Below are 53983 nucleotides of genomic sequence, written 5' to 3'. Positions count from 1 at the left end.
AGCGAGCTTCGCCTCGCGAACCTTGAGGACTTGGAGTTGAGGAACTGGACCTTCCGCGTCCGTCATCCCAAAGGCGAGAGGTCCTACGGCCGACAGAGAATGGTTCTTGTCCTTCCGCCAGCACACGAGGCGGCCAAGCGTTTCCTCAAGGAGAGGCGAATGAAGCTCGACGAGATGGGTGTTAATGCATGCGAGGTCCTGATTCCCGCGTTCCATGGCCGCGGGAAGGCGGGCTTCTACGCTTCCGCCCGCTTCTGGGAAATCAAGAGGAAGGTGCAGCGATTGGTGAACGTAGACCCCGGAGGTGAAAAGATAGATTTCCACATCAAGACGTTCCGCAACACCTATTGCCAGGATGTGCATCGACCGGGACGCGAGCAAGCTCTCCGCAATATCCGTGACCATGGGACACGAGACCACCAGGACTACCGAGGAGCACTATGGGCGCATGAGAGAGACGAAGGCGCTAGAGCAAGTGAGGGGGCTATGGGCCGAGGAGACCCGGCCTAAAGTCTATACCCCCCTGATTGAAACAAAGTTCGACAGTACTGGCTATGCCTAGGTTCACATTCCCCAGAAGTTGTCCGTCCGGCGCTTGATGTCCATGAGCTCCTCCAGCACCATCTTCTCGTCCAGGTTGAGCTCGTGCTCCTGGATCGCTTTTATCGCGCTCTCCAGAATATCCACGTAGAGGATGTCCTCCACGTCGATCTGCCGTCCCACGGTCGGCCCCTCGATGGCGATGGCCACCTCCTGCCCTGCCACCGCCTCCTTCAGCACATCTTCGCCAGTATGGATGGACCGGATGCGCCCGATCTCGCTACCGTCCTTGGCGATCAACCTCTGCCCGGTGCGGATGCGCCCCGCCAGCACCCTCACGCCCACGATGGCCGGCTTGCTCACCCGGAAGACGCAGTTGGGCAGCAGCTTGATCTTGCCGGGGAAGGCCACAAGCAAGCGCTTCTCCTCCTCCGCCTTGTGCTTCTCCTCCGCCAGCCATTTCTTGTAGTCGTCGATGAGGCCGTAGACGATGTCGTTCAGGAACACCTTGGCCTCGTTCGAGGCCATGATCTCCTTGGCATCGGGAAGCATCTCCACGTTGAATGCCAGAATAGCGCGGTGCAGCGGGTCGTTGTAGGCCGAGGCCTCGATGATGTCTCGTTTGGCCACGGTCCCGATCTCGTACTTGCGTATCGGTATCTCCGCCCTCACGCACTCGAACGCCAAAGCCTCCAGGGAACCAATGGCATCGGCCTTGATGAGGACGCCCGCCTCCGCGGTCTCGATGTGCACCTTGGTCTCGTTGACGATCTCCTCCAACACGCTCTTCTTGTCGCCGCGGACCACGCGCAAAGGTCCTCCGGCCACTACTCCATCCAGGGACTGGCAGAGGAGCTTCACACCCGCCGCCGCGCTGATCTCCGAGACCGAGTCGAACTTGTCCCGAGGATCGCGGATCTCGTCCAAAGGCTTGGGCTTGAGTATGGCCTTGACCTTGGTCAGCAGGGGCGAGGATCGCGTGCCTAGAGCCACCATGTCCCCTTTTCTCAGCGTCCCGGCGTAAACGATGACCTCGACCGTCGGACCGAGGCCCTTCTCCTCCTTCACCTCCAGGATCGTGCCTTTGGCCGGGCCTTCCTCGGTGTGCAGCTCCTGCTCCAGGAACTTCTGCGCCAGGCCGACGAGGACCAGCAGCAGGTCCGGTATCCCTTCGCCGGTCTTGGCGCTTACCGGGACCAGGGCAACGTTCCGAGTGAAATCCTCAATGCGGTCGTAGCGGTCGGCGGAGTAGCCTTCCTGCGCGAAGCGCCCGATGATGTTGTACATCTTCTCTTCGAATCTCTCCACGGCGTCCTCGTTCTGCTGCTTCAGGTTGAGGATGAAGGGGGCGCCCTTCTCCGAACGCCAGCCTTGCACCAGGTCGATCTTGTTCAGAGCGATGATGAAGGGCGTGCGGTACTTGCGCAGAATGTTCATGGATTCGGTGGTCTGGGGCTTGATGCCCTCATTGATGTCCACCACCAGGACGGCGACGTCAGCCAGGGAGCCCCCCCTCGCCCGCAGAGAGATGAACGACTGGTGCCCGGGTGTGTCGATGAAGAGCAGACCGGGGACGTTGAACTTCTTTGCCCCGATCAGCGGGCCGCAGACCTTGTAGATGTGCTCCAGCGGCACTTCCGTGGCGCCGATGTGCTGCGTGATGAAGCCCGCTTCACCGGCGGAGACGGCCGTGCCTCGAATGTTGTCGAGCAGGCTGGTCTTGCCGTGGTCCACGTGGCCCAGGACGCTCACGATCGGCTGCCTGATGCTCATGACCATCGCATGAGGCAATCGTTATTTGTAGGTTTCCAACCGAACCCTGCGATGCTATTGGCAATGGATGCGATATGCGCTCCTTGTCAGCTAGATGCCTGGTGTGAAAAACGAACAACGCCGGGGCATCTCCGCCGGCTTGGAATGGTTTGGTTCACTCGAACAGCCATAGGTCCACGGACCGCTTGTAGTCCTGGAGCTCGTAGTCGTTGAAGAAGATCTGGATCTCGCGCTTGGCGCTCTCTGGCGAGTCAGAACCATGCACCAGGTTCCGCCCGGTCTGCTGCGCCAGGTCCCCGCGGATCGTGCCCAGCGGTGCGTCCTGGGGATTGGTCTTGCCCATGAGCGCTCTTACGCCGGTCACGGCGTTCTCGCCCTCCCAGACCATGCACAGCACCGGCCCGGAGGTGATGTACTCGATGAGCCCGGGGAAGAAGCTCTTGCCTTTGTGCTCGGAGTAGTGTCTCTCTGCCAGCTCTTTAGGCAAACGCATGAATTTCATGGCCACCGGCTTCAAGCCCTTGCGCTCCAACCTTCCCACGATCTCGCCCACGAGCGCGCGCTGCACCGCGTCCGGCTTCAGCATGACGAAGGTGCGTTCGATCATCGCCTTCACTCCTTCTTCTCCTCTACGGCCTGCGGTTCTTCGGTCTTGGCCTCTTCGGCCTTCGCCTCGGATTTCTTCTCCCTCTTCACCTTGGCCGCCTTCTTCTGCTTCGGCTCCGGCGCCTCAGGCTTCTTCGCCTTTTCCTCCGCCGCCACGATCCCGGTCATGCGCACGTCCTTCTCGCGCGCATAGGCCCTGGTCCACGTTATCCTGCGGGGGACGCGCCTCATGCCGATCATGTTCTTGGAGCACTTGTTGGAACAGAACAAGAATACCGTTCCGTCCTTCTTGATGTACATATTGCCCGTGCCCGGCTCGATCTCCTTGCCGCAGAACGAGCACACTCTCAGCTCAACCATTGGATTTGCCTCCTGTGAATTGCTCAGCGAAGGGCCAGCTTTCTGGCCTCACGCGACGTCTCGCGTAGCATCAGGATGTCGCCCATCCTCACCGGGCCCATGATGTTCCGGGTGATGATTCGGCCCTTGTCCCGACCATCGAGAACGCGCACCTTGACCTGCGTGGCCTCGCCGGTCATGCCGGTGCGGCCGATGATCTCCACGACCTCGCAGGGTATGCTGTCGTCTCCCTCTGCCATGTGAAGCACCCTCGCTTTACTTCTTAAGCTTCTTGATCTGCTCGGCCAGGGAGTCGATCAGGGGCTTCGCCTTGCCGGCGTCGATCACTGCGATCGAGGCCGTGGGCTTCTCCAGTCCGCAGGCATTGCCCAGCTCAGCCTTGCTAGCGACGTAGGCATAGGGGATGTTGCGCTCCTCGCACAGCATCGGCATGTGCGCCAGGATCTCTGGCGGCTGCACATCCTCAGCCATGACCACGAACGAGGCCTCGCCCCGCTCGACGAGCTTCGTGACCTCGTTGGTGCCCTTCTTCACTTTGCCCGTGTCCCGAGCGAGTTCCACGATCTCATATGCCTTGTCCTGAAGTTCCTTTGGCATCTCAAATCTGACGAATATCGGTTTAGCCATTCTCTTACCTCCTTCGGATGTACGATGACATCTTCATCATTCATCGGCTCAGAAAGAGCAACGCCACCAAAGGGATGATGGTATAAAAGGTTTGTTGGTTATGCGTGCTCTCACTCAGGCACAATCAAGGTTACTGGCTGCTCTTGGTTCGCCGTTGCCTCGCCCTCATCTTGGCCGTTCTGAACGAGCACCTCGTTCATCTTCGCTAGGGTGGACATGGCGATCTTCTTGGTGGCCACGCTCGCGTAGGCGAGGGCTTTGTCCGTGAGCACGAGCTCTTCGCCCTTCCTCTCCATCAGGCCGAGCAGGCGAAGCAACGAGATGTATGAGCCGATCTTGCTGTCCTCGGCGCTCAACGCCTCCAGCTCTGGAATGGTGACTTTTCCGTAGTAGAGGCGTCTAGCCAGCTTGGCCATCGGATAGCCCTTGACTTCAGAGTGCGCGTAAATCGGAAGGAAGCCCTCGCTCAGCCTGCGTATGTAGTCCAAGGTGGATGGTGCGTTCAGGGTGAAGCGGTTGTTGATCATGCCCCAGGCCCTCGGCCCGATGCCGACGAAGTGGCTGTGCTCGTAAGGGCCCTCGTACTCCTCAGGCCTGGTAGAGAAGGACCAAAGGGTGCGCATCTTGTACCCTCTGGAACGCATCGTGTCCACGATGGCCAGGTACTGCTCCTTCTCCGCCTGCGCGTCCTGACCTTCCCATTGCCCGGACCGTTTGGTCAGGGGCGTGTACGGCAAGAGCATGAGCGGATAGGTGGATATGCCCTGGACGCCCAGATCGGTGGCGGTTTCCAGATCCTGGAGCAGCTCGTCCAGGGTCTGCGTGGGCAAGGAGAACATGAGGTCGATGTTAACGTAGTCGAAGCCCGTGTCCATGACCCGGCGCAGGACTTCGATGAGCTGGTCGCGCTTCGTCATCCTTCCCAAGAAGGGGAGCATGCGCTCGTTGAACGTCTGCACTCCCACGCTCAGTTGGCCCACGCCGTTCGAGCGCAGGGAGTGAAGGACCTCATCGCTGAGGTCGGCCGGCCCGGCCTCCATCGCCACCTTGCCGTGGAACTGAAAATGACTCCGGACGATGTCGAGCAGCTGTCCTAGCTCCTTGTGAAGCAGCGACGGCGTCCCTCCGCTCACGTAGACGCGGTCCACCTCCTTCACTTCCACATAGGTGGCGTAGAGTGCCAGCTCCTCGTTGACGGCATCCAAGAATGCTTTGCCATACTCGTTCTTGTACGACTCTCCGGGAAAAGCGCAATAAGAGCACTTCGCGGCGCAGAAGGGCACGCGCACGTTCAGGCCGGTGCGCTCCAGGCTAGCTGGCAGTACGTCCTCTAGCCTGGTCACTTTCTGGAACTCGACCCCAGAAGCCACCCGGTCCGCCAGTCGCTCTACGTAGTGCATGGTGAAGTCCAAGGACAAAACGCACCTCTCCCTCCCTGAACGACACCGAGATATTTCAATTCTGGGCAGGGGCGGCTAGAGGCCAAGATCGGCGATGAGGTGTTTGATAATGGGCGCGCTTCGCCTCAGGGAGTCGACGGTCTTGGTCTCGATGAGCACACTCGCGCCCTTGGCCTAGGTTATGCCTTCCCCCTTCTAGCCTTTGCCTTCTCCTGGGCTCAGAGTTCGACGTAGTCTACGTACACCAGGCGCTTGCCCGGTTCGAGCGGGAAGTTGGAGAGGTGGCACCCCTCTAGCGCTTTCGCGTCCTGCGCGATGGAGACAGGACCAAGCCTCAGACCCCGTGCAGCGGGTCTCCGTCATGCGCCAACGGCTTCTCCGCCTTGTACATCTCGCAGGGGGGAGCTTCGACCTCGTCCTTGTAGTGCATCCACCACTTCTTGCACACCCATTTCTGCAAGGCGTCGATGTCGTCTGGCATCATGTGTGCGAACCGACCCTGCAGCTTCAGATACTCGGTCACCGGCTCCATCCTCTTCGGCTTGTAGGTGACGCTGGGCTCTCCGTGCTCCACCTCGTACAGCGTCCACATGCCCGTCTCCACCGCCAGCCGGGCGAGCTCCATTGTCCTGGACTGCTCGGACCTCCATCCAGGCACGCAGGGAGTGAGGACATGCAGGAAACGGAAGCCCTCCGCCCTCTTGGCCTTCTCCGCTTTCCGAACGAAGTCGTTCCAATGGGCGATGGAGAGGGTGGCCATATAAGGAACGTCGTGGGCGGCCACGATCGAACCGATATCCTTCTTGAAGCGGCGCTTGCCGTGTATCAACTTGCCTGCGGGCGAGGTGGTCGTCCACGCTCCAAAGGGCGTGGCGCCGGACATCTGTATGCCAGTGTTCATATAGGCCTCATTGTCCAGGCACACATACATCACGTCCTCGTTGCGGTCCGCCGCTCCGGATAGCGCCTGGAGCCCGATGTCGAAGGTGCCTCCGTCACCGGCCATGCCCACGACCAGTGCTTTCTTGCCCCTCCGCCTGAGCGCCGCTCTTATGCCAGTGATGACCGCCCCTGTGTTCTCGAAGGCGGTGAAGAAGTAAGGCACATCGAAGGCGCTGGTCGGATACTGCGCCCCGAAGACCACCAGGCAGCTCGCCGGCACATAGACTATCGTCTCCGGGCCGAAGATGCGCATGAGGTTCTTGACCGTGATGGCCACGCCGCAGCCGGGACAGGCCCCGTGCCCCCAAAGGAAGTAGTCCTTGTTCGGAACGTCGCGCAGCGTCAACTTGCCGATGTCCTTGGTCCCGTTCATTCCTGCTCACCTCTCAGCCCGTACCAGTTGACCGCTTTCACTTTCTTCCCCTTCGAGCTTCTCTCTATGACAGCGAAGATATCTCGCATCTCCTCGGTGGTCAGGTCCCGCCCGCCCAATCCTCCAATGTGGTCTGTGATCGGGAGTTCGAGCGCATGCAGCGCGCTCCGGACCTCCGTGAACACCGGTCCGTAAGAGTTGAAACCGATGGAGCGGTCGAAGACCCCCAGGGCTTTGAGGTGCGCGACGGCATCCAACAATTCCTTCTCCGGGAACGGGCGCATGAAGCGCAACTTGATCAGCCCCGCCCGCTTGCCTTTCTCGCGCAACTCGTCCACCACCGCCCTCGCCGTGGAGGTGGCAGTGCCTAAGGACACCAGGGCGAAATCCGCGTCCTCCATATGATAGGGCTCGAACAGACCTCCATAGCTTCGCCCGAACTTCTCCGCAAAGGCCTCGTCCACTTCCTTGACGACCTTCCGCGAGGAATCCATGACCCGGTCCAACTGGTAGCGCATCTCCATGGCGTAGTCCGGCGGCACGATGGGATTGATCATCTTCGGTTCGCCGACGTCCAGCATGTTCAGGGGAACGAACTTGGGCAGGAACTTGTCCACGTCGTTCTGGTCTGGCACATCCACCTTCTCCACCGTATGGGAGAGCACGAAGCCGTCCAGGCACACCATGATGGGCAGCATGACCCGGTGGTCCTCGGCGATGCGATAGGCCTGGAGGGTCATGTCCAGCGCCTCCTGGTTATCCTCCACGTACATTTGCATCCAACCCGACTCCCGCTCGGGCATGGAGTCGTTGTGCTCGAGCCATATGCCCGCCGCCGCTCCCAGGGAACGGTTCACGTTGACCAAGACCACCGGCAGGCGGTTCTGCGGCGCGGCATAGAGCATCTCGTGCATGAGCGCCAATCCCTGCGAGGATGTGGCGGTGAATGTCCGCACCCCGCCCGCGCTCGCTCCCACCGCCACGGACATCACGCTGTGCTCGCTCTCCGCCGGAATGAACTCCGCATCGAGATCGCCGTCGCTGATGAACTCTGAGATTAGCTCGACGATGAGGGTCTGAGGGGTGATCGGGAAAGCGGGAATCACCTCCGCCCTGGCCAGGCGCACCGCCCAAGCCACGGCGTGGTCGGCGGAGAGCACCTTGCTCACCATTCGCGCACCCCCCGCACCATCTCTATTGCGTCCGCGGGACATATCTCCGCGCAGATGCCACAGCCCTTGCAGTAGCGGTAGTCCCAGCGCATGTAGTCGTCCTCCAATCGCTTGATCGTGCCCTCGGGGCAGGACCACCAACAGCGGAGGCAACGGATACATTTCTCTTTCATGTAACGAGGGGAGGAGGTCCTCCAGGTCCCGGTGGGATTCTGCCAGGAGCTGCCCGGACCGACCACGATCTCTCCTCGCTTCTCCACGCCCAGGGCCGTGCCGGGCGGTATCTCGTTCCAGGGTGGCAGCCAGGCATCCTTGTGCACCAGTTCCTTGTCCCCCCTGCATCTGCCGGTGCGAGCCTGCTCGAAAGCGGTCTTGGCCGCTTCCGCGTTCAAGGCTGCGGCCCTCGCCCCCAGCTTCTCCCCGAACTTATCCCGGATGGCCTGCATGATGGTATCCAGGCTGACCAGGTCTTGCGCCTTCGCGACCGCTCCCAACATGGCCGTGTTCACGATGGGCGCCTTGAGCTTCTCGTAGGCGATGGTGGTCGCATCGACCGTGACGCATCTGACCGCCACGCCCAGCTCGTATTCCTCCGGGGCAACGGCCACGTTCACCGCCGCGGCTCCTTCGACTTTGAGGCCTTCCGCGATGGGCTCGATCTCCGGCAGGTAACCGTCGAGCACTACCAGCAGATCCGGCTCGTATATCTGGCTCTTGATGCTGATCTTCTTCTTGTCGATGCGGGCGAACGCCTTGACCGGCGCCCCCCTTCGCTCCGCTCCGAAGTAGGGAAAGGCTTGAGCGTGATAGCCTTCGAGCACCGCCGCCTCCGCCAAGGTCTGCGCGGCCATTACCGCTCCCTGCCCTCCGCGCCCGTGGAACCTGACCTCGAACATCGTTTGCCTCCAGCACGACTATTCCGCCTATTGGTGTACCAGGCTATTTAACACCTGCAATGACGATCGTTCCCGACTCGTCGGTCTTCGCCCTGGCGCCGTTCGCGTCGTAGTAGTAGCGTCCCAGATTCGAGTAAACCCCATTGGCATACTTGTCCACCAGGGTCGGCTGGTCGAAGGAGTTGTAGGTGTACCTGATCTGGACGCTGCCCCCGGTCTTCCGGACGACGTTGCCGTTGCCGTCGTAGACGTAGGAATAGGTGCCGTTGCCGGTGAGCTGGCTCATCTTCCGGTAGGAGTACGTCGGATTCCCCCTTCGTTCATCAAACGAGGTCTAGCCAGTGCATGTAGTGCTGGTTCTTGCCTCGGGCCGCTTCGCGGAAGGCCTTCTGCAGCTTCAGTGTCACTGGGCCAGGCCTTCCCGCCCCGATGACCTGGCTGTCGATGGAGTGGATCGCCTGCACTTCCGCCGCCGTCCCGGTCATGAAGACCTCGTCCGCCACGTACAGCTCGGACCGGGTGATCTCTCTCTCGGTGACAGGCATGTCCATGTCCGTCGCTATCTGCATGATCGAGTCCCGGGTGATGCCCTCCAGTATGCCGGAAGATAGAGGGGGCGTGAACAGCTTTCCTCCGCGGACCATGAAGATGTTCTCGCCCGTGCCCTCCGCCACGTTGCCCTCCGAGTTGAGCATGAGCGCCTCATCGGCCCCTTTGTTCACCGCCTCCAGCCTGGCCATGACGGAATTGATGTAGTTGCCGCATATCTTGGCGTTCAGGGCGGCGGCTCGGTTCGACGGCTTCTCCCAGGAAGAGGTTATGAGTCTGGCACCTTTCTGCATCTGCTCCTCGCCCAGGTAGACGCCCATGTAGACCACCGCTATGGCCACGTTGGTAGGCAGCTTGGCCGGGTTCAGGCCGTAGGTGCCGGTGCCGTAGTAGGCGAGCGGACGGATGTAATCCACCTGCACGCCCGCATTCGCTTTGGCCGTATCCTTCACGGCCTGGCACAGCTCGTCCAAGCTATAGGGTATCTTGAGCGAGATGACCTTGGCCGAGGCCAGGAAGCGCGCCATGTGCTCGCGCAAGCGGAAGATGGCCCGTCCCTTCCCTGTCTCATAGATGCGGATGCCTTCGAAGACGCCCCCGCCATAGTGCATGCAGTGCGTCATGATGTGCACGTTCGCCTGGTCGTAGTCCACCAACCTTCCGTCCATCCAGACCTTTTGAACCGGTGCCGTGTTCTTCCCTCCGCTGATGAGTATTGAGCAATTCCCCCGATAAATAGCTGGCGTGACACTAGAGAGCATTCACCGCGCGGATGAAGGACTCCGGTTTGCTGGCGTCCAACAGCTTGTCCACTTCCTCCAGACTGCCGATGAGCCTGGCCTTTCCCGCTCCATTGGATGCGAGCGCGTAGGCCTCGCGCCGGGTGTTGTCCAGCGTCTCTATGTGGACGACGTCATGTAGGCGCTTGAGGTCCGCCACGGCGATGTCCGCCTGCACCATGTCCTTCACGCTGAGAACGACCCTCGACTTGCCAGCGATCTCGCATCTGCCCACGACGATGGTATCTACGTTGATGCGCTTCCTCGTGAATATGCCCATCACTCTCTGCATGACACCGAACTCGTCGTTGACGACCATCGAGATGACTTCCATTCTCTCACTCCCTGTGCCTTTGTCCGCTCCCCCAAGAGCGATACGAATCCAGCCGAGGCCTTCCGAGCTTGGATGTCGTGAGGAAGAAGCTCGTCCGCTCGCCATCGTCTGCGCGACCCGCGCCCGACCACGAAACGAAGCAAGAGCCCCTCACCCACACACCTCACAACGATCCGCGGGGACTACTCAAGAGAGCGTCCCCTGCTCAGATGACCAAAACCTGCAAGCTGACCGCGCCAGAAAGGACGATGCCCCAAGCCGCAGGGCTAGACATGGAGGGTGTGTATCCCGACCACCATATATATACATTGTCAAGGCGTGGCACGGCCAGTCCCCACTGGCTGGATGTCCGGCACCTCCGCCCTCTGCTCGGCGAACAGCCGATGCAGGAACTGCCTGGTGCGCTCGTTCCTCGGGTTGCTGAAGAACTCCTCTGGGGTGCCCTCCTCCGCGATCACGCCTTGGTCTATGAAGAGGACCCGGTCCGCCACCTCCCGGGCGAAGCCCATCTCGTGCGTGACGATGATCATGGTCATGCCGCTGTTCGCCAGCCGCTTCATCACGTCCAGCACCTCGCCTATGAGCTCCGGGTCCAGGGCAGATGTCGGCTCGTCGAAGAGCATGACCTTGGGGTCCATGGCCAATGCTCGGGCTATGGCCACGCGCTGCTGCTGTCCGCCGGAGAGCTGCCCAGGATAGGAGTCGGCCTTCTCCTCCAGCCCGACCATTCTCAGCGTGTCCATGGCCTTCCTCCCTGCCTCCGAATCGCTCATCTTTCTTACCTTCGTCAAGGCCAGGGTGATGTTCTTTTTGGCGGTGAGGTGCATGAAGAGGTTGAAGCTCTGGAAAACCATGCCCACTTCGCTTCGAACCAGGTTGATGTGGGCCTCCGCTTGACCGCGGGGTTGCCTATCTGACCTGGCATCGGGGTGGTCCTTCCTCGCTTCCTTCCTGGCCTTTGCCCGGATCCGGCGCGCCTCGAGGAACGCCTCCCAACGGTTCTTCTCCACCCGCGCCCTTTCGAGCTCCTGGCTCACGGGGTCGGTTACACGCACGCCTTCGAAATATACATCGCCACTGGTCGGCTCGGTGAGACGGTTGAGGCAGCGCAGGAAGGTGCTCTTCCCTCCTCCGCTCGGTCCGATGACCACCACCACCTCACCCTTGTGGATCTGCACGTTGACGCCTTTCAGCACCTGCAGAACGCCATACCTCTTGCGGGTGAAGAGACGCCTGAATCTTCCTTCCGTCTTGGAAGGCACCCGGAACTCCTTCTTCAGCTCCCTGGTCTCCAAGAGCACTTCGTTCATCGGCGGTCACCGTACCCGGGGATGTGATACTTGCGCTCCAAGGCGCGCATCATGAAGCTCGTGGCATAGGTCAGACAGAGATACAAGAAGGCGGCGAAGATGAAGATCTCAAAGGGCTGGAAGTAGGTGCCGTTGAGCTGCCCGGCCATGGCGGTGATCTCCACCACCGCTATGACTGAGGCGAGAGAGGAGTCCTTGATGACGATGACGAACTCGTTGGTCAGCGGAGGCAGGATGAGGCGCAGGGCCTGGGGGAGGATCACGAAACGCATGGCCTGGAGGTGTGTCATGCCGGTCGCTCGGGCCGCTTCCTCTTGTCCCTTCGGAATGGAATTCACCCCTCCGCGAACGATCTCCGATTGATATGCTCCAGAATGGACGCCCACGGCGATGATGGAAGCCACGAGCGGGTCCATGGCGACGCCCAAGCCTAATGTCAAGCCGAAATACCACAAGAAGAGCTGTACCAACAGTGGAGTTCCTCGCACCACGTCAACATAGGCCGTGGCCGGATAGCGCACCAACCTGAACCTGGACACCCGGGCTAGGCCGCCAACGATCCCCAACCCGAAGCCTAGGATTATGGCGCAAGCTGAGATCAGAACGGTCATGATCACTGGGTTGAGGAACAGCCCAACGTGCTCCAGGATGTTGAACTGCGAGCTGGTGTCGCCTATGGCCTGAGGGACCGACCACACATCCATTTGCACTTACCTCTGCTGCGGGATAAGAAAAGGATTGGATAAAGGGGTTTTGGAGCGAACTCAGAACCACTTGTCCATGAGCTGCTGCATCTCGCCGGAGTGCACGAGATCCGCGAGGACCACGTTGATGAAGTCCTTCAGGTCGCCGGCGGACTTGCGCACGGCCACTCCATAGTACTCGTTGGTGACGATGGTGAAGCTGTCCTTCAGCGCTCCTGCGTTCAGGGAGACGTACTTGTCCGCCGTGGGCTTGTCGATGATGACCGCATCCACTCCCCCGGACAGAAGGTCCTGTATCGCCGTGTAGGCGTACGGGAAGCGCTTGACGTCGCTAGCACTGACGTGACCGGCTGCCACCAGTTCTGCGTCCACCCAGAAGTCACCTGTGGTCGCCAGGTTGACCGCTATCTTCTTGCCGTAGAGGCCCTCCACCGAGGCGATGCTCGATGAGGATTTGACCAGTATCGCCTGGTCTGCCGGCCCGTAGTAGGGGTCGGAGAAGGATATGGACTGGCTGCGCTCCGGAGTGATCGTCATGCCGGCGATGACCACGTCCACCGTGCCCACGATCACGCTCCCCACCAGCGCGTTGAAGCCCAAATCTCTGATCGTAATCCCAACGTTCAATCGGTTGGCGATCTTCATCCCGATGTCGATGTCGAATCCTTCGATCTGCCCCGATGAGGCGTTGAACATCTCGAACGGCACGAAGCCGCTCGAGGTGCCGATGATCAGCGTTCCCCTGCTCTTGATCTTGTCGATCGCGCTTTTCTCTGCACCCAAGCAACCAATAAAGCAGGTGGACAAGAGCGCCGCGACAAGGATGACCCCGATTATTTTCATGGAACCTTTCTTGCTGTCGAGCAATTCCTCCCCTCCGTGGAATCCCTTGGGTAACCAAGATGCGTGCCGCGGATTATAAGCTTGTTCCCAGCTAGCATTTGACTAGGCGCTTCCGAGCTTACCCCAGATGTCCGCGAAACGATCGACGGCGTCGCTTTCCAGGCTCTCCCTCAACGAGACCAAGAGATCGGCCACATAGCTGAGGTCCTCCACCGAGTAGATCGATTCCTTCTCCCGCTTGGATACGACGATCATGCCCCGGGCGCTCAGGCGCTTGAGATGATAGGAAAGGGTGGACTTGGAGATACCCATGGCGGCCTTCAGCTGCTGGAAACTTGAGGGACCGTTCAGAATGAGATGCATGATGATCTTTCTCGGCATTTTCTGTCTCAGCACCGACATGGTCCGTCGGTCCTTGAGGTGGAAGCGGTCCGCTGGGAAGTAGCACTTGTAGTATCCATCCTCCTCCACCCTCAGCACCTGTCGCTTCTCCATGTAGTCCAGGTGATAGGCGAGCAGCCCGGTCTGCATCCCTAGTCCACGTTCCATCTCACGCACGTGGGTCCCGGGATGCTTGGCCACGAACTGGTAGATCTTCCTTCGGTTCTCTAGGTTGAGGGCCTCGTCCATGCGCTCTCATCTCTTCAACAAAGCGATGTAGAGAGCCACCAATATCGCCAGGTTCAGGACGACCAGTATCGGGGACATCTCTAGGTCATGCCATTCCATGAAGGTGGAGGATAGCACACCCAGAGAGACAACGCCGAAGACCCCGAAGGCCAGGGAGACGATCGCCAACCTCGCTTCCCGATGCCGGCGCCAAGCGACCAGGGACACAGCGAATAACAGAATCGAGAAGCCTGCGAAACATGACCTGAGGAACAGGTCCAAAGGTGTGAGTGTCACGCCCTTTCAGACCTCCCCGCTCGCCTAAATACTTTCTGCAAATCCGCCCGACCTGCCTTTCTCCCCGGATCGGCCAAACACAAAGTTCGAAGCTCGTACCAGTCGGTTCGAGACTTGCACCATAAACCACTTAATGTCGCCACGTACTCGCAGCAAATATGAGAACGGGAGCACGAGCCTTCAAGATGATCCTGCCCGCGCTGCTGGCCCTCAGCGTCCTATCCCTCCTCTCCACCTCCGTCCTTGCTGGCGGAGGCATGATGCAAGGCCAGTCAGCTCCGGGCAATAGCATTCAAGCCGGTGCAGGGGGCATGGGCGGCCCAGGCAACGGCATGTGGAAGGACCAGTCCGGATACATGAATGGCGGAGGCCATCAGAACGCCCAGCAGATGCAGGAGACCATGCAGTTCATGATGGACAACGGGTTGAAGATGGGATTCTTCGGCCGACCGAACTACTCCGACGGCGTCGCCGAGGGACGTTTCATCGCCTTCCACTTGAACGAGAGCACCGGCGTCATCACCCACTATCAGATGAAGCGGAACAGCGTCCTGGTGAACGTCTTCGATTCCCTGAGCGTGGATGGGTTCATTCCCACCAACATCTCCACCTATGGTTCGGTCATGTTGATCCGCAATGCGTCCGTGATCATCATCATCCATGATAACCCCACGGCCATGTTCCACGTGGTCGCCAACGGGACGGTCCAGGTCACGATGGACCTGGCTTCGGGTTTGAACGTCACCTCCATTCCTTTGCCATACGACTCAGCTGAGGTTCTAGACCACGCCCTTCTGGTCCATGGGAAAGGCGTGCATGCGCTCATAGGCACGGACCATACCTCGCTCAACGTCACCGGGACGCCCCTTGACTATGTGGTCAAGGCGCAGCTTGCGGATGACCACCTGATGTTCCGATCCAAGCCGCTGCTAGTGCGTCACCACTGGATGCACGAGGATGCCCTGGAGCGGGCGCTGGAACGGCACCGCCTGGGAGCGGAGATGTCGCTCATGGTGTATCAGGGAAACGCCTTGTACGAGACGATGGAGTATGACCACGCCCTGAGCCTGCAGGTGATCAAAGCGGAGCGCAACCGCATTCAGCTTCAGGTGTCCTCCGATGAGCACCAGGGCAAGGTCATACTGGTGAACCTGGACCGGGACACCCTGGACGTGATCAAGGGCACTCCGACGGTGAGGTTGGACGGCTCAGCGATCAGGCAGACCTCCAACCCGCTGGAGGTGCTGGAGGCGAACGGTTCCGCGGCCGGCGATGCGGTGTACTGCATCGTCTCCTCTGGCGACGTGGCCCAGGTCATGGTGTACGTGCCGAGCTTCTCCACCCACGAGATCATCATCGAGAGCGCCCTGCCATTGGACCAAGTGGCCGGATTGGCAGGCATAATGGCGGTGGGAGGGGCACTTGCGGTGATCGCAGTGGCCGCATTGGTGCTCGTCCGCAGGAAGGGTTAGAGCCATATCCCCCAGGCTCCACCCTCCCCCTCCCTTTTTCCTTTTCCCTCGGAACGATCCTCCTTCAGCATCCCGGTCCGTTCCCTAGCCCTGCAGCGCAAAGATTGAAATAATCCCTAGCACAACTCCCGGCAGATTCCTTTGAAGGGAGGAGGCTGGCTGCACCGGACGGAAAAGAGGCTCAGGGCCATCCCTACCTCCAAGAGGGCGCTGGTCGTCCTGGTAGTTGGCGTTCTTCTCCTGGGAGGATTGATCGCCCTGGACCAGCTCTGGCTCCGGAAGGCGCTCACCGATTCCTTCGGTCCGCTCTCCGATGTGCCATTCTATCGAAACCGCACACAGGCGGTGCTGGATGGAAAGGTGCTCTATCGGGACGTCAAGATGGAATCGCCCCCGCTCGTCGTCTACCTCTTGCTTCCTCCGCAGATGGCCGGAGGATCGGAGCTAGCCTACCAGATCTACTTCTCCCTGTTCACGATACTGACGGCGCTGACGCTCTACTGGGGTCTAAGACGCTATGATGACTTCCGCGCTTTCGTCGTCTCCCTGCTCTTCCTCGGCTCTCCCTTCGGCACGGTCGAATCGACCATTGGCATCCAGGATGAATCGATCATCGTCTTCATGTTCATCGCCGCTGCGGTGCTCGCCATCCAGGCCAAAGGAAGGCTGAGCAGCGTCGTCTCCGCCATAGGAGTCTGGACGAAGGTCTTCCCCGGGCTCTTCTATCCCGTTCTGTTCCTGCGCACCCGTTCCTGGAAGGAGCGGAAATGGCAGATCGGGGCTATTGTCCTCATCTCGTTGCTCATATCGCTGCCGTTCCTGATCCTGGCCCCGGTGGAGTTCCTCAAGTTCCCGTTGTACTACCTGCTGGGCTCGGGAGATGGAGGGGAGAGTGTCAACCCCACGGGAGGCATATCGGTCTGGGACTTCTTGCGGACCGGTGGTCTGGACATCCCAGGAATGGTGCTGCTGCCGCTCACCATCATCGCCTATGTTGGAGCGTTATGGTACGGAAGGAAGAAAGGCATGGACATCTGGCCAGCGACACTGCTGGTCCTGGTGGCCTTCGTCATCTTCTATCCACGGATCTGGATCGGATACTTCGTCCTCCCTGTGACCTTCCTGTTGCTATGGGCCTCGGAGGATTGGAGGATCAGCCTGCGTTGCTTCCTGATGTACTTGCCGTTCCTGGCCACTCTGGCTTTCACCGGGGATAATGTGCGCTATGTCCCGGTGATCGACTTCCCCGGGTCATGGGTGGTGGGACTGGCTTTCACCGTCTTGGGGCTCTACATGTTGGTCGATACCGCCCGCTTGGTGCTGGGGAGACCCTCCTTCATCGATGCCCGAAAAGGAGGATAGAGGATGCGCATCCTCATGGTGACCAAGTTCTACCACCCGCGCATCGGGGGGGTGGAGACCACGGTCAAGGAGCTTTGCGAGGAATTCGTCCGTCGCGGCCACCGGTGCACAGTGGTCACCATGGACCGTGAGCTGCGCGGAAGAGAGATGATTAACGGCGTGGAGGTAATCCGATATCCCGTGGACACCAAGCTCCTTGGCGGCCTGAACCGGCACGTCTGGCGCCACCTTTCTCAGGAGGTGAGACCCGGTACGTTCGACGTCGTGCATCTGCATTCCTATCACATACTGCTCTCGGCGCAATCGGCCTATCTGTGCCACCGACGCAGGGTGCCATACATATTCTCCGCGCATTACCATGGCAAAGGCCACACCCCGCTTCGCAACCTCCTGTTCCGATCATATCACCTCGCAGGCAAGTACGTCCTCAGGTGGAGCGAGAAGATCACCTGCGTCTCCGAATACGAGAGGGGCCTGCTGCTGAGGGACTTCCCTGGGTTGGAAGGGAAGGTGGGGGTCATACCCAGCGGCATCAAGGAATTCCCTTCCCTGGCCGTGGAAAGGAGAAAGGATACGCTCCTCTACGTCGGCCGGGTGATGATGTACAAGGGCATCGACCACGTGCTCCGGGCAATGAAGGTCCTGAAGGACCGGGGAAAGGAGGTAAGGCTGCGGGTGGTCGGCTCCGGGCCCGAAGAGGGGGCTTTGCATGAACTGGCTCAGCAGCTGGGAGTGGATGGGGGCGTGACCTGGCTAGGGGACGTTGACGATGATGAACTGAACCGCGAGTATCGTTCTTCGGCAGCCCTGGTCCTTCTCTCCGCGGCGGAGGCCTACGGACTGGTGGTGGCGGAGGCGTTGTCCTGTGGTACCCCGGTCATCGTGGCGAAGAAGGAGGCTTTGGTGGAGTTCCTGAGCGAACCTGGATGCGTGGGCGTGGACTGGCCTCCGGACCCAGAGAAGGTCGCGGACACGGTGCAAAATGTGTTGGAGGGCAGGGAGGCCACCAAGGTCGGTCCCTTCAGCAACAAGATCGCTCCCTGGGGCGCGATAGCGCAGGAGTATCTGCGCTTATACGATTCGGTGATGGCCGTCCGGGGTCCCGATCGCTAGCGCCCGGCTAGATGGCCGAGCTTGAAGGACAGCTCCTTGACCAGCGAGAGCATGACGTACCTGCCTTTGATGGCCCTCACCAGCTGCCTTATCGTCGGCTCGTTGCGCCCGATGTCTCCCTCCAGCTCTCCCATGTCCACCGACCGGGCGCTCTTGCCGGCCTTGTACGAATGACGCATGAGCGCGAGCCACCCCGCTTCCTCCATATGCATGACGCCCTGAGACAGGAGGCCGATGCGCTTCGAAATCGCGTACGTGCGCCGGAAGAGCAATCCGTCCTCGTAGACGAAGACCTTGGACGGCTTGTCCTCGTCCAGACCTTCGTAGGCCCGCGCAAGCAGCTCCCGCCTGAAGAAGCGCGGATAGAGGTTGGGGCCCGTTCCTGTCATAGGATCGGCGGCGGCATGCATGGCCGCCTTCTGCCTGCACAGCGATCGCTGCAGCCATCCCTTCGGTCGGTAGGACGTCTCCTCCAAGATGAGCATGTCCTTGTCTGCCATGGCTTTCACCGCCCGGGCGACCGTGTCAGGATAGAGCACTTGATCCCCGTCCAGGAAAAGAATGAGGGTGCCTTTGCTCTCTTGAAACCCCCGTCGGCGAGCGCCCATGAGCCTGCCTGGATAGGGGACCACGGAGGCTCCATGCTGACGGGCGATCTCTTGCGTGCGGTCCCTGGATCCAGAATCGACCACCAGGACCTCCAGGTCTTCGTAGGTCTGCTCCGCAACCGCCTGCAGCGATAATGGCAAGGAGGACTCCTCATTGAGAGTGGGGATGATGACCGAGACCAACGGCCCCTTGTCCTCGTTGGAGAGGGCTTTAGGCATGCGTCCGTCCTCATGACGCCCGGGAATCAAATACTTATGCCGGACGCTCCTGGCCAGCCCGACACGAGCTGGAATGATTCCGATCTCACAACGGTTTGTATATACGTGGGAAGGGATACGTGGCGTGATGAGCGAGGCCAAGATCGTCATCAGGAGCAAGGCCCCGTTGCGCATCAGCTTCGCCGGAGGCGGAACCGACGTCCCGCCCTATTCCGATGAGCGCGGCGGAGCGGTGCTGTCCTCGACCATCGACCGTTACGCCTATTGCACCATATGTCCTCGCGCGGACCGGGAGATGAGGATCCGTTCCCTGGATTTCGCCCAGGACGAGAACTGGCCCGCCAACGGGAGCATGTTGCGCTACGACGGCAACCTTGATCTGATCAAGGCGGTGCTCAACCACTTCGAGGTGGCCGAAGGCTTCGATATGCTCCTACATTGCGATGCTCCCCCTGGCTCGGGACTTGGCGGTTCCAGCACCGTCATGGTCTCCATCATCGGGGCGGTGTCGGAGTGGTTGAAAAAGCCTCTGTCCCAATACGAGACCGCCCGCCTGGCCTACGTGCTGGAGCGTGAGGAGCTCGGCTTCGCGGGAGGCAAGCAGGACCAGTATTCGGCCGTCTTCGGCGGCTTCAACTTCATGGAGTTCCGGGGCTCCGAGACCATCGTTACCCCATTGCGCATCAGGACCGAAGTGCTGAACGAGCTGCACTATCACATGCTTCTCTGCTACACCGGGAAGACCAGAGATTCGGCGAACATCATCCAGGACCAACAGAAGGCATACAGGAGCGGGCAGAACCGGGAGGCCTTGGATAGCGCCAAGAGCTTGGTCTTCGAGACCAAGGACGCGCTCATGAAAGGTGAGATCCTCCGCATCGGACAACTCCTGCACGAGTCCTGGGAGCAGAAGAAGCGCTTCACTTCGCACATCACCAACTCCCGCATCGACAATATCTACGAGACGGCGAGGGCCAACGGAGCCATTGGCGGGAAGATCTCCGGCGCCGGGGGCGGTGGGTTCATGTTCTTCATCTGTGAGTACGATCGCAAGCATCGGGTGGCAGAGGAGCTACAGAAGCTGGGCGTAGAGGCCGTAAACTTCAACTTCGACAAGCACGGATTGCAGACCTGGAGATACAGGGCATGAGATCGCTCGTGGACCGAGAGCTAGAGGAGAGCGCCTCCGTGACGGGGAGCATAGACCCGGAGCAGGTGTTGCGCGTGGCGGACGTGCTCACCCTTGTATTCCGCTCCAAGCACAAGGTGGTGCTCTTTGGCAATGGCGGCAGCGCGGCGGACGCGCAGCACATCGCCGCCGAGTTCTCTGGTAAGTACATGTTCGATAGGGCGCCGCTGAACGCAGTGGCGCTGACCAACCTCTCTTCCATCACTGCCATCGGGAACGACTACTCCTACGAATGCGTGTTCGAGCGCCAAGTGGAAGGAAGCATCCGGGAAGGAGATGCGGTGGTGGCCATATCCACCTCCGGCAACTCGAAGAACGTTCTGCGGGCGGTGGCCAAGGCCAAGGAGCTGGGGGCGAGGACTGTGGGGTTCTCCGGACCAACAGGCAAGCTGAAGGATGTGGTGGATGTCGCCCTCACCATCCCTTCCAAGAAGACCTCTCACATACAGGAAGGCTACATGGCCGCCGCACACGTGGTCTGCGGCATGGTCGAGCGCGCGCTCTTCGGCCGCCGGGCGGTCTTCATCGACAGGGACGATACTATAGCCAAGGACGTGCCCTACTGTCCCGAGCCAAAGGACCTTATGCTCGTTCCTGGCGCGGGAAAGGCGATCAAGAGGCTGAATGACGCTGGGTTCCTGGTCATCGTGGTCACAAACCAGTCCGGGGTGGCGCGGGGCTACTTTGACGAAGCAATGCTATCTGATATCCACGAGAAGATGAAGAAGGACCTGGCGAAGAGCGGGGCCAAGGTCGACGGCATCTACTACTGTCCGCATCTTCCGGAGGCGGGATGCCGTTGCCGCAAGCCGGAGGTGGGCATGGTGATGCAGGCGTTGGAGGATTTCCCGATCGACCTCTCCTCCTCCTACGTCGTGGGGGACAGCGAGCACGACCTGGACCTCGGCAGGAGGATCGGAGCGAAGCCGATCCGGGTCAGCGAGTCGTTCACCCTTTCCCAGGCCGTGGACCGCATACTGAAGGAGAGCAAGAAGAAGATCTGAGCTAGCGGTCCAGGTCCTTAGTGGAGCGCACCTGGCTCCAGACCGGCTTGTCGCCCTTGTCGAAGGTCACGTGCACCGTGGCGTAGACCCGAGCGCCCAGTTCGATGATCACCGCCAGGAAGATGCGTAGAGGGTGCTTGTTCTCATTGGCGAAGGTGGTGTAGGCACGTAGGAGCGTTCCTACGTCCCAGGTGGAGAGCTCGTAGCCGAACCACTTGCGCATATACCTCTCTCCGATGTTGACGCGCGTCCTCTGTTTGAGGAAGTCTCGGATGTCGCCCGGGCCACGATTGTGCACGATCGCCTCTGGGACGTAGATCGTGCGCAGACCGCGCTTCTCCAGCTCCATGCGGATGATGTCCTCGTCGGATTGCGTTCCTTCGGGCAGTTCGATGCCTGGATCGCGGAAGGCCACCAGCTCCCCCACCTTGGGATGGATGAGCGCCACCCGGTGATGCATGTCCCAGAGCATGTGCACCGCGAAACCGGTGAACTTGTCCTTTGGATTGACGGGGACGGGGTGGCCGCCGGTCATGCCGACGCTTTTGTCGAGGAATGGTTCGAGAAGTGCCTGCAAAGCTCCGGGCTCAAGACGGTTATCGGCGTTCGCCAGGACCAGGATGTCGGCCTTCGCCAGTCGCAGGAAGAGGTTGATGGCGGAGTTCTTACCCTTCCTCTCTTCCTGCACGTGCAGCTTCGCCTTGGCATCTACCGCTTCGTATTCCATCACGTACTGGTTGGTGCGGTCGGTGCTGCCGCTGGAGATCACCAGCACCTCGACGAGCTCAAAGCCCTGAAGCGCTTGCGAAGAGATCGACTCCAGGCAGGCGCGCACGTTCCTTTCTTCGTTGTACGCGCACACGCCCAACGACACCGAAGGCATGCTCGAACCCTGTGCATATCCCCCGGCGATATTTTAAGGTGCTATGGCCGAGGACATATACACCGGGCGCTCGTTTGAGAGACGGTCGGATGGCGTCCCGCGCCTCGCAGGCGCCCGTCCCATCCCACAAGGGATATATACTAACACGGGCTTTTTTGTTGGGAATGGGAATGGTTCAGAAGGCGAGGGAGGGGTTCGCCGACCTAACGGTAGTTCTGCCCACTTACAACGAAGTGGAGAACATCCAGCGCATGGTACCTGAGGTCTTCCGCATTTGTCCCGGGGCCCATGTCGTAGTGGTGGACGATTCGTCACAAGATGGGACCGGTGCGGCCGTTTCAGAGATGATGGCGTCTTATCCAGGGCTCCGCCTGATAGAGCGGGACATCTCCAAGAAGGGATTGACCGCCTCGGTCATGGAGGGCATCGCTAGCGTGGAGACGGAGTTCTTCGTTGTCATGGATGCCGACTTCCAGCACCCTCCCGCTTCTGTGGAGAACCTCTACTGGGAAATGAGGCAGGGTGCCAATCTGGTAGTCGGCGTGCGACATGGCATGGGCCCGCTGCACTTCTCCCGCAAGGTGGCGTCCTGGGGGGCGCACAAGCTAGCCTCTACTTACCTATGGTTCAGGAGACGACCTCGATCAGCAGACCTCATGAGCGGGTTCTTCGGCGGTCGCACCGAAATGGTACGCGAGGTCATCCAGCGCAAGGGTATGAGGTTCGAAAAGAAGGGCTTCAAGGTGCTCTTCGACATCCTCAAGTCCTGCCCTCGGGGTACGGATGTGCGCGAGGTCGGCTTCACCTTCGGGGACAGGGCCAGCGGCCACTCCAAACTCAGCTCTGACATCGTACTCTCGGTGATGAGGCAGTGCGGTGCCTTCGGAAAGCTGGCGAGCTTCTCCTTCGAGTTCTTCTTCATCAACCGGGCGGGGCGCGTGCTCGGTCTGCTTATCTTGGTGGCGATATTCGCAGTCGCATTGATGATGGGCAATTCGCCAGCAAAACCGTAGTCGCTATTCGAAATTCGCAATCATTCCGGCCTCATTGCTCACTAGTCGCAACATATTTCTACTAAGCGCCGCCAATGTGATTGGGGGAATGCATGAGGCAGTTCGAGGTCTGCGTGACGAACAAGCCTGGTGAAGTCGCTCGGCTTGCTGAGGTATTGGCCAAGAACGCCGTGAACATCCGCGGGATATCAACGGACCTGGGCGGCAACCCGGGCATCATCCGCGTGATCACGGACGATGAGGCCAGCGCCCGAAGGGTGCTGACCAGTAGCGGCATGGACTTCGTCGAGCGCGACATCGTGGTGATCTCCATGTCCGACAAGCCTGGAGAGCTGGCGAAGTTGACGAAGAGACTTGCACGGGCGGGGATCAACATCGAGAGTCTGTTCATACTAGGCCCCAAGACCTCAGAGGTCCAGGTGGCTATAGGGGTCGACCAAAGGGACCGAGCCCAGGAGCTCCTCCTGAAGTGACCTCAATCTCCTTTGTTCTCTCTTTCGTTGCCGTTTGGCCTGGCGCTCACGAAGAGGATTGAGAGCACGATGAACACGCCTCCAATGGCGGTCGGCCAGCCTGGCATCTCGCTCAGAACGAGGTAAGCGAACACCATTGCGAAGACGATCTCCAGCAGTAGGATGATGGAGGACTCGGTCGCGCCTTTCCCTCTCAGCCCCATGATATAGAGGAGCCAGGCGCCCCCCGTACATACAGTACCTAGGTACACCATGACGGCGGAGCCCGCCAGATCAAGCGCGTAGTTGGTGGTGAACAACAAAGCAATGGGTATGGAGAAGATGGCCGTGGAGGTCACGACCGCGGCAGAAATCATCAGCGGTTCGGTCCTGGGCCCCACCAACTTCTTCTGGAAGACGATGTAGAAGGCCCACACCACTCCTGCGCCAAAGACCAGGATGTTGCCGACAAAACTGCCTTGGGTCAACTGGCTCAGATCGCCTCCAGTGGAGACGAACCCCACACCCACTAGGCCAAACAATAGGCCGTAGACGGTGTACCGGGTAATCTTCTCCGCCAGAACGAAGTAGGAGATGATGACCACAAAGACCACGTTGATGTCCACCAGAAGCACGGTGTTGGTGGCGGTGGTCTGGGTCATACCCACGTTCTGCAGTGTGAGGCCCACGGCATTAATCAGTCCGATCCCCCAGATCAGCTTGTTGCGGAAGATCTCCGGTCTGAACTTCTTGGTGAGGAAGGCTATGAGCAAAAGCAGCTCCGCCCCGATGACCCACCGCATCATGCCGAAGTAGAACGGGTCGACGTGGCCCACGCCGATCTTGGAGGCCACGAAGGACGTGCCCCACAAGATGCTGGACAGTATGAGCAGCTGCTCATACACGTCGACCTTGAACCTCATGCCCGCCGATTACCGAGGGAGTATTTCTAGGGAACGGTGGACCGCTCACTCCAGCGTGATGCCTTTCAGGCTCTCTCCGGGCCGCACCCTGACCTCGTCCCCCAGGATGCAGTCGCTCAGCACCGCTCCTTCACCGACCACACAGGCATCGCCGACCACGCAGCCCTCGAGCTTCGCTCCGGGACCGATGAACGCCTTCGAGAGGACCAAGGACCGTTCTATATGCGCCCGTTCTCCCACCTGCGTGCTCTCGCCGATAGCGCATTCGGTGAGCCACGAACCGTTGCCGAGCACCACTCCTTTCCCAAAGAAGGCGGGGCCTCGTATCTTTGCGCCTTTCGCTCGCAGCTCCGAGGCGACGACCTTTCCTCGCACATCCGCGCCTTCGATGGTCATATCCACGCCTCGTCTCTCCGCCATACTTATGTTCGCCTCTAGAAGATCCTGAGGTCGTCCGATGTCCTTCCACATGCCCTTCAACCTGGAGCCGAATAAGGGATGCCCCGCCTCCAGCAGTCTGGGGAAGAGGTTCTTGGAGAAATCGAACTTCGTGCCGTCTGGAACGTGGGAGAACGCATCCCTCTCGATGACGTACACGCCGGCATTGATGAGATTGGAGAACACCTCGTTGGGATGTGGCTTCTCTTTGAAGCGGACTATGCGATCGTTCTCGTCCAGACCGACGATGCCGAACTCCGTCGGCCTGTCCACTTCCGTCAAGGCAATGGTCACCATTGCTCCGTTCTCATGATGCGATCGGATGACCGCCTCCAGATCGATGTCCATCAAGGTGTCGCCCATGACCACGACGAAGGTGCGGTCGAGCCTCTTCTCCAGCAGCTTGACCGCTCCCGCCGTGCCCATGGGTTGCTCTTCGAAGGCGTAGGTCATGTTCAAGCCCATTTCGCTGCCGTCACCGAGGGCGTTCAAGACCGCATCAGAATGGTAGCTACAAGCAAGGAAGACACGGCCGATACCAGCAGAGGAAAGCGAGCGCAACGAATACTCGACGCACGGTCGCCCGAGGACCGGCAGCAGAGGCTTGGGGCGCCGGTTGGTCAAGGGACGGAGCCTCGTCCCCTCTCCGCCCACCAGCACCACCGCTTGTCCCACGCCGTGGATCATAGCGAGAAACCCTAGCGACGAATCCTGGCGTTCGTATTTAAAGTGTGAGGTGCGGAGCTCAAAGCGCGAGGCGAGCCACGTTGTCGTTGCGCTTGGCGCCTATGGCCCGGGCGACCGGTGAGCACTTGGCCTTCATGAGGTAGAGGATCGGGCCCAGTTCCTCGTCGGAGAGCGCCTCGAAGTTGGCCATGCCCTTGGCGATGATCAGGTCGGCGGAACGAAGCTCTTCCGCCAGCCTGTCCCCCACCCGATCGATGTCCAGTCCGACGGCGAACTGCCCGGTGGACAGGATCTCGTCGAATTCCCGGTCCAGGTGCGCTCTCTTCGCGTCCTCCATCGTGACGTCGGTAAGGATCGGTTCGCCCTTTACCACCCCTATGACGCGCACGCCGAAGCGCTTGATCTCCCGCACCAGCAGGCGGTCGAAAACCGATTCTCCGCAGTTGTCCAGAAGGTAGAGCACCTTCTTGGAGCGTCGCAGCAACTCCCTTACCTGGGCGAGATCGTTCACCGCCAGGCCTTCGGCCACTAGCGTCTGGAAGCTTCGCTCCAGCTGTTCCGGGGTCTCGATACCAACCTCGATGCCGAAGTCCAGCACGTTGCCGGCGATGGCACAGACGGTCGCAGCCTCCAGCCGATCCTCCGCCTTTTCGATCAGCTTCAATGCTCTTGGATAGACCTTCTCCGCGGTCTCGTCGCTACGTCGCTTAAGCTCTTCGTATGGATCCTTTGAACCTGCGATGTCGTAGGCGGCACGATGCACATGCGTCGCCAAGGCAGCGGAGTTCATTCCCCTCTTGTAGTACATGTCAAGTATGGCCAGGGAAGCGATCATGGCCTCCTCCCCTCTGTCAGGGGCGACCAGTTGCACCTCGTACAACACGCGGTTCAACAAGCAGGGCACGCACTCCGGCGCAAAGCGCATGCCTTGCCGTACGGTCCCGGGTCACAATAACATTTCCCTTCTTCCTGGCCTCTAAGAAGCTTTATCTCCCCTCCAGTCGTTTTTCCCGACGGGAAAGGAATGATGGAGACAATCACCCTTAGGGTCGCCCGGGCCCAGCACCAGTCCGAGGTCGGATTTGGCAGAGCGCGCATCGACGCCAAGACGCGCAAGGAACTGAGCGTGGAGGTCGGCGACGTCATCGAGATCGTCGGCAAGCGCTCCACGGCGGCCAAGGTCTTCCGCGCGGCGCAGGAGGATGAGAGCAAGAGCATCATCCGCATCGACGGCATGATCCGCTCCAACGCGGGCGTTAGCATCGGTGAGAAGGTCTCGGTGACAAAGGCAGATCCTCAGCCAGCAATGAAGATCGTGGTCGCGCCGAAGATACCGCAAGGCAAGCACCTGCGCTTCGGAGCGGGGGTGGAGGAACTGTTCAAGAAAGGCCTGACCAATCGACCGTTGGTCAAGGGGGACGAGTTCTTCATCCCCAACATCGCGCTCATGGGCGGCTTCCTGCCCTTCGTGGTCATCAGCACCCAGCCGAACGGCGTGGTGCTGGTCGGAGAGCAGACAGAGCTCAACGTCAAGACCGAGGCCATGGAGGCCAAGGAGGCCGTCTCGCCCTCGGTCACATACGACGACGTCGGCGGTCTGGAAGAGCAGTTACAGCGGGTGCGGGAGATGATCGAGCTGCCTCTCAAGCATCCGGAGCTGTTCGACCGATTAGGCATCGACCCGCCCAAGGGAGTGCTGTTGTACGGACCTCCGGGAACGGGCAAGACGCTCATCGCGAAGGCGGTGGCCAACGAAGCGGGAGCGCAGTTCTTCTCCATCCAGGGGCCGGAGATCATCTCCAAGTACTATGGCCAGAGCGAGGAGAAGCTGAGAGAGAAGTTCGAGGAAGCGGAGAAGAATGCGCCTTCCATCATCTTCATCGATGAGATCGATTCTATCGCGCCCAAGAGGGAGGACGTGCACGGGGAGGTGGAGCGCCGAGTGGTGGCCCAACTGCTCACCCTCATGGACGGCATGGTGGGGAGAGGGCAGGTCATCGTCATCGGGGCGACGAACCGGGATGAGGCCATCGACCCGGCGCTGCGAAGGCCAGGGCGCTTCGATAGGGAGATCGAGATAGGTGTGCCGAGCAGGGAAGGGAGGAAGGAGATCCTGGAAATACACACCCGCGGCATGCCCCTGGCCGAGGATGTGTCCCTGGACGAGCTGGCTTCTGTTACTCACGGATTCGTGGGCGCGGACCTCATGGCCCTGGCGCGGGAATCGGCCATGAAGTGCCTTTCTCGATATGTCCCAGAGTTTGATCTGGGTAAGCCCATACCAGGGGAGATACTTGAGCGGGTCAGGGTGACGGCGAGCGACTTCTCCGATGCCCTGAGAGAGCTGGAGCCGAGCGCCATGCGCGAGGTGCTGGTGGAGATACCAAAGGTCGCCTGGGACGATGTTGGCGGTCTGGAAGACGTCAAGCGCCAACTGCGGGAGATGATTGAGATGCCTTTGGAGAACTCGGCCGCTTTCAAGCGCATGGGCATCCGGCCGGCCAGGGGAATACTTCTCTATGGTCCTCCGGGCACGGGCAAGACCCTGCTCGCCAAGGCCGTAGCCACCGAATCCAAGGCCAACTTCATTTCCATCAAGGGTCCGGAGATAATGAGCAAGTGGGTGGGTGAATCTGAGAAGGCGGTAAGGCAGGCGTTCAAGAAAGCCAAACAGGTCGCTCCGGCCATCGTCTTCCTGGACGAGATCGACGCCATCGCCCCCCGCAGGGGAGGAGGCTCGGACTCCAGCGTGACCGAGCGGGTGGTGAACCAGTTGCTCACATCCATGGATGGTCTGGAATCGTTGGGGAAGGTGACGGTCATCGCCGCCACGAACCGACCGGACCTTGTCGACCCGGCGCTTCTTCGGCCAGGCCGCTTCGACCGCCTGGTGCTCATCCCCGTGCCGGACGAGGGGGCGAGGCTCAGCATCTTGAGCGTGCACACCAAGGCCATGCCCATTCGCAATGTGGAGCTGAAGGAGCTGGCGGCCAAGACGGATGGCTTCGTGGGCGCGGACCTGGAGAATCTGTGCCGGGAGGCGGCCATGATCGCGCTGCGCGAGAATCGGGACGCGGACATAGTGGAGATGAGGCACTTCGAGGCCGCGCTCAAGATCATCACGCCCTCGGTGGACAAGAACATCATGAAGCAGTACGAGAGCATCGGCAAGGCGCTGGAGAAGGCCCGAGTCGGCAAAGATGAAATGGGCATGTACCGCTAGGCAGATCGCTCATCCGACCTGCTGATGGAGATCCTTCGGCTCTTATTCCCGGTCTCGCAAAAGCCAAAGCTTCTAAATACGGACAAACCATTCATAACTCCAACCAACCGACATGCTGGGGGGATCACTCTGATGAGGAAATTTATCACGGAATTGAAGGGCAAGACGGTGATGACGAACGATGGTCAGATCCTGGGAATGATCGAGAACTTCGTCGTGGACACGAGCTCGGGCGAGATACAACACGTCCTGGTCGTCCCGGCCGAGGAGATCGAGACCAGGCTGTTCCGCACCGATGCCCAGGGCCGCCTCATCCTGCCCTTCAGCGAGATGAACGCGGTGCGCGACGTCGTGGTCATGAACATCGTCCATTGATTCTCTTCGCCGGCCGAAAAGGCCGGCCCTCATTCTCCTTTCAAGATCATCCTGACCCGGGCACGGTTGTACTGCGCGTCTCGGAATTCCGGTCTTCTCTTGAGCGCCGCCTCGTACAGCTCGAGAGCGCGGGCGTTCTCCTTTCTCCTCTCTGCCATGATACCCATGCCGTTGAGCGCTTCCGCCCCGGGCTCAAGCTGCATCGCCGCTTCGAAGGATGTCTCCGCTCCCGGAAGATCGTCTCGCCCCAACTGGCACATACCCAGGTTGAGCAGGAACTGCGGCCGGCGATCGATAAGGACCGCTTCCTTCAAGCACCTATCGGCCTCATCGTACGCTCCCTGGAGATAATGCACGCAGCCCAGGTTGTTCCAGGCGTCGGAGTGCTGCGGTTCCGTCTCCACCGCCCGGTGCAGCACCCTTTCTGCCTCTTCCAGCTGCCCGCCGAATCTCAGGCCCACGCCCAGCGCGTTCATCAGGTGCGGGGAAGCGGGGAATCTGTCATTGAGAGATCGCAGCACCTCCACCGCGTCCGCGTGACGACGATAGCCTGCCAGGGCCAATGCCCGCGCCAAAGCGACGGCGTACACCTCCTCGCCTCTCTCTGGCAGATGCCGCAGCGCCGCCTCCGCCCGACCTAGATCAAGCTCGTTCAAGCAGCGGCGCACCATCACCTCGTTCGAGGGAGGTGCGTTGGCGAGCATGCGCAACGCCTCTTCCTTCCGACCAAGCTTGTAAGTCAGGGACTCAAGGTCCAGCAGCACCTCTTCCGTCCGCGCCCCTTCCAGCACTGCCGTGGTCAGCGAGGCAATCGCCTCTTCGATGCGCCCCATGTCCATGAGCACGCTCGCTTTCCGAACGAACGCCTCCGCGGCCCGGGGCTCGAAGGACATGCAACGGTCCGCTTCCCGCAGCGCTTCATCGTGTTCGCCTATCGCCTGCAGGAGAAGGGCCGAGTCCAGGTACTTGCGCACCAGGGTGTCCTCCTTGCTCATCGATGGTTCTTGCGGACGGAGCAGACCGGTGGCCTCCATGGCATCGTCCCGCTGCCGCACCGCCCCATCCAAGGAAGGGTCCAGGGTGGCGGAGACGCTGAAGCTCTTGGCCGCATCGTCTATCATGCCTGCGGCCCTTTGCGCTTCGCCCAGCCTGAGCCAGAGGTCCGCCCGCCGCCGCTCCACCTGCACCGCCTCCTTCCAGGCGTCCACCGCCTGGTTCAGGTGGCCCATCTCCTCCAACGCTGTTGCGCGATAGACCAAGGCCTGCACGTTGCCGGGATCTCGGACGGACACGCTCTCGAAGGACTCGAGCGCCTCCTTGCTCTTGCCCATGGAATGGAGCACGATGCCACGGTTGAGCTGCGCCTGCGGATCGTTGGGATAGAAACGCACCATGTCGTCCAGCACTTGGAGCGCCTCCGCCTTCCGGTTCATTGCGAAGAGGGTGGCCGCCTTGTTCAGCATGGCGGCGGGCATCCTCGGGAATTGCTTGAGCGCTTTCTCATAGGCCCCGAGCTCCTCCACGTTCCGACCCAGCTGGTCCAGGATGACGCCCAGCAAATACCAGGACCAGGCATCGTTGTCGCGGATGTTGATGGCCTGCCGGATGGCCTCCAAAGCAAGCTCGGTCTTCCCCAGCGCCAGGTAGGATTGGGCCCTCATCCTCCAGGCCAGGTCGTGCTCCGGCTTCAGCTCCAACGCCCGGTCCAGCTCGGAGAGCGCATCCTGGTAGCGTTCCTGTTTCATGGCGTCCTCGGCGGTCTGCATGAGGCCGTCGAAGCGTCCTATGGATGGCAGAAAGCGATTCCCTTCTTTCTCCAGGATCTTGCGGTCGATCTCCTTCAGCAGGGGGGCGGTGAGCTCGTACTTCTTGAGCAGGAGCAGGAGCTTCGAACGATCGGCCGCGGACACCTCCAACTTTCCAGCTTCCTGCTGTGCTTCCTCGTCCATGCGAGAAGTGACCATGAGAACCGGCAGCCTTCCCTCCAACATGGCTCGCTCCCGCACCAGCTTCAGCCCCGCGGTGGAGGCGTGCTCCGGTCGACGGGAGGCCATGATCAGGTATTTCGAATCCTCGCGCTCCGCCTCCAATACGGCGACCTCGTCGACCGTCACCGCTCCGGTGACCTTCAGCCCCATCTCCGAGACCAAGTGGACCATGAAGGAGCGAAAGGCATCCGCATCCAAATCGCGCAGCGCCTTGACTATCCGCGCATCGAACCTGCTCTCCATGCCCTCGTCCGGCGTCATCGGGCATCCTCCAGTCTCAGCTTGAGCGCCAACGCCCGGCGGTCCATGCGTTCGGTGGGCACCTTTGCCAGTTCCGCCAAAGCCTCATCTTTTCTGCCTAGAATCTCGAGGACCACGGCCCTCTTGATGATGAAAGGCATGTTCATAGGATCGCTGGCATCGGACATAGGCTCGAGCAGTCCCAGCGCCTCCTCTCCTTTGCCAGAGAAGAGGCGCAGCATGGCCAGGTCGGAATCGGCGATGGACGACAGCTCCGTCACCTGCCTTCCCCTGGCGTAGGCCTTCTCCGCCTCTCTTGTATGATAAATCAAGAAGTTCGACAGCCACTGGCCGTCCACCGGCAATGGGGCAGCGTTCTTCACGATCAGCGAATGGACATTACCGATCCTAAGGCTGGCCCGGCCCCAGGCCTGGCCGCTTCCCTCTCCGCCCTTGATGGAAGAGACCACGTTCCAGACCAGGGAGCGCTTCGGCAGTCGCTCGTCGCCCCAAAGATGCAGCCCGACCCCCGCCCCAGCCAGATACTTATCCACGAACGCTCCCAGAGCGATCTCGTCCTTCTTCTCGAGAAGCGAGCGCAGTCTCAAAGCCGGCTCCACCCCTCGCCCCAGCTCCACATCCTCGCCCGCCACCGGGCCGATGCGGATGATGAGCGAGCCCCGGTGGAAGAGCCTGGAATCGGCGGTCGGATCCTGCATTCTCGGGACGAGGGAGAGAGGATCGTCCAGCGAACCAAGGCATCTCGAGCACATGAGCACGCCCGGTCTCGTCTCCGCACCGCAGGCCACGCAAGCCAATCTTGAACCCCGGGAATAATATGCGGGCGCGATTAAGTAATTATCTGGCATCGAGGGGTTTGCTCATGTACGGGATGTCTCGCGAATAGCCCATCGCTTCGTAGTAGAGTCTCGCGCCCACGCCGCTGGTGACCTTTATTACCGAGCAGCCAGCGTCCTTAGCTCGGGATTCGGCCTCCGCCACCAGGTCCTTGCCGAAACCGCGATGTTGCCACCCTCCCGCTGGCTTTCCGAACTGCGCCATCTGCCCGAACACTTTGAGCTCTCGCAAGTGGGCTTCCTGGCCATCGGCGTTGATACGAAGCCTGGCGTAGCCGACCAGGTAGTCCTGCTCCGACAGCTCGAATGCGATAAAATGCTCCTTTCCCCCGGATGCCTGGTATTCCTCCACCCTCAGCTCCGCCTCGCCCATCCTTCCCGGTGGCACCCGGTTCAGCCCCACCTCACGGCAGCGGACGCAATGGCACCGGCGCCCTTCGGAACGCAACTTGGCCTTGGCGATCTCCCGCAGATGCGATTTGTCCACGCCCGCCTCAATCAGCTGCACCGGTATGTCCCGCTGGATGCGCTGAATGCGCACCCACTTCGGCACCAGGGCTTTCATCTCCGCCACCACCTCCGCCGCCTGGGCGGTGGTATATGGCACGTATTCGCCCTTGGTCCATCTGTCATAGAGAGGGGTGCCTTTGACCACTAGGGTGGGATAGATCTTGAGCATGTCCGGGCGGAACCGCTCGTCCTGGAAGATCAGCTGGAAGGACTCGATGTCTTTCTTCGCGTCTGAACCGGGAAGCCCTGGCATCAGGTGGTAGCAGACCTTCAGCCCGTGCTCCTTGGCCACGCGGGTCGCCTCCACCACCTCTTTCACTCCGTGCCCCCGGTCCACTCCGCGCAGTATCTCATCATCCAGTATCTGCACTCCGAACTCCACCCGCGTGGTGCCAAGGGACATGCAATGCTCTGCCATTTCCTCGACGAAGTAGTCTGGCCTCGTCTCCACTGTCATCCCGATGCAGCGGTGCGGCGCGTTCTCGTTCAGAGAGTGCGCCGCCGGCAGATCGAGCGAGTCCCTCTCGTTCAAAGCGTCGAAACAGCCCTTGACGAACCATTCCTGATAGTCCAGGGAGCGGGAGGTGAAGGTGCCTCCCATGACGATGAGGTCGATCTTGTCCGTAGCGTGGCCGATGGCCTCCAGCTGCTCGATACGCTTGCTCACCTGGCGGTTAGGTTCGAAGTGGTTGGCGATGGCCCTGCGCGCGGCTGGCTCCTTGCCAGTGTAGGATTGGGGGGAGCTGTTCTCCACTCCGCCCGGGCAATATGAGCAGCGGCCGTGAGGACAGGTGGCAGGGGAGGTCATCACCGCCACCACCGCCACCCCACTGAGCGTTCGCACCGGCTTGCGGCGCAATATCTCCTTGACCAGAGGCAGAAGCTCCGGCGATGCGCGCGCCAGCGTCTCGGAGTTGGGAGGGAGCGTCACAAGATGGAGTTCGCGGCAGAGCTCGATCTTCCTGCGCTGCAGCGACGCCTTGTCCTTGATCTCGCCCTTGGCTATCGCTTCCAAGAGCCGGTCGTGGAAGTCCACGTTCTCGCCATGCTCCCCTTGCTTATCATTCTGACGATGGAAGTGTCATGATGGACGTTCCTTGAACAGACCATAGGCCACGCCGAAGATGCTGAAGAGGAGGACGATGCCGCCCGCTGCTGCGACCGTCCCGTTTCCGAGGAGCAAGCCTATGATCCCGACGAGCAACGAGGCGATGGAGAGAAGTGCGTACCACTTCCATTCGTCCAGGCCAAGGTACTTTGCCAAGTCTCCACCGATTCATCCGATGTAGCCGTCGGCCTCTTTCTTCTTCTCCTTCTCCTTATCTTCCGGCTTGAAGGAGAGGACGTCGATCGCCAAGACCGTTAGGCATGGCAGGATCCTTACCATAGGCGACGGTCCGTCCTTCTCGGACTCGAGCTCCATGCTCAAAGCGGAATCGTTGCCGAATTGGGTGTAGCCTCTGAACACACCTACGGTGACAATTGGCTCCGGACCGCTTCCTCGACTTACGACCCTGTAGTGTGAGCCTTTGGTCAGAGTGATGATCTCCTCTCCGGACCCGGGTTTGGCCGAGGCCATCACTTCCCCCCCTCGATGATCTTCTGCAGATGGTCCACCGTCTTCCGGTAGGAGTCCATGGCCATCTCCACGTTGGCCTCGGTGAAGTTCCAGGCCTTTGACAAGTCTCCATAGCGAATGCGATAGCCTTTCTTGCGTTCGCCCCCCTTCTGCACGTCCACTTCCTCCAGGATGTCGATGCCCTTGAGCTTGTTCAGGTGCCGGTAGATGGTGGGCTTGGTGGTCCTCAGCTTGGCCGCCAGCTCTTCCACCGTCCATGCTCGTTTCAGGTTGCCCAGGAAGCATTCCACGAACAGCCGGTAGGGGATGCTCTCCTGCACGTTGTCCGCCTCGGTCTTCGGATCATAGCCCTTTGGCAGGTAGCCGATCATGACCAGGAACTGCAACGCCACATCGTCCGCGTCGTCCAGCGGAGTGAGCGGTGTACTGCTCACCACTTGGAGCTCGAACATATTATCGGCAGGATTGATGATTTTAAATCATATCTAGTTTTTTCTGTAGCAGGAGCATGCTAGATCGTCAGGCCTCGTCGGAAGCATGTTCGTTGCAGGGTACCTTTTCTGCTTCATGACTTAGCCTCAAAACATTAATTCGGTTTCCTTCGCCCAGTGAGCAGATCCCGAAGTGGGATTGACTTCAATGCCAATTGACACAGATTATTTGGTCTCCAGTCTGATGCACGGCGACGCACTCACGTAGGCTGCTTTCTCCCGAGCACCGGATTGGGAACGTTGGAACCAATGCCCGACCGACGGGAGAGCTCTTGGGTTGGATCGGGGCCCAACGGGATCTCGACTTGACGGAGACTCAGGCCTTTGGACCAAACACCGTTTGGGAACGCTTACCTGAGGCGGGCACTTCGAACGGTAATGTGTACAATTGGGACACATTTCTCCTAGTGAGGGAAAAGGCATTTATATCATGCCATCGTACAAAGGGCAAGGTGTACAGATGGAAAAGAACACCAAGATTGTCGCTGTAATCGCAGTCGTCGCCATCATCGTCGTCGCTGGAATCGGCGCAGTCCTCTTGTCTCAGCCGGAGGAAGAGGGAAGAAAGGTCATCTATTGGACCACCGTCGCGCCGATCAACCAGAAAGCAGCCTTGCAGGCAGGGACGATCGATGGAGCGGTCGGTTGGGAACCCTATTGTTCGGCTGCTATCTCAGATGGCACTGCGAATTCGGTGATCTGGTCCGGCCAAGTATGGCCCAACCATCCGTGCTGCGTTCTGATCGTGAAGAAGAGCTTTGTCGACAACAATCCAGCGAATCAGGATCTGGTCGCTAGGGTCGTCAGGGCGCATATGGATGCCACGGCTTGGATCCTGAAGACCATCCAAGAAGGCTCTGGAACGAACTATACGGCCATGCTGGCGACTGGGGCCCAGTTCGCGAATGTCAACACGACGGTGGTCCAGCAGGCGCTTGGTCACATGAAGTATGGAACCCAGATGACCGATTCTACCAAGGAAGGCCTCAAGAATTTCACCGTGGAATTCGCCGACCTAGGCCAAATAACGGGATTGGGTGGCTACTCCAATGTCACCAACTTCGTCAACGGGATCGTGAACACCTCGTACTTGACGAAGGCCTTAGAGGTAACCCCAAGCTCATCCACACTAGGATCAGTGAGGCTTGGCTACCTGAATGGCGACCTGCACCAATTTGCCAGGGTTATCGCCATGAACGCCTCTCTGTGGGGTGGCGAGACCTTGTTCGAGAGGTACGGCATTGACGTGTCCGGAAGCGCGGCCCCATTTGCGGCGGGAGGCGCGGTCATGGATGCGGTGGCAGCCAACCAGATTGACATGGGCTATCTTGGGTCACCGCCGACCATCCTGAAACGCATAAACGTCGGTACCCAGATTGAGATCGTTTCGCTGGTCAACATGGAGGGCTCAGCCATGGTGGCAAGGGCTCCGCTCACAACCTTGGCAGACCTCAACGGCAAGCTGGTCGCGACTCCAGGTCCGACCTCGATACAGCACCTATTACTGCTGTACTATGCAACCCAGAACGGTTACCAGGTGAAGCTGATGGGGACCTAAACGCCGACAAACCCTTTTTTATCCTTTACTTTCATTCGGTGAGAGATGGTGAGAGCTAGCGGCAAGGTACTGGGATTAATATCCAGGGATAGGCTGATAGCTGATTCGAAGACCGTCCTCATCACCATCGCCTCTTTGATCGCCTTCATTGCGGCCTGGTTCGCTATTTCCATCTACTCCAACCTGGCCTACATCCCACCTCCCGACAAGGTGGCGGTGGCCTTCTTCAATTCCTTCACGCACGAGGACATATCCCTGGGCACGACCATGTGGGACAACACCTTCGCTTCCCTGGGAAGGTTCGGCATAGGGTTCGTGATGGCATTCCTTCTGGCATTGCCATTGGGCCTGGTCATGGGCTATTTCAAACTGGCCCAGTTGTTCATCAATCCCATCGTGGAGGTCTTTCGGCCCATCCCACCGATAGCCTGGGTGCCAGTATTCCTCCTGATCTTCGGCCTGTTCTGGGGACCGGTCGTGGTCATCTTCCTGGGCGTGCTGTTCCCCCTTCTCTCGAACATCGTTTTCGGAGTGAAGTCGGTGGACAAGCCCTTGATCGACGCCGCGAAGACCATGGGGGCCAATCGTCTCCAGCTGTTCACCAAGGTAATTCTTCCCTATACCATCCCGTTCATCATGGCTGGCATCACCATCGGCCTCGGGATCGGATGGATGTGCATCGTGGCCGCGGAAATGATCGGGGCCGTCGGCGGGGGCATAGGATTTTACATCAATTTCATGAAGGACATCGGTAGGTTCGACTACATGTACGCGGGCATGGTGATGATTGCCTTGCTCGGTCTGGTAACGGTAGGGGCGAGCCGCTATGTCGAGAACAAGCTCAACCGCAGGATGGGTGTGAAGTGACGCTCAAGATCACCAATCTGGTCAAGAAATTCCCCAAAGAAGAAGGAGAATTAGTGGCGATAGAGGATTTCAACCTGGAGATCAAGGATAGGGAATTCGTCTGCGTGTTGGGGCCGTCAGGCTGCGGCAAGACCACCTTGCTTCGAATTGTTGCGGGTCTTGAAACGAAGACATCGGGGTCCTTGCAGCTCGATGGCAGGGAGATCATGGGACCTGGATCGGAAAGAGGCGTGGTCTTCCAGGAATTTGCTCTCTTTCCCTGGAGAACGGTGCGTCACAATATCGAGTTCGGGCTGGAGATCAGGAAGATGCCGAACGCGGAAAAGAAGCGCATCTCGGACGAATATATTACGTTGGTTGGATTGAAAGGATTTGAAGACTCTCATCCACACGAATTATCTGGCGGCATGAAGCAAAGAGTCGGAATCGCACGCGCTCTGGCCAATGACCCCAAGGTCCTGCTTATGGATGAACCGTTCGGAGCCCTGGACGCCCAGACACGCAATCTGATGCAGAAGGAATTGCTGCGTATCTGGAAGGAAACGAAGAAGACCGTGATCTTCATCACCCATTCCGTAGATGAGGCCTGCTTCTTGGCGGACCGCCTCGTCATCATGACCGCGCGACCTGGAACGATCAAAGAAGTATTCCCCATCACCTGGGAACGGCCGCGGGATCGGGCCTCAGTCGAATTCGCGGCGCTGCGAAAGAGAATACTAGCTGAGCTGGAAAGCGAGGTCGTTTCCAATCCGCAGAAGACCTAGAGCGCCTTCTTCGCCGCGATTTCGATCGCCCTGAGCACCGAGTCTCGAGGGATGACCACCGATACCGGTATGGTCAGTATCTTCTCAATCGTCGGAGCGATGATTGGCGCGCACACCACCGCCAACGCTCCATCGCGCTCCGCCAGCACTGCGGCGATTATCGCTTCCTCCATGGTCTGCGCCGGGTACTCCTTGACGCGCAGGGTCTTGTCACCCACTTGCACGATGCGTTCCTCGATGCGGTTGAGCACGCCCCGGGCGGCGATGATGGCCACGAACGGTCCTTGGGGGGTCTTCTCTATCTGGCGCACCGCGCGCATGACGCTCCTCACCGTGCGCAGATTGGGCTCTCTCCGCTCCTGCAGGATCTTGTATATGGTGCTTGGCGAGATGCCTGTCTTGGAACAGAACCCGTTCACGCTCATCTCCAGATCCTGGCTGAGCACTTTCCGCAACGCATCCCCGAACCCGTCCGGCCCGCGCATGATGCCGGCGATCAGTTCGTCCACCAGCGACATCCTACTCCACCTCCTTTCGCACCAGCTTGGCGGCGTTGGTGCCGGCGATGCAACCCTGCCCCACCGCCCTGGCCAGCTGCCATGGTTGCCCGGTGACGTCCCCGCAGGCGAATAGCCCCTGGACCTCCGTTTCCATGTTCTCGTTGACCTTGATCGTGCCCGACGGGTCTGGAATGATGCCCAGCTCCAACGCCAGGTCTGCTGCGCCCTTGGCCCCCAGCTCAATGAACACACCATCCACCTCCAGCTTCCGACCGTCCTTGAGCTCTAGGCCCTTGACCACCTCATCACCCATGATCTTGGAGGGCCATGAGGGAGCGAGCAACTGCACTTTGGTTCGGCGGACCTTCTCTAGCAGCTGCTCCGCCACGTTCACCTCCTTGAATATCCAGTGCACCTGGGACGCATATTCCGTGAGCAGGATGGCGGAGGCAGCGGCCGTACTCTCATCCCCTATCACCGCTACCTTCTTTCCACGGAAGAAGCCGGCGTCGCAGGCGGCGCAGTAGCTCACCCCCTTTCCCAAGAACTCCTTCTCCCCTTCCACGTTCAACTTGATGCGCGAGATGCCGGGAGCGAGTATGAGCGCCTTAGCCTTCAGCTCCAGATCGTGGTCAGTGGAAGTGACGAACCAATCCTCTGCTTTCTCGGCTTTGAGCACATCTTGCTCGAACAACTGCGCCCCGAAGCGCTTGGCCTGCTCTACGCCCGTGGCCAGGAGCTGAGCGCCATCGGTCTTCTGCACGCCGAAATAGTTTTCGATGTGCCCCTTGTTCAGACCGCTCTTGTTCGGATGACCTACCACCGCCACCTTCACCTTCTTCCTGGCCGCGTGTATCGCCGCCTGGAGACCGGCCGGACCGCACCCGATGATCATGACCTCGAAATCCATCGTTCCACCTGTTAGGCAATCTGCCTATCGAGGTAATATTTGTATTCCTGGGACAATTGAAAGGAGCCAATCGTGCACTCGTAGCGCCGAGATTGCACGATCCTCGGTTCTCATTGCACGTTTGGCATTTGCTCTGGCGGCTGGAAGCATTGCCAGGAGAGTGTTTTCGAGAGGCGGTCTGAACGCGCCGGCTCTCACATGTGCTTCTTGATCCTAGCAGCCAGCGGCTCTTTGGGATAAGCCCCAACGATCGTTTCCGCCAACTTCCCGCCCTTGAAGACCAGGATCGTCGGGATGGCAGAGATGCGGTACTTGCCCGGGATATCAGCGTTCTCGTCCGTGTTCAGCTTTCCGAAGACCACCTTGCCCGTCCATTCCTTGGCCAGGGCGTCGACCACCGGCGCGACCATGCGACAGGGACCGCACCAAGGCGCCCAGCAGTCCACCACCACTATCGGATACTTGGCCACGAAGGCATCGAAATCGGCATCGCTCAGCTTGACTGGCTCGGACGGCCAATTGGTCGTTCCAGCATTCTTGAGGTCTTCCATCTTCTTCCTCCTTATCGCTTCCAGATCGTCGTCCATCAGTTCACCGTTCTCGGTTGTGCTGCTATTAGGCAAAACCGATTCCTCTCCACCGATATATACCTTTCTTTTTTCCCCCTCGCCGGCCGAGAAAGGGAGGTGAACTTCCTGACCGGAGGACAATGACCGACGAATGGAAGGAGGATGTGGCTTCCCGAAGGCTTTAAAAGAAAACATCTCCATCTCCGACATCGGTGATGGCCTTATGATGGAGGAAGCCTCTGAACTCATAGGATTGCAGGTGTACACGCCGAACGGCGTCTTCTTGGGAAACGTGAACAACCTCGTGATCGACCTGGAGAACAAGAAGGTCGATGGACTGTTCGTCAGCGAGACCAACCCGCTGCTGGTGGAGGACTCCAAGGCCGTCAATGTGCCCTTCCGCTGGATCCAGGCGGTGGGCGACATAGTCCTTCTGAAATACTTCCCGAAGCGGGTCACCACGCGCAAGGGCGCGGCCCCGGCGGCGTCCAAAAAGTAGAGCGTGCGGGCAAAACGCCTTTCATTATGTCTATCTACGTCGACCCCACGGCCATCATCATAGGGGAAGTGCAGCTTGCGGACGGAGTGAGCATCTGGCCCTACGCCGTGCTGCGAGGGGACGAGGAACGCATCCAAGTGGGGGAAGGCACCAATGTCCAAGACCACGTCATGCTGCACGTCGGTCCAGGTGCCCCGACCATCATAGGAAGGAATTGCACCATCGGGCATGGGGCGGTGATCAATGGGGCGATCATCGGCGACCATTGCATCATCGGCATGAACTCCTCCATACTGGACGGAGCGAAGGTGGGGGAGGAGTGCATCATCGGCGCGAACGCGGTCATCACGAACAAGATGGACATTCCGCCGCGATCCGTGGTGGTCGGGGTACCGGGCAAGGTCATCCGTTCCGATGACAAGAGCATCCTCGCCCGGGCGGTGGAGAGCGCCCGCAACTACCAGAAGCTCAGGGACGAGTACCTGGCTGGCCGGCATAGGCGGCGCACGGACCTGTGATCTCCGGCCTCTTTCGCAGATGCTTGACGACCTCGTCCACGTCGACGCCGCAGGCCTTGCTGAGCTCCGAATGCATCGTCTTCATTCTCTTCGCCGTGGCATCATGTCCGCGGCGCAGCATCTCCTCTTCCGCTTCGGCCAAGGTCAGCATGCCGCTCGGTCCTTTGACGAGGTTGTCAGCGTGGCAGATGATCTTCTCCTCCAATGTCTCAGGCATGTAGTCCCCATCCGGCAGGCCCAGTGCCTTCGCCTCCTCCCTGGTGAACCCGGCGGCAATGTGCCTTTGGATGACCTTGATTAGTCGTTCGGGCAGCTCGTGCTGGCGGGCGATGCGCACTCCCTCCACCACGTGGAAAATGCCCTGGGTCTTGCCCCGGCCGATGTCATGAAGCAAGGCACCCGCCTTCACCAGAGCGAGGTCCGCTCCGCTCCTCCTTGCCAGCTCCACTGCGATCAAGCGCACCGTGCATACGTGCTGGATGATGTTGGGTCGACAGCCCTCCTCCTGCAGGATGCGGACGCACTCCTTCTCGTCAGGCATCGCGTTCGACAACCCGCTTCCCCCTCTCGCATGGCAGCACCGTGAGCTTGCCTTTGAAATCCTGATGTAATCCCTCGCCCTCGCACAGACGGTCCAAGAAGATGGCTAGAGCGGCCACCTCCGAATGCGGCTGGTTGCCCACGGCCACATTGAAGTCCGCTTCCTGGTAGACCTCTGGAGGGACCTTCTCCGCTCCGACCACGATGAGCATCTTCTCCGCCGAGCGCAGCTTGATCCTCGGCAAGGCATCGTCCAGGTGCACACCGTACATGGTCAGATGCACCTTGGTGCCCTGGAATTCGTGCAGCAACGTGCGCCACTTGACGCCCGTGGTGATCTCGAACTCTCCTCCGAAACGCGAGGCGACGTCTCGCACACTCTTCTCCAGCTCCATGTCCTTCGTAGAAACGTAGATGCCTTTGACGCCGAGCGCTCTTGCCGTCAGAGCCACATGCGTGCTGATGCGCTTGTCCCGGGCCGGACGATGGCCGAGCCTGAGCACGTAGACCTCTTGCATGAAGCCGCCTCAATCCTTCAGGCGCTCGATCCTGTGCCCTCGGAAATCGAGCTTGATAGAACGTTTCGCCAAGGACCTGAGCATGGTGGAGGTTATCCCAAGCTTCTCGGCCACGTCGCCGGAGAACTTGCCCTCCGTTCCCACGAACTGAATGATCTTCTTCTCCATGGCGTTGAACTCCTTGTCCGGCATCATGGCTACCGAGAGCACGTCCGATATTTCGTACACCGGCCAAGAGGCGTTGATGTGGAATGAGTTATAGTATGTGTGGTAGGCTTTCTCGGGATAATTGCCGCCGGTGGATTGCCACTTGGCCTCGACGAGCTTCATCTTCTCGAAGAACAGGATCGCATCCTTGCCTTCGTCGCCGTACTTGTCTTCGAGCTCCTTGGCGGTGCGCCACTCCAAGGTGACCTCCTTAAGCACCTCGCGCTTCACCCTGGTGTCAACGGCCCTTAACATCGGAACAAGCTCAGAGGGCTCGTTGATGACTTTTATCCTGTTCATGTATTGCCACTAATTGGTCTGCGATACTATAAAAGCCTTTGAGGCTTGGAGGGAATCAACACGAAATTCGTAACGATTGTGCATGGCATTGCAGCATCGAGGGTTGGATCGAGCTTCAGATAGAAAGGTTATTAACATCTCTTCACTTTTCCTAGCTGAAATGAAAGTCGTTCACCAGTGCTGGGTGTGTGGAAAACGACACAAGACCTTGGAGGCCGCCGAGAAGTGCCACAACGGGCCGGTGCAGTCCATCGAGACCAAGATCAAGCGCGACGTGTATCGCGCTCCCTGGGGCAATGCCTTCAGGAAAGAGAAGCAGTGATCCAGTAGACCGCTGCCATCCCGAGGAGGGGCGGGACGATCATGAGGAAATCGTCGTCCACCTGGCGCCAACGCATCTTTTCCAGTTCAATGGCAAGGGCAGTGGCCACGATCGCAGCCAGGACCGCTCGATAATCGAGCCCTATCAAGTACGCTAGGGCGGCGAGCACGATCACGAAGTAGAGGAGCGTCGGCAACAATGGATACATCTTGCTCTTGTACCCGCGCAGCTCTCCGATCAGAGGGTCGATGAATCCCATGCCCAAGAGGGCCGGAGCGGCCAGCTCCAAAGGGAAGAAAAGGAAAGTGAGAACGAGCGCGATAGCGCTCCAGGCCGCGGCGGACATGCGCCGATATTCGTACTCTCGCATGCCGACGATGTGCCACTTGCGCTTCAGCCTGATAGCCTCGAATATGAGCACGATCACCAGGAGTAGGACGAGCACTACCCTCTTGTCCAAGTTGGTGCGCCAGAGCGGGTCTGGAATCCAGTAGTACACCAGGAAGAGCGGCGTGCACGTGTGCACCAAACGACGGAGCACGTGCCCATGGTCCATACGCTCGCATAGATATCGAATTACTAATAGCTAGCGAACGGCTGGCCGTACGGACGATTACCGGGCTAGGCGAACCCGCTCCCCAGCCACTTCTTGTCCAGAGAGCGGTAGAAGATCAGCGTCGTGCTGAGCAGAGCGAAGCACACCAACCCGATGCCCAACGCTGCGAAGAGCGGGTCCCGGTCCAAGCTGAACGACAGTATGGTGATGCTCAGGTCCGGTAGGATGGAGACGGCGGCGAAGCGGGACATGATGCCGGGATTGAAGAGCACGGAGTTCGGGCTCAGCCCAGTCAGATAGGCAGTGGCGATGACCGAATAGGCGCTGGTGATGTACAGCACTGGAAGGGCTATCCAAAGCAGCCTCGTCTCCGAATTGGCGAAGGCGATGATGAGCACGAACGCGGTCGAGATTATGGTGGTCAGGATGAAGAAGGAGATGAGCTTGGTGCGGATGAGCTGCGGCACGCTGACCGGCAGCGTCTCGTAATAATCGAGCGCATCCAGGTTGGTGAGCCAGGAGTAGAACATGACCCCGAACGAGCCGACCATGGCAGCGTAGAAGACAGCATTGAAGCCGATCGGTATGCGCAGGCCGTGGTTCACATACCAGGTCGTGAAACCGAGAAATACCAATGGTGCGACGTAGGCGAGCAACATCTTGCTCAGCGCTCCGCTACGAGCCATATCCAAGAAATCCTTGGCCAGGAGCGACCGATGAGAGCGGGCCCATCCAACCCGTTCGTAGTAGGCGGCGTAACGTTCGCGAACCTTCTGCTCGACGGTCGGGGGGGTGGTGGAGACTAGCGCAATGGCTAGGGCGCTCATCGCCACCACCAGCAAGATGCTCTCCACAGCGTAATTGAAGGCGACCTGCCAGTCTTGTCCAAGAGGCGGAACGGAGTTCTGGAATGCCAGAGAAGGAAGCACTGCATCCAGGGGATACAGATGCAGAATGCCATAGCCACCGAGCAAGGCGATGAAACCGCCCATGATGACCAGGAAGGCGATGCGGGAGCGGATGTAGATCACCGACACCAGGAAGGAGAAGGAGATGCCCAGCATGAACGACAGCAGCACGGTCAAAGATACGAGAGCGATCGAGCTCAAGTGATAGCTGACCACCAGGCTGGCTGCCAGCACCCCCAATACGCCCGGAATGATGATGAGGACGACGTAGAAGATGACGTCCCGGACGTAGAGGGAGGCGAACGCCCTCCGGAACGTGAAAGGCAGCAGGAAAGGCATCGCCACCAGGAAGTTCGCCCGCCCCGTCCTCCTTTCCAGGTAGGTCTGGCCTAGGAAGCCGAACGCCCCGACGCTCATGCCGTAAACGAAGACGCCGCCGTTGACGAACAGCAACATCTCGTTCAGGCGGATGCTTGGCTCCATGATCGGCATGGTGGAGGCCAGGAAGAAAGCGATGAGCAGGACGTAGAGGGGTAAGGTGAAGAACACCCTGGCCGAGGAATAGCTGACGTGCAGTCGGTACTCCTCCCGAAGCATGAACCTAAGCAGGTCGAGCATCCTCTCCCCCGACCAGGCGCATGAAGAGCGCTTCCAGGTCCTCTCCCCGAGCGCGCATCGAGCCCATGTCCTCCTTCGCTACCAATCGTCCCCGATGCAAGATGATCACGTCCTGGCAGAGGCGCTGCGCGATCTCCAGGATGTGCGAGTTGAGGAAGATGGTCCTCCCCTCTTCCCGAAGTCCTTGCAGATACTCCCTCAGCTTCCTCTGGTAGATGGGGTCGAGGTTGATGAACGGCTCGTCCAGGAAGAGGAGCTTGGGCTCGTGGATGAAGGCGCTGGCCAGCATGACCTTCTGCCTCATCCCCTTGGACAGATCTCGACAGAGGGTGCCCCGGGCCTCCTGCAGTTCGAAGAAGTCCAGCCAGCGTTCGACCTTCTTGTCCAGGTTGTCCAACTCGCGCACCTTGCCCGCGAACCAAAGGAACTCGGAGGCGGTGAGATATGAGGGAGGGCTCTCCACCTCGGGAACGATGCCCACGTTCCGCTTGATCTCGATCCCTTGCGTGGCGCAGTCCAGGCCGAGGACGATCGCCCGTCCGGAGGTCGGCCGGATCTGCCCGGTGAGAATGCGCAGCAAGGTGCTCTTCCCCGCCCCGTTAGGACCGAAGCAGCCGAAGAACGACCCCTCCCTGACCTGGAAGCTGACGCCGGCCAAGGCCCGCTTCGATCCATAGTCCTTGGTCAGCATTTCCACCGCGATGACGTCCATCTGACGGTTGCATGGAGGAAACGCTACTTAACCCCTGCCACGGACCACCCAGAGGTCTGGACGAGCCCCGTCCGTCCTCGGCCAACGACCCTTTCGGTCAAATGGCCATGCCAATTGCAGGCTAGTTCCGCCAACATATATATCGCACCGGGGAGTTGCGCTTGCGGAAGGATTGTTCATGCGGGCGGCAGTGCTCCTGGACCTGGATGAGGTTAGCTTTCTCGAGCCGAACTATGAGCGTCTGGCGGACGACAGCTTCACCGGCATGCTGGTAGGCATGAAGGCCACCGAGGCCAGGCTGCTCATCAGCGAGGACGAATGGCCTCTGGCCCTGGCGCTCAAAAACGGCAAGGAGTGGAAGTGCGGCAGCTTCATCCTGCGCAAACCGAACGAGGCGGTGGTGGAGAAGGTGGAGGAGCTTGATGGCGAGCTCTTCCAGGAAGAAAGGGTGGAGTGGGAAGCTGCGGTCAGGGAGTACTACTCGCTGCAGATCGCCAAGCAGGTGCCTCCCTCGGTGGAGGATTTCAATCCCAGGCGGGCAGAGAGCATCGCTAGCTTGCTGAAGGAGCGCTGGGGAGAAGTGGAGGGGAAGGTGTGCGTGGACGCCTGCTGCGGTTCAGGAGCTGGTTCCACTGCCCTTAGGAGCATGGGCATGATACCACTGTCCTACGACAACGACCCTGGACTGATCTCTCTGGGTCTTCGCTCAGGCCGTTTGCTGCCGGAGGAAACGGTCTGCATCGATGGCATGAAGGTCAGCCGACTGCTCAAGCCGGTGCATTTCGGCGTTCTGCTCATGGCGGGCGAGATCGGACCGCACAACCAGCTCATCTGGAGGATACTGGTGAACGAGGCCCTGGAGCTCACGGAGAACACCGTGCTCACCGTGGGAACGGAGAAGGAAGCGAGGTTGCTGGAGCAGTGGGCACGGGCCAAGGGACGTCGGACCGAGGTGCTCGAGAACACCCGCGAGGCGTTCTATGACAACTGGGTATGCGACGCCCGCAGGGTCTGAATGGACGACCTTCGTTCAAATCTTCTTGAGCCGGGGCATATCGCTTGAGGGCACATTGCTTTTCCAACAAGAGCCAGGTATCAACATATCCCACGATGGCCAGGTGGCGAGCGGCAGCAACGGTTTTAAAAGCACAATGTTATCACGTAGCTAGGACGACATTCGTCATCAAGGTGGTCCTATGAAGGGGAGCAGCGCATTGACAAGCAAGCTCGAGAGCGAGATAGAGCTGCTCGAGCGTCACGTCACCATGCTCAAGGTCATCAAGGAGCACGAGCCGATCGGCATCATCAGCCTTTCCCAGGTCACGAGCATCGAGCAGCACAAAGTGCGATACTCACTGCGGATCCTGGAGCATGAAGGCCTGATCGCACCCTCGCCCAAAGGAGCGGTGACAACGGAAAAAGCCAAATTGTTCTTCAACGACCTCAGGGTGATCCTGGACGGGATGGACAAGAAGGTGAAGACCATCCGGGAGAACCTGGACAACCCTGCTGTCCTGAAGGAAAATCATTAATAGACGGCGGCTGTTCTAGTCGCCCGACGCCGTCGTAGCTCAGTCGGTAGAGCGTGTGACTGTTATTCTCCCTGAACCGGGGGGAGCGGTCATCACAAGGTCAGCGGTTCGATCCCGCTCGACGGCGCCTCCTTCTCACCCTCGGTTCATTGCTGCACGCTGATCGGCCTGTCCTCCGAGCGCACCATGGTCAGCAACATCTTGAACTGACTCAAGGCCCGGAGCGCGTGTGGATGGTTCGCCGGCATGATGATCATCTCGCCCTCTTTGAGAATGAACGGCGAGCCATCGATCCTTATCTCCACCTCGCCGTCGAGGACGTGCACCATAGCGTCGAAGGGAGCGGCGTGCTCGCTCAGCCCCTCTCCCTCATCGAACGCGAAAAGGGTCACCGTGCCAGCCTTCTTGTCGATGAGAGTACGCGAAACGATGGCCCCTTCCTGATATGCCAGCAGATCCCTCATCGTCAACTGCTTGCCGACGATGTCCCCCTTCTCCTTCTTGGTCACAGGCATTGTTTCACCAGGGAAGACATATAGCCCAACACACAAGAAGAATTATCTTCGTGCGTCGGGGCTAGCCGAATGTGTAGGCATAGCACTTGAGGCCTGCTGAACTCGTCACCAGTCTCAACTCGTGCATCTCCACTTCCTTTCCCATCACGATGCGGAACATGTCCTGACGGTCGATAATCAGAAGTGGTCGCTCTCCATCGAATTTCACATCCGGACCGGCCAGGGACCTAGGCAGGGGTTTGTCATCCAGCATGATCTCTACCTCCCCCTTGTTCTCCGCGGTCATGACCAGGTTGACCTCCCTGGCCTGGTATTTCAGGAGGATGTGGCCTTTCTGCTCGCCCTCATGCTCCAGATACTCTTCGGCCTGCTTCCACTGCCCGTCCAGATAGATGACACCCAGTTGGTGCGTCTTGTCCTGATCGTGGTAGGCGCAGCGGCCGTTGGCATCACAGTCCGCGGGATTGCCCATGCCCGTATTCCTCAAGAAGCCGGAGTATGTCTCCGAGGTGACGGGATCGAGAAGGCGCACCTCCTCCTCGTGCGGACCAGCATCCAGCTCGATCGGATGACCAGCTTGTCTGAGCAGCAGCGCTATCCATTCCTCGATCTCCTGTTCCCCTCCCTCCCCCGCTCGGAAGTGGCGGATGTAGCCATCCTTGTCGATGAAGAACTGTGCCGGCCAGTAGCGATTGCCGAAGGCGTTCCAGATCTCGTAGTCGTTGTCGACCGCGATGGGATACTCGAGGCCGTGGCGCTTGATGGCATCCTCGATGTTCTTGGCCTCCTTCTCGAACACGAACTCCGGCGTCTGAACGCCGATGAGCACGAACCCCTTGTCCTTGAGCTGGGACCAGAGGTAGCGCATGTGGGGGAAGGTGCGCACGCAGTTCACGCAGCTATAGGTCAGGAAGTCGATCATGACCACCTTGCCCCTGAGGCCCTTCCAGCTCAGAGGGGGAGAATTGAACCACCTGGTCGCGCGAAGCTCCGGCGCCCTCACTTTCGAGAGAAGAGGCGACATGAGAGCAATGAGGCAGCCCGGGGGTAATGAGATTTGCGCGTGCTTGTTCTGTAGCAACTGGGGATATGGATCAGGCGAAGAAGCCCGTGACCTTGACCCCTTTCGCCCGCACCAGGAACGTGGCTTCGCGCATGCGTTCCATGTCCTCCTTGACCACGTGCAGGTGCCTTTCTCCCACCACCTCGAGGACGCTCTGCTTTCCTTTGTAGGAGAGGTCGTCACCGGCTGAGGATCTGGGCACAGGCTTCCCGTCCAGAAGCACTCTTACCTGCACCGGTTTCTCCGCGATGATGCCTATGGCGAGGGACCTTCCTTCGTAGCGCAGGCTGATGGCATCCTCCTCTTCGCTGGTGTGCTCAGCGGAATCCTCGCCCACGTACCAGTCGCCCTCCAATGCCATCTCGCCCAAGCCGGGACGGAGGTCGGCCTCGATGTCCGCCTGGCCAAGAAGGAAGAGGATGTCCTTCTCGATCTCTTCGGCGGCCTTGTCCCCCGCGTGAGTGGAGCGGACCTTGCCCTCCCCGTCCACAAAATGCATCTGCCCCCAGAACTGGTTCCTGAACCCGTTCCATATCTTCATCTCGTTGTCCAAGGCCACCGGGAACTCGATCTCCAGGCCTTTAAGCGCTCTCTGCACGAACTCCTTCTCTTCATCGCGCTCGTATTTCGGCATGTGCACGCCGATGATCTGCAGCTTGCCTTGCAGCTTGCGATGCAGGTAGCGCAGATGTGGCACTTCCGTCAGGGCTGATGGTTCGCCGATGGAGAAGAAGTAGACCAGACACACCTTGCCCTTCAGCTCTTCGGGCTTGATCGGCTTGGAGTTGAACCAGGTGTCGCTCTCGATCTTCGGTGCCTCGAAGACATCCAGGGGGCGCATGAGAAGGTGAGGCGAGCGGTTCATAATCAATGTTGTCTTTGGCTCTTGTCACTTGGCCATTGATTCCACGATCCTGGACCAACAGAGAAGCGATAATACGATAGAAGCTGCAAATGATTTCAATATCATGCATAGGTCTACGGCAAATGTGTTCAGGTGATCGAGAGGAGAGAACGAGAATGCCGATAGTGAGAGCCAATGGGATCGTGCTGAAGTATGAGATCAAGGGCCGGGGCGAGCCGCTCGTCCTCATATCTGGCCTGGGGTCGGACATGACGCCGTGGGGGCTTCAGGTGGCCGAGTTCGCCTATGATAATTTCGTGATCAGCTTCGACAATCGCGGGGTGGGAGGGAGCGATGCTCCGGACGGACCTTATTCCGTGGAGATGCTTGCCCAGGACACCCTCGCCCTCATGGATGTGCTGGGAGTGGAGCAGGCCCACGTCCTCGGAACATCCCTAGGAGGGATGGTGGGCCTGGAGATGGCCGTCAGCCGACCGAACCGGGTCCGCAGCCTGACGTTGGCCGCCACCTCGGCCCGCATGACACAGCGGGAGAGGTTCGTCATGGAGACCGCTCTGAGCGCAGCCGCGAAAGGCGTGGACCCGGAGACGATCACCAGGTTCCTCCTCCCCTGGACCTATTCGGATCGCATGCTCATGGGGGGCAAGCGGCTGGAAGGCCTGGTGAAGGCACGTGCCGTCAGGGCCAGGCAGCAGTCGTTCCAGGCCCTGGCCAGCCAGTTTGCCGCCTGCTCTTCCTACGACGGAGCGAAAACGCTCGGGAAGGTTAGGGCGCCGACATTGGTGATCGCAGGCAAGCACGACCTTCTCACGCCCATTTATTGCTCTGAAGAGCTCGTGCATGGAATAGCTGGAGCCCGCCTCGAGATACTGGAAGGGGGACACGGCCTGAACTCCGAGGCACCGGAAGCCTTCAATCCAGCAGTGATGCGTTTCCTCAGGGAAGTCGACGGACGGAGCTAAGAGAGACCCGATGAAGGTCGACGTTGTGCCATGCCTCACGAGCCTAGGCTCGACACCAGCTGGTCCACTCCCTTTAACGCCCTTCTTCCTCGGTGCGTGATGGAGTACGCCCTTGTTCCCCTGTTCAAGGAGATGTATCCCGCCTCCTTGAGGCTGCGGACGTGGAACTGGAGGTGCCCGGTACGCATCTTCAGACGACGCGCGATCTCGGACAGCGAAAGTTGCTGCTCGGCGAGCATGCGCAGAATGGTCAGGCGCCAGGCGTTGGACAGTGGTCCGAGCGCCCTCTCGATTTCCTCCGGGGTGCCTTCCCCCTTCCGGCCAAGATGAGAGGAACCTCCTTCTCCCGTCCCGAGCTGCTCCCTCAGACGAGCATAGATGTCCAATATGACCGTCATCCTCTCCACGGTTCCCACGGCGGCGGAATTGCATGCGCCGTCACGGCAAGGCGATACGTCGCCACAGAGCATGCCCCTCGTACCTTCGAGCTTGGTCTGGGCCGATGCTAGATCGTCGTCTTCCAGATCATCGATGACCCCGTCCACGACCTCCGCCGTCTTGGCGATGCAGGCCGACCGGTTCTCGCAGGAGGATGATCGCTGGACATCGAGCATATCGGAATCGAACGACCTTCTGCCTTCCACCCCCAGGGCGCTGCGCAGCTCGTCGACGAAGACCATCTTGAAGTCCTCGTATCTCAGGCTGACCAGCCGCTGGTTGATCTCTCCCAGATCGTCCCGCAGAGAACGCAGCTCGCTCAGTATCGGATCGCTCTTCATGTGTTGTATAGAAAAATATGCATTACCAATATTTATGTATTTCTTGTTCTCCTACTGCTTACTAGGTGAAACAATGGTCGCAATGCCTGATGAGGTCATGCAAGCCATCAACACGCAGAAGGCAGGAAAGGTGCTGGCGACCGTCCGCGAGGACGGCAGTCCGCACGTCATCCAGGTGGGGAGCATCATAGCCCCCAGCCCGCAGATGATCGCCTTCGGTGCCATCCTGATGAAGGAGACGAGCAAGAACCTGGAAGCGATGAAGAAGAAAGGCGTAATGCCAGCCGTCCTGGTGACGGTGGAGATGAAGTCCTACCAGGTCCGTGGCAAGGTGAAGGACAAGGTCACCTCCGGCCCGCTCTTCGATAAGATGAACGAGGAACTGAAGAAGATGGGGCTGAAGGCGAACGTCGTCTGGACCTTGGAAGTTGCTGAGGTCTACAACCAGAGCCCCTCCTACGACGCCGGCAAGAAGATCGCATGAAAAGAGCGGGGCGCGAGCCCCCTCCCTTTCTGTTTCTTAGTCTGATTCATTCTCAGAGAGTTCTTCGACCAGGTCCGGGACGTCCCGCCGGCCGTAGAACTTGAAGCCGCCCTTGACCTTGCCCTTGAGCGTCTTGTTGACGCGTTCGCAGGCCGTTCTCGGGGAGTATCCTTTCTCTAGCACCAGGTAGTAGAAGTTGAGGAACCAGAGGGCGGAGTCAGCGAACCAGACGTCGTTCTGCGGCGCAATCATGCTCTTGGCGCCGGTGAAGCTGATCACCTCGGCGGCGAAGCCTTTGCGCCCGGTCGAGCAGGCGGAGAAAGTGATGGTTTTGTCCTCGAAGCAGAAGTCTTTGAGCTCCCAGGCACCCAGTTGGCCCTGTGGAAGCTCGATCTCTGCGTACTCGGGCAGACCGTGCGCAGAGAAATGCACGAAATCGAACTTGTCCAGGTCCTTCTTGTTGCGGATGTACTGGATTAGCTGAGCCTTGTTCTTGACTCGGTACGAGCACACCCGCTCTCGGTCATGCTCGAAGATCATGTCCAGGAAGTGCTTGAGCATCACGCCCTCGTTGAACTTCTCGTTCTTAGGGATGCACTCTAGGATGAGGACACGCTTCTTCCGACGGGGCATGACCCTCACTCACCCGGGACAGTAATGAATATTCTGGATGAAGGTGTGAAGGAAATGAATACCATCCCAAGGTTCACTTCTTCTTCACCGGCCAGACGATCTCCGTTCGCCATTTGGGTGCATCCTTCTCTTTCACAGGATCGCCGTGATATATCTCCCTGGGAGCACCAGCGTACTCGTACGCGTTTGCATTCAACCAGGCATCGATCTCGTCGTAGGTGCCCTTCAGCGTGTCGTCAGCATCCCACGATTGAAATTGTGGGTTGCTGACTAGAATTCGCACGACCCAAGCGAAAGTGCCTTATTTCACAAGGAGCGCAGTGCTTCGGAAACTTCCGCAGTCAATCGACCAGCAACAGGCAGGTCCACAACGGCTCCTTCGGCGGCCAGAGGACCTCGAGCCCCGCCTTGCGCGCAGTGGCGGCGGCATCTATTCCCATCGCTTCCATGCTCGGCCTGGAAAGGAAAGGATGACGACATTCTCCTCCGGGACCGGCACAATCATCGCACAAAGAGCAACATCCCCCAGACAATGCAACGGCGAACGGATATCCCATCGACAGCGCATCCTTCTCCAGCCTTGCCAGGGATTCCATCATCGCCTTCATGGAGGACCTCATCCTCTTCCGGTAGTCCTTCTCCTCCAGCAGCTCGCCCACGCTTTTGCCTTTGAATTCTTTCGAGACCTGATCCTGATTCAACCCGATGGGGAACTGCAGCACGATGCCGAACGAGTATCGGGAGAGGATCTTCCTCATCTCGTCCAGACCTGGAAGGTTCGGAGGGCACATCAGATTGCGGGAATAGTGTTCGCATCGAGGCACCAGGCACTTGAGGCGCACGCGTTCGTCGACCACTACGTCCGTTGCCTGGATCAGACCGACCGAGCTGGCGCCGTATTCCTTGGCCTTGGATGCCAGGATTTCCAGGTCCTTCTTTTTCATCGAGGCGTCAATGGAGCAGGAGAATGAAAAGGGTTGCCTAGTCCGCACTCGATGACTGAAACTCAGGACTTCATCTGCTAAAAACACTGGCTGACTAGCTCACACTGGAAGGCTAGATAGGCGAATGTCCTAGCGGCTGTACCGCTCCTCCTTCCAAGGATCGGCGGAATCGGAGTATCCGCGCTTCTCCCAGTAGCCGAGCTCGTGCTTGGTCATGAAGTCCACTTGGCGCACCCACTTCGCACTCTTGTAGGCGTAGAGGTGAGGCACGACAAGCTGCCTCGGCCAGGGCCTGTCCTTCATCGACTTGAATCTCTCGGTTCTGCCCGGGTTCGCCTGGTCATTGCTGGTCGTCTTCGGTTTGGCCTATCTGGGTAAGAGGTCGAGGAGGGCGATGGAGGTGCCTAGGAGGAAGGCGGCCCTCGCGCTGATGGGGGAGAAGAAACCCTGACTGGCGGATCAGCCTCAGACAGATTTATAAGTATGTCGCCAGAAAACCCACGAACTTCAGTCGTGGGATGAATGGCGATAAAGTTCAAATGCCCGAATGACCGTGGCGTACACATCGCTCCATCGGGCACGGGACTGGCAACGGTCTGC

66 protein-coding genes and 1 tRNA gene (1 of these 67 cut by a window edge) are annotated in these 53983 nt (G+C 59.5%); 22 read left to right on the top strand and 45 right to left on the bottom strand.

Features of this window, described 5'->3' with window-relative positions:
- Nucleotides 1-510: the 3' portion of a site-specific integrase gene (locus NT137_03390; protein MCX6652382.1), read on the top strand. It extends 84 nt beyond the left edge of the window; only the last 510 of its 594 coding nucleotides appear in the window; its start codon lies beyond the left edge, outside the window; it ends in the stop codon at nt 508-510.
- A gap of 54 nt (nt 511-564) precedes the next feature.
- Here NT137_03390 and infB read toward each other — a convergent pair whose 3' ends face one another.
- From infB to NT137_03305, 17 genes are all read right to left on the bottom strand, one after another.
- Nucleotides 565-2313, bottom strand: coding sequence for a translation initiation factor IF-2 (gene infB, locus NT137_03385; GenBank protein MCX6652381.1), 1749 nt, complete (start codon nt 2311-2313; stop codon nt 565-567).
- Between the two features lie 154 nt (nt 2314-2467).
- The gene (gene ndk / locus NT137_03380) at nt 2468-2920 is read right to left on the bottom strand and encodes a nucleoside-diphosphate kinase (GenBank protein ID MCX6652380.1); all 453 of its coding nucleotides are present in this window, start codon (nt 2918-2920) and stop codon (nt 2468-2470) included.
- Between the two features lie 5 nt (nt 2921-2925).
- Nucleotides 2926-3279: a 50S ribosomal protein L24e gene (locus NT137_03375; protein MCX6652379.1), complete on the bottom strand. Its 354-nt coding sequence runs from the start codon at nt 3277-3279 to the stop codon at nt 2926-2928.
- A 23-nt stretch (nt 3280-3302) separates the two neighbouring features.
- Complete coding sequence (locus tag NT137_03370) at nt 3303-3518, bottom strand: 30S ribosomal protein S28e (GenBank protein MCX6652378.1); 216 nt, start codon at nt 3516-3518, stop codon at nt 3303-3305.
- Between the two features lie 16 nt (nt 3519-3534).
- The gene (gene rpl7ae / locus NT137_03365; GenBank protein ID MCX6652377.1) at nt 3535-3906 is read right to left on the bottom strand and encodes a 50S ribosomal protein L7Ae; all 372 of its coding nucleotides are present in this window, start codon (nt 3904-3906) and stop codon (nt 3535-3537) included.
- 110 nt (nt 3907-4016) lie between these two features.
- A complete protein-coding gene (locus NT137_03360) occupies nt 4017-5318 on the bottom strand; it encodes a radical SAM protein (protein ID MCX6652376.1) in 1302 nt (433 codons plus the stop codon).
- A 322-nt stretch (nt 5319-5640) separates the two neighbouring features.
- On the bottom strand, nt 5641-6621 hold the full coding sequence (locus tag NT137_03355) for a thiamine pyrophosphate-dependent enzyme (GenBank protein MCX6652375.1): 981 nt from the start codon (nt 6619-6621) through the stop codon (nt 5641-5643).
- Nucleotides 6618-7793: a hypothetical protein gene (locus NT137_03350; protein ID MCX6652374.1), complete on the bottom strand. Its 1176-nt coding sequence runs from the start codon at nt 7791-7793 to the stop codon at nt 6618-6620. Before NT137_03350 ends, NT137_03355 begins: the two co-directional genes overlap by 4 nt.
- Nucleotides 7787-8689: a 2-oxoacid:acceptor oxidoreductase family protein gene (locus NT137_03345; GenBank protein MCX6652373.1), complete on the bottom strand. Its 903-nt coding sequence runs from the start codon at nt 8687-8689 to the stop codon at nt 7787-7789. Before NT137_03345 ends, NT137_03350 begins: the two co-directional genes overlap by 7 nt.
- A 43-nt stretch (nt 8690-8732) precedes the next feature.
- Nucleotides 8733-8975, bottom strand: coding sequence for a hypothetical protein (locus NT137_03340; protein ID MCX6652372.1), 243 nt, complete (start codon nt 8973-8975; stop codon nt 8733-8735).
- A 37-nt stretch (nt 8976-9012) separates the two neighbouring features.
- Nucleotides 9013-9999 (bottom strand): branched-chain amino acid transaminase, encoded by a 987-nt coding sequence (locus tag NT137_03335; GenBank protein MCX6652371.1) that lies wholly within the window; start codon nt 9997-9999, stop codon nt 9013-9015.
- Entirely contained in the window at nt 9989-10351 is a 363-nt protein-coding gene (locus NT137_03330; GenBank protein MCX6652370.1) for an acetolactate synthase, read from the bottom strand. Before NT137_03330 ends, NT137_03335 begins: the two co-directional genes overlap by 11 nt.
- Before the next feature lie 311 nt (nt 10352-10662).
- Nucleotides 10663-11613, bottom strand: coding sequence for an amino acid ABC transporter ATP-binding protein (locus NT137_03325; GenBank protein MCX6652369.1), 951 nt, complete (start codon nt 11611-11613; stop codon nt 10663-10665).
- 44 nt (nt 11614-11657) lie between these two features.
- Complete coding sequence (locus NT137_03320; protein ID MCX6652368.1) at nt 11658-12365, bottom strand: amino acid ABC transporter permease; 708 nt, start codon at nt 12363-12365, stop codon at nt 11658-11660.
- A gap of 60 nt (nt 12366-12425) precedes the next feature.
- On the bottom strand, nt 12426-13232 hold the full coding sequence (locus NT137_03315; GenBank protein ID MCX6652367.1) for a transporter substrate-binding domain-containing protein: 807 nt from the start codon (nt 13230-13232) through the stop codon (nt 12426-12428).
- 78 nt (nt 13233-13310) lie between these two features.
- On the bottom strand, nt 13311-13838 hold the full coding sequence (locus NT137_03310; GenBank protein ID MCX6652366.1) for a helix-turn-helix domain-containing protein: 528 nt from the start codon (nt 13836-13838) through the stop codon (nt 13311-13313).
- 6 nt (nt 13839-13844) lie between these two features.
- Nucleotides 13845-14114 (bottom strand): hypothetical protein, encoded by a 270-nt coding sequence (locus NT137_03305; GenBank protein MCX6652365.1) that lies wholly within the window; start codon nt 14112-14114, stop codon nt 13845-13847.
- Nucleotides 14115-14272: 158 nt separating this feature from the next.
- Between NT137_03305 and NT137_03300 the strand changes: the two genes are divergently transcribed.
- The 3 genes from NT137_03300 (at nt 14273) to NT137_03290 (ending at nt 18061) form a co-directional block, all read left to right on the top strand.
- Complete coding sequence (locus NT137_03300) at nt 14273-15586, top strand: hypothetical protein (protein ID MCX6652364.1); 1314 nt, start codon at nt 14273-14275, stop codon at nt 15584-15586.
- A gap of 141 nt (nt 15587-15727) precedes the next feature.
- Nucleotides 15728-16948 carry a hypothetical protein gene (locus NT137_03295; GenBank protein ID MCX6652363.1) on the top strand — a complete coding sequence of 407 codons (1221 nt, stop codon included), beginning with the start codon at nt 15728-15730 and terminating at the stop codon, nt 16946-16948.
- Between the two features lie 3 nt (nt 16949-16951).
- Complete coding sequence (locus NT137_03290) at nt 16952-18061, top strand: glycosyltransferase family 4 protein (GenBank protein MCX6652362.1); 1110 nt, start codon at nt 16952-16954, stop codon at nt 18059-18061.
- Here the strand turns inward: NT137_03290 and NT137_03285 are convergent.
- The gene (locus NT137_03285; GenBank protein ID MCX6652361.1) at nt 18058-18888 is read right to left on the bottom strand and encodes a glycosyltransferase family 2 protein; all 831 of its coding nucleotides are present in this window, start codon (nt 18886-18888) and stop codon (nt 18058-18060) included. The genes NT137_03290 and NT137_03285 overlap by 4 nt on opposite strands.
- 127 nt (nt 18889-19015) lie before the next feature.
- Between NT137_03285 and NT137_03280 the strand changes: the two genes are divergently transcribed.
- Entirely contained in the window at nt 19016-20038 is a 1023-nt protein-coding gene (locus tag NT137_03280; protein ID MCX6652360.1) for a kinase, read from the top strand.
- Nucleotides 20035-21081: an HAD-IIIA family hydrolase gene (locus tag NT137_03275; GenBank protein MCX6652359.1), complete on the top strand. Its 1047-nt coding sequence runs from the start codon at nt 20035-20037 to the stop codon at nt 21079-21081. The genes NT137_03280 and NT137_03275 overlap by 4 nt, the downstream gene beginning before the upstream one ends.
- Nucleotide 21082: 1 nt before the next feature.
- Here the strand turns inward: NT137_03275 and NT137_03270 are convergent, their stop codons facing one another.
- Nucleotides 21083-21964 (bottom strand): glycosyltransferase, encoded by an 882-nt coding sequence (locus NT137_03270; protein MCX6652358.1) that lies wholly within the window; start codon nt 21962-21964, stop codon nt 21083-21085.
- Nucleotides 21965-22128: 164 nt separating this feature from the next.
- On the opposite strand from NT137_03270, the gene NT137_03265 reads away from it, so the two are divergent.
- Both NT137_03265 and NT137_03260 read left to right on the top strand, forming a co-directional pair.
- Nucleotides 22129-22977 (top strand): glycosyltransferase, encoded by an 849-nt coding sequence (locus NT137_03265; GenBank protein MCX6652357.1) that lies wholly within the window; start codon nt 22129-22131, stop codon nt 22975-22977.
- 92 nt (nt 22978-23069) lie between these two features.
- Nucleotides 23070-23450 (top strand): ACT domain-containing protein, encoded by a 381-nt coding sequence (locus tag NT137_03260; GenBank protein MCX6652356.1) that lies wholly within the window; start codon nt 23070-23072, stop codon nt 23448-23450.
- A gap of 2 nt (nt 23451-23452) precedes the next feature.
- Here NT137_03260 and NT137_03255 read toward each other — a convergent pair whose 3' ends face one another.
- Genes NT137_03255 through NT137_03245 form a run of 3 tightly spaced genes read right to left on the bottom strand, consistent with a single transcriptional unit; the run spans nt 23453 to nt 26402 of the window.
- Nucleotides 23453-24352 (bottom strand): DMT family transporter, encoded by a 900-nt coding sequence (locus NT137_03255; protein ID MCX6652355.1) that lies wholly within the window; start codon nt 24350-24352, stop codon nt 23453-23455.
- 45 nt (nt 24353-24397) lie between these two features.
- Complete coding sequence (locus NT137_03250) at nt 24398-25477, bottom strand: NDP-sugar synthase (protein ID MCX6652354.1); 1080 nt, start codon at nt 25475-25477, stop codon at nt 24398-24400.
- 58 nt (nt 25478-25535) lie between these two features.
- Nucleotides 25536-26402, bottom strand: a complete 867-nt coding sequence (locus NT137_03245; GenBank protein ID MCX6652353.1) for an ARMT1-like domain-containing protein — start codon at nt 26400-26402, stop codon at nt 25536-25538.
- A 102-nt stretch (nt 26403-26504) separates the two neighbouring features.
- On the opposite strand from NT137_03245, the gene NT137_03240 reads away from it, so the two are divergent.
- Together NT137_03240 and NT137_03235 are read left to right on the top strand one after the other, a co-directional pair.
- Nucleotides 26505-28700 (top strand): CDC48 family AAA ATPase, encoded by a 2196-nt coding sequence (locus NT137_03240; GenBank protein MCX6652352.1) that lies wholly within the window; start codon nt 26505-26507, stop codon nt 28698-28700.
- A gap of 132 nt (nt 28701-28832) precedes the next feature.
- Nucleotides 28833-29075: a PRC-barrel domain-containing protein gene (locus tag NT137_03235; protein ID MCX6652351.1), complete on the top strand. Its 243-nt coding sequence runs from the start codon at nt 28833-28835 to the stop codon at nt 29073-29075.
- Nucleotides 29076-29104: 29 nt separating this feature from the next.
- Here the strand turns inward: NT137_03235 and NT137_03230 are convergent, their stop codons facing one another.
- Genes NT137_03230 through NT137_03205 form a run of 6 tightly spaced genes read right to left on the bottom strand, consistent with a single transcriptional unit; the run spans nt 29105 to nt 34701 of the window.
- Entirely contained in the window at nt 29105-31324 is a 2220-nt protein-coding gene (locus NT137_03230; protein ID MCX6652350.1) for a tetratricopeptide repeat protein, read from the bottom strand.
- Nucleotides 31321-32121: a hypothetical protein gene (locus tag NT137_03225; protein MCX6652349.1), complete on the bottom strand. Its 801-nt coding sequence runs from the start codon at nt 32119-32121 to the stop codon at nt 31321-31323. Before NT137_03225 ends, NT137_03230 begins: the two co-directional genes overlap by 4 nt.
- Nucleotides 32122-32161: 40 nt before the next feature.
- Nucleotides 32162-33706: a tRNA uridine(34) 5-carboxymethylaminomethyl modification radical SAM/GNAT enzyme Elp3 gene (locus NT137_03220; GenBank protein MCX6652348.1), complete on the bottom strand. Its 1545-nt coding sequence runs from the start codon at nt 33704-33706 to the stop codon at nt 32162-32164.
- Nucleotides 33707-33751: 45 nt separating this feature from the next.
- Nucleotides 33752-33934: a hypothetical protein gene (locus NT137_03215; GenBank protein ID MCX6652347.1), complete on the bottom strand. Its 183-nt coding sequence runs from the start codon at nt 33932-33934 to the stop codon at nt 33752-33754.
- 12 nt (nt 33935-33946) lie between these two features.
- Nucleotides 33947-34249, bottom strand: a complete 303-nt coding sequence (locus NT137_03210; GenBank protein MCX6652346.1) for a hypothetical protein — start codon at nt 34247-34249, stop codon at nt 33947-33949.
- Entirely contained in the window at nt 34249-34701 is a 453-nt protein-coding gene (locus NT137_03205; protein ID MCX6652345.1) for a helix-turn-helix domain-containing protein, read from the bottom strand. The genes NT137_03210 and NT137_03205 overlap by 1 nt, the downstream gene beginning before the upstream one ends.
- Before the next feature lie 499 nt (nt 34702-35200).
- On the opposite strand from NT137_03205, the gene NT137_03200 reads away from it, so the two are divergent.
- Genes NT137_03200 through NT137_03190 form a run of 3 tightly spaced genes read left to right on the top strand, consistent with a single transcriptional unit; the run spans nt 35201 to nt 37929 of the window.
- Complete coding sequence (locus NT137_03200) at nt 35201-36298, top strand: ABC transporter substrate-binding protein (protein ID MCX6652344.1); 1098 nt, start codon at nt 35201-35203, stop codon at nt 36296-36298.
- Between the two features lie 45 nt (nt 36299-36343).
- Nucleotides 36344-37165 (top strand): ABC transporter permease, encoded by an 822-nt coding sequence (locus NT137_03195; protein ID MCX6652343.1) that lies wholly within the window; start codon nt 36344-36346, stop codon nt 37163-37165.
- Nucleotides 37162-37929, top strand: a complete 768-nt coding sequence (locus NT137_03190; GenBank protein MCX6652342.1) for an ABC transporter ATP-binding protein — start codon at nt 37162-37164, stop codon at nt 37927-37929. Before NT137_03195 ends, NT137_03190 begins: the two co-directional genes overlap by 4 nt.
- On the opposite strand, the gene NT137_03185 is transcribed toward NT137_03190, so the two are convergent.
- The 3 genes from NT137_03185 to trxA form a co-directional block, all read right to left on the bottom strand.
- Complete coding sequence (locus NT137_03185) at nt 37926-38447, bottom strand: transcriptional regulator (GenBank protein ID MCX6652341.1); 522 nt, start codon at nt 38445-38447, stop codon at nt 37926-37928. The two genes, NT137_03190 and NT137_03185, sit on opposite strands and share 4 nt — an antisense overlap.
- A 1-nt stretch (nt 38448) precedes the next feature.
- The gene (locus NT137_03180) at nt 38449-39339 is read right to left on the bottom strand and encodes an FAD-dependent oxidoreductase (protein ID MCX6652340.1); all 891 of its coding nucleotides are present in this window, start codon (nt 39337-39339) and stop codon (nt 38449-38451) included.
- Nucleotides 39340-39533: 194 nt separating this feature from the next.
- A complete protein-coding gene (trxA, locus tag NT137_03175; GenBank protein ID MCX6652339.1) occupies nt 39534-39926 on the bottom strand; it encodes a thioredoxin in 393 nt (130 codons plus the stop codon).
- A 205-nt stretch (nt 39927-40131) separates the two neighbouring features.
- Between trxA and NT137_03170 the strand changes: the two genes are divergently transcribed.
- Together NT137_03170 and NT137_03165 are read left to right on the top strand one after the other, a co-directional pair.
- The gene (locus NT137_03170; protein ID MCX6652338.1) at nt 40132-40407 is read left to right on the top strand and encodes a PRC-barrel domain-containing protein; all 276 of its coding nucleotides are present in this window, start codon (nt 40132-40134) and stop codon (nt 40405-40407) included.
- A gap of 26 nt (nt 40408-40433) precedes the next feature.
- A complete protein-coding gene (locus NT137_03165) occupies nt 40434-40925 on the top strand; it encodes a gamma carbonic anhydrase family protein (protein MCX6652337.1) in 492 nt (163 codons plus the stop codon).
- Here the strand turns inward: NT137_03165 and NT137_03160 are convergent.
- Genes NT137_03160 through NT137_03150 form a run of 3 tightly spaced genes read right to left on the bottom strand, consistent with a single transcriptional unit; the run spans nt 40876 to nt 42490 of the window.
- Nucleotides 40876-41466 (bottom strand): HDIG domain-containing protein, encoded by a 591-nt coding sequence (locus NT137_03160; GenBank protein ID MCX6652336.1) that lies wholly within the window; start codon nt 41464-41466, stop codon nt 40876-40878. The two genes, NT137_03165 and NT137_03160, sit on opposite strands and share 50 nt — an antisense overlap.
- The gene (locus NT137_03155) at nt 41459-41983 is read right to left on the bottom strand and encodes a tRNA (cytidine(56)-2'-O)-methyltransferase (GenBank protein ID MCX6652335.1); all 525 of its coding nucleotides are present in this window, start codon (nt 41981-41983) and stop codon (nt 41459-41461) included. The genes NT137_03160 and NT137_03155 overlap by 8 nt, the downstream gene beginning before the upstream one ends.
- Before the next feature lie 9 nt (nt 41984-41992).
- A complete protein-coding gene (locus NT137_03150; GenBank protein MCX6652334.1) occupies nt 41993-42490 on the bottom strand; it encodes an ArsR family transcriptional regulator in 498 nt (165 codons plus the stop codon).
- 160 nt (nt 42491-42650) lie between these two features.
- Here NT137_03150 and NT137_03145 point away from each other — a divergent pair, with 160 nt between their 5' ends.
- On the top strand, nt 42651-42812 hold the full coding sequence (locus NT137_03145) for a hypothetical protein (protein ID MCX6652333.1): 162 nt from the start codon (nt 42651-42653) through the stop codon (nt 42810-42812).
- Here NT137_03145 and NT137_03140 read toward each other — a convergent pair.
- The 3 genes from NT137_03140 to NT137_03130 form a co-directional block, all read right to left on the bottom strand.
- Entirely contained in the window at nt 42793-43368 is a 576-nt protein-coding gene (locus NT137_03140; GenBank protein ID MCX6652332.1) for a hypothetical protein, read from the bottom strand. The two genes, NT137_03145 and NT137_03140, sit on opposite strands and share 20 nt — an antisense overlap.
- Before the next feature lie 65 nt (nt 43369-43433).
- A complete protein-coding gene (locus NT137_03135; protein ID MCX6652331.1) occupies nt 43434-44894 on the bottom strand; it encodes a hypothetical protein in 1461 nt (486 codons plus the stop codon).
- Nucleotides 44878-45606 (bottom strand): ABC transporter ATP-binding protein, encoded by a 729-nt coding sequence (locus tag NT137_03130; protein ID MCX6652330.1) that lies wholly within the window; start codon nt 45604-45606, stop codon nt 44878-44880. Before NT137_03130 ends, NT137_03135 begins: the two co-directional genes overlap by 17 nt.
- Before the next feature lie 172 nt (nt 45607-45778).
- Between NT137_03130 and NT137_03125 the strand changes: the two genes are divergently transcribed.
- From NT137_03125 to NT137_03115, 3 genes are all read left to right on the top strand, one after another.
- Nucleotides 45779-46621 carry a hypothetical protein gene (locus NT137_03125; protein ID MCX6652329.1) on the top strand — a complete coding sequence of 281 codons (843 nt, stop codon included), beginning with the start codon at nt 45779-45781 and terminating at the stop codon, nt 46619-46621.
- 181 nt (nt 46622-46802) lie between these two features.
- A complete protein-coding gene (locus NT137_03120) occupies nt 46803-47138 on the top strand; it encodes a hypothetical protein (protein ID MCX6652328.1) in 336 nt (111 codons plus the stop codon).
- Nucleotides 47139-47166: 28 nt separating this feature from the next.
- Nucleotides 47167-47265: transfer RNA gene (locus NT137_03115), tRNA-Asn, on the top strand.
- Between the two features lie 19 nt (nt 47266-47284).
- On the opposite strand, the gene NT137_03110 is transcribed toward NT137_03115, so the two are convergent.
- From NT137_03110 to NT137_03100, 3 genes are all read right to left on the bottom strand, one after another.
- Nucleotides 47285-47653, bottom strand: coding sequence for a cupin domain-containing protein (locus tag NT137_03110; GenBank protein ID MCX6652327.1), 369 nt, complete (start codon nt 47651-47653; stop codon nt 47285-47287).
- Nucleotides 47654-47714: 61 nt separating this feature from the next.
- The gene (locus tag NT137_03105; protein ID MCX6652326.1) at nt 47715-48677 is read right to left on the bottom strand and encodes a redoxin domain-containing protein; all 963 of its coding nucleotides are present in this window, start codon (nt 48675-48677) and stop codon (nt 47715-47717) included.
- A 70-nt stretch (nt 48678-48747) separates the two neighbouring features.
- Complete coding sequence (locus NT137_03100) at nt 48748-49557, bottom strand: redoxin domain-containing protein (protein MCX6652325.1); 810 nt, start codon at nt 49555-49557, stop codon at nt 48748-48750.
- A gap of 179 nt (nt 49558-49736) precedes the next feature.
- Here NT137_03100 and NT137_03095 point away from each other — a divergent pair, with 179 nt between their 5' ends.
- Entirely contained in the window at nt 49737-50543 is an 807-nt protein-coding gene (locus NT137_03095; protein MCX6652324.1) for an alpha/beta hydrolase, read from the top strand.
- A 35-nt stretch (nt 50544-50578) separates the two neighbouring features.
- Here NT137_03095 and NT137_03090 read toward each other — a convergent pair whose 3' ends face one another.
- Nucleotides 50579-51322 (bottom strand): winged helix-turn-helix domain-containing protein, encoded by a 744-nt coding sequence (locus NT137_03090; GenBank protein ID MCX6652323.1) that lies wholly within the window; start codon nt 51320-51322, stop codon nt 50579-50581.
- A gap of 73 nt (nt 51323-51395) precedes the next feature.
- On the opposite strand from NT137_03090, the gene NT137_03085 reads away from it, so the two are divergent.
- Nucleotides 51396-51806, top strand: a complete 411-nt coding sequence (locus NT137_03085) for a pyridoxamine 5'-phosphate oxidase family protein (protein ID MCX6652322.1) — start codon at nt 51396-51398, stop codon at nt 51804-51806.
- Nucleotides 51807-51842: 36 nt separating this feature from the next.
- Here NT137_03085 and NT137_03080 read toward each other — a convergent pair whose 3' ends face one another.
- From NT137_03080 to NT137_03065, 4 genes are all read right to left on the bottom strand, one after another.
- Nucleotides 51843-52439 (bottom strand): hypothetical protein, encoded by a 597-nt coding sequence (locus tag NT137_03080; GenBank protein MCX6652321.1) that lies wholly within the window; start codon nt 52437-52439, stop codon nt 51843-51845.
- 73 nt (nt 52440-52512) lie between these two features.
- Nucleotides 52513-52722, bottom strand: coding sequence for a GyrI-like domain-containing protein (locus tag NT137_03075; protein MCX6652320.1), 210 nt, complete (start codon nt 52720-52722; stop codon nt 52513-52515).
- Between the two features lie 58 nt (nt 52723-52780).
- Nucleotides 52781-53383: a DUF2284 domain-containing protein gene (locus NT137_03070; protein ID MCX6652319.1), complete on the bottom strand. Its 603-nt coding sequence runs from the start codon at nt 53381-53383 to the stop codon at nt 52781-52783.
- 129 nt (nt 53384-53512) lie between these two features.
- Nucleotides 53513-53686, bottom strand: coding sequence for a molybdopterin-dependent oxidoreductase (locus NT137_03065; GenBank protein MCX6652318.1), 174 nt, complete (start codon nt 53684-53686; stop codon nt 53513-53515).
- Nucleotides 53687-53690: 4 nt separating this feature from the next.
- On the opposite strand from NT137_03065, the gene NT137_03060 reads away from it, so the two are divergent.
- Nucleotides 53691-53834, top strand: a complete 144-nt coding sequence (locus tag NT137_03060; GenBank protein MCX6652317.1) for a hypothetical protein — start codon at nt 53691-53693, stop codon at nt 53832-53834.
- The last annotated feature ends 149 nt before the right edge of the window (nt 53835-53983 follow it).

It is taken from the genome of Methanomassiliicoccales archaeon (assembly GCA_026394375.1).
Taxonomy (GTDB): domain Archaea; phylum Thermoplasmatota; class Thermoplasmata; order Methanomassiliicoccales; family UBA472; genus JAJRAL01.
The sequence above is the reverse complement of the archived record's forward strand: the minus strand, read 5'-3'. Positions and strand labels throughout refer to the sequence as shown.

Bases quoted from the DNA above. Each gene is read 5' to 3' on its own strand.
- infB (MCX6652381.1), bottom strand. From the start codon at position 2,313: ATGAGCATCAGGCAGCCGATCGTGAGCGTCCTGGGCCACGTGGACCAC.
- ndk (MCX6652380.1), bottom strand. From the start codon at position 2,920: ATGATCGAACGCACCTTCGTCATGCTGAAGCCGGACGCGGTGCAGCGC.
- NT137_03375 (MCX6652379.1), bottom strand. From the start codon at position 3,279: ATGGTTGAGCTGAGAGTGTGCTCGTTCTGCGGCAAGGAGATCGAGCCG.
- NT137_03370 (MCX6652378.1), bottom strand. From the start codon at position 3,518: ATGGCAGAGGGAGACGACAGCATACCCTGCGAGGTCGTGGAGATCATC.
- rpl7ae (MCX6652377.1), bottom strand. From the start codon at position 3,906: ATGGCTAAACCGATATTCGTCAGATTTGAGATGCCAAAGGAACTTCAG.
- NT137_03355 (MCX6652375.1), bottom strand. From the start codon at position 6,621: ATGAACGGGACCAAGGACATCGGCAAGTTGACGCTGCGCGACGTTCCG.
- NT137_03350 (MCX6652374.1), bottom strand. From the start codon at position 7,793: ATGGTGAGCAAGGTGCTCTCCGCCGACCACGCCGTGGCTTGGGCGGTG.
- NT137_03345 (MCX6652373.1), bottom strand. From the start codon at position 8,689: ATGTTCGAGGTCAGGTTCCACGGGCGCGGAGGGCAGGGAGCGGTAATG.
- NT137_03340 (MCX6652372.1), bottom strand. From the start codon at position 8,975: ATGAGCCAGCTCACCGGCAACGGCACCTATTCCTACGTCTACGACGGC.
- NT137_03335 (MCX6652371.1), bottom strand. From the start codon at position 9,999: ATGCTCTCTAGTGTCACGCCAGCTATTTATCGGGGGAATTGCTCAATA.
- NT137_03330 (MCX6652370.1), bottom strand. From the start codon at position 10,351: ATGGAAGTCATCTCGATGGTCGTCAACGACGAGTTCGGTGTCATGCAG.
- NT137_03320 (MCX6652368.1), bottom strand. From the start codon at position 12,365: ATGGATGTGTGGTCGGTCCCTCAGGCCATAGGCGACACCAGCTCGCAG.
- NT137_03310 (MCX6652366.1), bottom strand. From the start codon at position 13,838: ATGGACGAGGCCCTCAACCTAGAGAACCGAAGGAAGATCTACCAGTTC.
- NT137_03300 (MCX6652364.1), top strand. From the start codon at position 14,273: ATGAGAACGGGAGCACGAGCCTTCAAGATGATCCTGCCCGCGCTGCTG.
- NT137_03290 (MCX6652362.1), top strand. From the start codon at position 16,952: ATGCGCATCCTCATGGTGACCAAGTTCTACCACCCGCGCATCGGGGGG.
- NT137_03285 (MCX6652361.1), bottom strand. From the start codon at position 18,888: ATGCCTAAAGCCCTCTCCAACGAGGACAAGGGGCCGTTGGTCTCGGTC.
- NT137_03280 (MCX6652360.1), top strand. From the start codon at position 19,016: ATGAGCGAGGCCAAGATCGTCATCAGGAGCAAGGCCCCGTTGCGCATC.
- NT137_03275 (MCX6652359.1), top strand. From the start codon at position 20,035: ATGAGATCGCTCGTGGACCGAGAGCTAGAGGAGAGCGCCTCCGTGACG.
- NT137_03270 (MCX6652358.1), bottom strand. From the start codon at position 21,964: ATGCCTTCGGTGTCGTTGGGCGTGTGCGCGTACAACGAAGAAAGGAAC.
- NT137_03265 (MCX6652357.1), top strand. From the start codon at position 22,129: ATGGGAATGGTTCAGAAGGCGAGGGAGGGGTTCGCCGACCTAACGGTA.
- NT137_03260 (MCX6652356.1), top strand. From the start codon at position 23,070: ATGAGGCAGTTCGAGGTCTGCGTGACGAACAAGCCTGGTGAAGTCGCT.
- NT137_03255 (MCX6652355.1), bottom strand. From the start codon at position 24,352: ATGAGGTTCAAGGTCGACGTGTATGAGCAGCTGCTCATACTGTCCAGC.
- NT137_03250 (MCX6652354.1), bottom strand. From the start codon at position 25,477: ATGATCCACGGCGTGGGACAAGCGGTGGTGCTGGTGGGCGGAGAGGGG.
- NT137_03245 (MCX6652353.1), bottom strand. From the start codon at position 26,402: ATGCGCTTTGCGCCGGAGTGCGTGCCCTGCTTGTTGAACCGCGTGTTG.
- NT137_03240 (MCX6652352.1), top strand. From the start codon at position 26,505: ATGGAGACAATCACCCTTAGGGTCGCCCGGGCCCAGCACCAGTCCGAG.
- NT137_03235 (MCX6652351.1), top strand. From the start codon at position 28,833: ATGAGGAAATTTATCACGGAATTGAAGGGCAAGACGGTGATGACGAAC.
- NT137_03230 (MCX6652350.1), bottom strand. From the start codon at position 31,324: ATGACGCCGGACGAGGGCATGGAGAGCAGGTTCGATGCGCGGATAGTC.
- NT137_03210 (MCX6652346.1), bottom strand. From the start codon at position 34,249: ATGGCCTCGGCCAAACCCGGGTCCGGAGAGGAGATCATCACTCTGACC.
- NT137_03205 (MCX6652345.1), bottom strand. From the start codon at position 34,701: ATGTTCGAGCTCCAAGTGGTGAGCAGTACACCGCTCACTCCGCTGGAC.
- NT137_03200 (MCX6652344.1), top strand. From the start codon at position 35,201: ATGGAAAAGAACACCAAGATTGTCGCTGTAATCGCAGTCGTCGCCATC.
- NT137_03195 (MCX6652343.1), top strand. From the start codon at position 36,344: ATGGTGAGAGCTAGCGGCAAGGTACTGGGATTAATATCCAGGGATAGG.
- NT137_03185 (MCX6652341.1), bottom strand. From the start codon at position 38,447: ATGTCGCTGGTGGACGAACTGATCGCCGGCATCATGCGCGGGCCGGAC.
- NT137_03180 (MCX6652340.1), bottom strand. From the start codon at position 39,339: ATGGATTTCGAGGTCATGATCATCGGGTGCGGTCCGGCCGGTCTCCAG.
- trxA (MCX6652339.1), bottom strand. From the start codon at position 39,926: ATGGACGACGATCTGGAAGCGATAAGGAGGAAGAAGATGGAAGACCTC.
- NT137_03170 (MCX6652338.1), top strand. From the start codon at position 40,132: ATGATGGAGGAAGCCTCTGAACTCATAGGATTGCAGGTGTACACGCCG.
- NT137_03165 (MCX6652337.1), top strand. From the start codon at position 40,434: ATGTCTATCTACGTCGACCCCACGGCCATCATCATAGGGGAAGTGCAG.
- NT137_03160 (MCX6652336.1), bottom strand. From the start codon at position 41,466: ATGCCTGACGAGAAGGAGTGCGTCCGCATCCTGCAGGAGGAGGGCTGT.
- NT137_03155 (MCX6652335.1), bottom strand. From the start codon at position 41,983: ATGCAAGAGGTCTACGTGCTCAGGCTCGGCCATCGTCCGGCCCGGGAC.
- NT137_03150 (MCX6652334.1), bottom strand. From the start codon at position 42,490: ATGAACAGGATAAAAGTCATCAACGAGCCCTCTGAGCTTGTTCCGATG.
- NT137_03145 (MCX6652333.1), top strand. From the start codon at position 42,651: ATGAAAGTCGTTCACCAGTGCTGGGTGTGTGGAAAACGACACAAGACC.
- NT137_03140 (MCX6652332.1), bottom strand. From the start codon at position 43,368: ATGGACCATGGGCACGTGCTCCGTCGTTTGGTGCACACGTGCACGCCG.
- NT137_03135 (MCX6652331.1), bottom strand. From the start codon at position 44,894: ATGCTCGACCTGCTTAGGTTCATGCTTCGGGAGGAGTACCGACTGCAC.
- NT137_03130 (MCX6652330.1), bottom strand. From the start codon at position 45,606: ATGGACGTCATCGCGGTGGAAATGCTGACCAAGGACTATGGATCGAAG.
- NT137_03120 (MCX6652328.1), top strand. From the start codon at position 46,803: ATGAAGGGGAGCAGCGCATTGACAAGCAAGCTCGAGAGCGAGATAGAG.
- NT137_03110 (MCX6652327.1), bottom strand. From the start codon at position 47,653: ATGCCTGTGACCAAGAAGGAGAAGGGGGACATCGTCGGCAAGCAGTTG.
- NT137_03105 (MCX6652326.1), bottom strand. From the start codon at position 48,677: ATGTCGCCTCTTCTCTCGAAAGTGAGGGCGCCGGAGCTTCGCGCGACC.
- NT137_03100 (MCX6652325.1), bottom strand. From the start codon at position 49,557: ATGCGCCCCCTGGATGTCTTCGAGGCACCGAAGATCGAGAGCGACACC.
- NT137_03095 (MCX6652324.1), top strand. From the start codon at position 49,737: ATGCCGATAGTGAGAGCCAATGGGATCGTGCTGAAGTATGAGATCAAG.
- NT137_03090 (MCX6652323.1), bottom strand. From the start codon at position 51,322: ATGAAGAGCGATCCGATACTGAGCGAGCTGCGTTCTCTGCGGGACGAT.
- NT137_03085 (MCX6652322.1), top strand. From the start codon at position 51,396: ATGGTCGCAATGCCTGATGAGGTCATGCAAGCCATCAACACGCAGAAG.
- NT137_03080 (MCX6652321.1), bottom strand. From the start codon at position 52,439: ATGCCCCGTCGGAAGAAGCGTGTCCTCATCCTAGAGTGCATCCCTAAG.
- NT137_03070 (MCX6652319.1), bottom strand. From the start codon at position 53,383: ATGAAAAAGAAGGACCTGGAAATCCTGGCATCCAAGGCCAAGGAATAC.
- NT137_03065 (MCX6652318.1), bottom strand. From the start codon at position 53,686: ATGAAGGACAGGCCCTGGCCGAGGCAGCTTGTCGTGCCTCACCTCTAC.